Origin of the sequence: Vreelandella glaciei, from assembly GCF_013415125.1 — a bacterium.
GTDB lineage: Bacteria > Pseudomonadota > Gammaproteobacteria > Pseudomonadales > Halomonadaceae > Vreelandella > Vreelandella glaciei.
The window spans coordinates 1-56611 of the sequence record NZ_JACCDE010000011.1 but is presented as its reverse complement, the minus strand read 5'-3'; the positions used below and the strand labels follow the sequence as shown (position 1 = coordinate 56611).

54 protein-coding genes, 1 pseudogene and 1 riboswitch (1 of these 56 cut by a window edge) are annotated in these 56611 nt (G+C 54.7%); of the genes and pseudogenes, 20 read left to right on the top strand and 35 right to left on the bottom strand.

What is annotated here, in order from left to right; translation table 11 throughout:
- Nucleotides 1-583: the 5' portion of a 2,3-butanediol dehydrogenase gene (locus tag HZS80_RS09225; RefSeq protein WP_281372579.1), read on the bottom strand. The gene continues 494 nt to the left of window position 1, outside the view; only the first 583 of its 1077 coding nucleotides appear in the window; the start codon lies at nt 581-583; the stop codon falls past the left edge of the window.
- Between the two features lie 16 nt (nt 584-599).
- On the bottom strand, nt 600-2414 hold the full coding sequence (locus HZS80_RS09220) for an NAD(P)/FAD-dependent oxidoreductase (protein ID WP_179915884.1): 1815 nt from the start codon (nt 2412-2414) through the stop codon (nt 600-602).
- 288 nt (nt 2415-2702) lie between these two features.
- Here HZS80_RS09220 and HZS80_RS09215 point away from each other — a divergent pair, with 288 nt between their 5' ends.
- From HZS80_RS09215 to HZS80_RS09205, 3 genes are all read left to right on the top strand, one after another.
- Nucleotides 2703-4685, top strand: a complete 1983-nt coding sequence (locus HZS80_RS09215) for a sigma-54-dependent Fis family transcriptional regulator (RefSeq protein WP_179915883.1) — start codon at nt 2703-2705, stop codon at nt 4683-4685.
- A gap of 109 nt (nt 4686-4794) precedes the next feature.
- On the top strand, nt 4795-5649 hold the full coding sequence (locus HZS80_RS09210) for an AAA family ATPase (protein WP_179915882.1): 855 nt from the start codon (nt 4795-4797) through the stop codon (nt 5647-5649).
- A gap of 3 nt (nt 5650-5652) precedes the next feature.
- Complete coding sequence (locus HZS80_RS09205; RefSeq protein WP_179915881.1) at nt 5653-6834, top strand: vWA domain-containing protein; 1182 nt, start codon at nt 5653-5655, stop codon at nt 6832-6834.
- Nucleotides 6835-6839: 5 nt separating this feature from the next.
- Here HZS80_RS09205 and HZS80_RS09200 read toward each other — a convergent pair.
- A pseudogene (locus tag HZS80_RS09200) lies at nt 6840-7372 on the bottom strand (cytochrome b).
- A gap of 124 nt (nt 7373-7496) precedes the next feature.
- The gene (locus tag HZS80_RS09195; protein WP_008956401.1) at nt 7497-8060 is read right to left on the bottom strand and encodes a hypothetical protein; all 564 of its coding nucleotides are present in this window, start codon (nt 8058-8060) and stop codon (nt 7497-7499) included.
- Nucleotides 8061-8231: 171 nt separating this feature from the next.
- On the opposite strand from HZS80_RS09195, the gene HZS80_RS09190 reads away from it, so the two are divergent.
- Complete coding sequence (locus HZS80_RS09190) at nt 8232-8630, top strand: RidA family protein (RefSeq protein WP_179915880.1); 399 nt, start codon at nt 8232-8234, stop codon at nt 8628-8630.
- Here the strand turns inward: HZS80_RS09190 and HZS80_RS09185 are convergent.
- The 3 genes from HZS80_RS09185 to HZS80_RS09175 form a co-directional block, all read right to left on the bottom strand.
- On the bottom strand, nt 8590-10056 hold the full coding sequence (locus HZS80_RS09185) for a cobyric acid synthase (protein ID WP_179915879.1): 1467 nt from the start codon (nt 10054-10056) through the stop codon (nt 8590-8592). The two genes, HZS80_RS09190 and HZS80_RS09185, sit on opposite strands and share 41 nt — an antisense overlap.
- Nucleotides 10057-10197: 141 nt before the next feature.
- Nucleotides 10198-10710 (bottom strand): O-acetyl-ADP-ribose deacetylase, encoded by a 513-nt coding sequence (locus HZS80_RS09180; RefSeq protein WP_179915878.1) that lies wholly within the window; start codon nt 10708-10710, stop codon nt 10198-10200.
- A gap of 41 nt (nt 10711-10751) precedes the next feature.
- Entirely contained in the window at nt 10752-11609 is an 858-nt protein-coding gene (locus HZS80_RS09175) for a bifunctional transcriptional activator/DNA repair enzyme AdaA (RefSeq protein ID WP_179915877.1), read from the bottom strand.
- A 210-nt stretch (nt 11610-11819) separates the two neighbouring features.
- Here HZS80_RS09175 and HZS80_RS09170 point away from each other — a divergent pair, with 210 nt between their 5' ends.
- Both HZS80_RS09170 and HZS80_RS09165 read left to right on the top strand, forming a co-directional pair.
- Nucleotides 11820-12740: a glutaminase gene (locus HZS80_RS09170; RefSeq protein WP_179915876.1), complete on the top strand. Its 921-nt coding sequence runs from the start codon at nt 11820-11822 to the stop codon at nt 12738-12740.
- 103 nt (nt 12741-12843) lie between these two features.
- On the top strand, nt 12844-13449 hold the full coding sequence (locus HZS80_RS09165) for a LysE family translocator (RefSeq protein WP_179915875.1): 606 nt from the start codon (nt 12844-12846) through the stop codon (nt 13447-13449).
- Here HZS80_RS09165 and HZS80_RS09160 read toward each other — a convergent pair.
- Nucleotides 13435-14226, bottom strand: coding sequence for an AraC family transcriptional regulator (locus tag HZS80_RS09160; protein ID WP_218927653.1), 792 nt, complete (start codon nt 14224-14226; stop codon nt 13435-13437). The genes HZS80_RS09165 and HZS80_RS09160 overlap by 15 nt on opposite strands.
- Nucleotides 14227-14462: 236 nt before the next feature.
- Between HZS80_RS09160 and HZS80_RS09155 the strand changes: the two genes are divergently transcribed.
- Nucleotides 14463-15281 (top strand): DUF1206 domain-containing protein, encoded by an 819-nt coding sequence (locus tag HZS80_RS09155; RefSeq protein ID WP_035557152.1) that lies wholly within the window; start codon nt 14463-14465, stop codon nt 15279-15281.
- 9 nt (nt 15282-15290) lie between these two features.
- Nucleotides 15291-15890, top strand: coding sequence for a YqaA family protein (locus tag HZS80_RS09150; RefSeq protein ID WP_035557150.1), 600 nt, complete (start codon nt 15291-15293; stop codon nt 15888-15890).
- Between the two features lie 52 nt (nt 15891-15942).
- On the opposite strand, the gene HZS80_RS09145 is transcribed toward HZS80_RS09150, so the two are convergent.
- The 3 genes from HZS80_RS09145 to HZS80_RS23970 form a co-directional block, all read right to left on the bottom strand.
- The gene (locus HZS80_RS09145) at nt 15943-16731 is read right to left on the bottom strand and encodes a slipin family protein (protein WP_179915873.1); all 789 of its coding nucleotides are present in this window, start codon (nt 16729-16731) and stop codon (nt 15943-15945) included.
- A 75-nt stretch (nt 16732-16806) separates the two neighbouring features.
- Nucleotides 16807-18156 (bottom strand): NfeD family protein, encoded by a 1350-nt coding sequence (locus tag HZS80_RS09140; RefSeq protein WP_179915872.1) that lies wholly within the window; start codon nt 18154-18156, stop codon nt 16807-16809.
- A 180-nt stretch (nt 18157-18336) separates the two neighbouring features.
- Nucleotides 18337-18558 (bottom strand): DUF4019 domain-containing protein, encoded by a 222-nt coding sequence (locus HZS80_RS23970; RefSeq protein ID WP_340162614.1) that lies wholly within the window; start codon nt 18556-18558, stop codon nt 18337-18339.
- A 338-nt stretch (nt 18559-18896) separates the two neighbouring features.
- Here HZS80_RS23970 and HZS80_RS09130 point away from each other — a divergent pair, with 338 nt between their 5' ends.
- Nucleotides 18897-19640, top strand: coding sequence for a class I SAM-dependent DNA methyltransferase (locus HZS80_RS09130; RefSeq protein WP_179915871.1), 744 nt, complete (start codon nt 18897-18899; stop codon nt 19638-19640).
- Nucleotides 19641-19681: 41 nt separating this feature from the next.
- Here HZS80_RS09130 and HZS80_RS09125 read toward each other — a convergent pair whose 3' ends face one another.
- From HZS80_RS09125 to HZS80_RS09110, 4 genes are all read right to left on the bottom strand, one after another.
- Entirely contained in the window at nt 19682-20167 is a 486-nt protein-coding gene (locus HZS80_RS09125; protein ID WP_179915870.1) for a YehS family protein, read from the bottom strand.
- 94 nt (nt 20168-20261) lie between these two features.
- Nucleotides 20262-20684 carry a Replicative DNA helicase gene (locus tag HZS80_RS09120; RefSeq protein WP_101144978.1) on the bottom strand — a complete coding sequence of 141 codons (423 nt, stop codon included), beginning with the start codon at nt 20682-20684 and terminating at the stop codon, nt 20262-20264.
- A gap of 168 nt (nt 20685-20852) precedes the next feature.
- Entirely contained in the window at nt 20853-21278 is a 426-nt protein-coding gene (locus HZS80_RS09115; protein WP_179915869.1) for an N-acetyltransferase, read from the bottom strand.
- Nucleotides 21279-21563: 285 nt separating this feature from the next.
- Nucleotides 21564-21989, bottom strand: a complete 426-nt coding sequence (locus HZS80_RS09110) for a VOC family protein (protein ID WP_179915868.1) — start codon at nt 21987-21989, stop codon at nt 21564-21566.
- Nucleotides 21990-22098: 109 nt separating this feature from the next.
- Here HZS80_RS09110 and soxR point away from each other — a divergent pair, with 109 nt between their 5' ends.
- Nucleotides 22099-22572 carry a redox-sensitive transcriptional activator SoxR gene (gene soxR / locus HZS80_RS09105; RefSeq protein WP_179915867.1) on the top strand — a complete coding sequence of 158 codons (474 nt, stop codon included), beginning with the start codon at nt 22099-22101 and terminating at the stop codon, nt 22570-22572.
- Between the two features lie 162 nt (nt 22573-22734).
- On the top strand, nt 22735-23931 hold the full coding sequence (locus HZS80_RS09100) for a DEAD/DEAH box helicase (RefSeq protein WP_179915866.1): 1197 nt from the start codon (nt 22735-22737) through the stop codon (nt 23929-23931).
- A 56-nt stretch (nt 23932-23987) separates the two neighbouring features.
- Here HZS80_RS09100 and rho read toward each other — a convergent pair whose 3' ends face one another.
- The 8 genes from rho to HZS80_RS09060 form a co-directional block, all read right to left on the bottom strand.
- Nucleotides 23988-24944: a transcription termination factor Rho gene (gene rho, locus HZS80_RS09095; RefSeq protein WP_179915865.1), complete on the bottom strand. Its 957-nt coding sequence runs from the start codon at nt 24942-24944 to the stop codon at nt 23988-23990.
- Nucleotides 24945-25327: 383 nt separating this feature from the next.
- Entirely contained in the window at nt 25328-30589 is a 5262-nt protein-coding gene (locus tag HZS80_RS09090; RefSeq protein WP_179915864.1) for an ATP-binding protein, read from the bottom strand.
- 226 nt (nt 30590-30815) lie between these two features.
- Complete coding sequence (locus HZS80_RS09085) at nt 30816-31832, bottom strand: hypothetical protein (protein ID WP_179915863.1); 1017 nt, start codon at nt 31830-31832, stop codon at nt 30816-30818.
- Between the two features lie 668 nt (nt 31833-32500).
- On the bottom strand, nt 32501-32710 hold the full coding sequence (locus tag HZS80_RS23440; protein ID WP_246361836.1) for a BrnA antitoxin family protein: 210 nt from the start codon (nt 32708-32710) through the stop codon (nt 32501-32503).
- Complete coding sequence (locus tag HZS80_RS23435) at nt 32703-32996, bottom strand: BrnT family toxin (protein WP_179915862.1); 294 nt, start codon at nt 32994-32996, stop codon at nt 32703-32705. Before HZS80_RS23435 ends, HZS80_RS23440 begins: the two co-directional genes overlap by 8 nt.
- 138 nt (nt 32997-33134) lie before the next feature.
- Nucleotides 33135-33746 (bottom strand): cob(I)yrinic acid a,c-diamide adenosyltransferase, encoded by a 612-nt coding sequence (gene cobO, locus HZS80_RS09070; RefSeq protein ID WP_179915861.1) that lies wholly within the window; start codon nt 33744-33746, stop codon nt 33135-33137.
- 46 nt (nt 33747-33792) lie between these two features.
- The gene (locus HZS80_RS09065) at nt 33793-34233 is read right to left on the bottom strand and encodes a YtoQ family protein (RefSeq protein WP_179915860.1); all 441 of its coding nucleotides are present in this window, start codon (nt 34231-34233) and stop codon (nt 33793-33795) included.
- Nucleotides 34234-34321: 88 nt separating this feature from the next.
- A complete protein-coding gene (locus HZS80_RS09060) occupies nt 34322-35635 on the bottom strand; it encodes a cobyrinic acid a,c-diamide synthase CobB (RefSeq protein ID WP_179915859.1) in 1314 nt (437 codons plus the stop codon).
- Between the two features lie 140 nt (nt 35636-35775).
- Between HZS80_RS09060 and HZS80_RS09055 the strand changes: the two genes are divergently transcribed.
- Nucleotides 35776-36666, top strand: coding sequence for an NAD-dependent epimerase/dehydratase family protein (locus HZS80_RS09055; RefSeq protein WP_035557113.1), 891 nt, complete (start codon nt 35776-35778; stop codon nt 36664-36666).
- A 3-nt stretch (nt 36667-36669) separates the two neighbouring features.
- Here the strand turns inward: HZS80_RS09055 and HZS80_RS09050 are convergent, their stop codons facing one another.
- The 12 genes from HZS80_RS09050 to cobT form a co-directional block, all read right to left on the bottom strand.
- Nucleotides 36670-37440, bottom strand: coding sequence for an ABC transporter ATP-binding protein (locus HZS80_RS09050; protein WP_179915858.1), 771 nt, complete (start codon nt 37438-37440; stop codon nt 36670-36672).
- On the bottom strand, nt 37440-38411 hold the full coding sequence (locus tag HZS80_RS09045; protein WP_179915857.1) for a FecCD family ABC transporter permease: 972 nt from the start codon (nt 38409-38411) through the stop codon (nt 37440-37442). Before HZS80_RS09045 ends, HZS80_RS09050 begins: the two co-directional genes overlap by 1 nt.
- Nucleotides 38411-39334 carry a cobalamin-binding protein gene (locus HZS80_RS09040; RefSeq protein ID WP_179915856.1) on the bottom strand — a complete coding sequence of 308 codons (924 nt, stop codon included), beginning with the start codon at nt 39332-39334 and terminating at the stop codon, nt 38411-38413. Before HZS80_RS09040 ends, HZS80_RS09045 begins: the two co-directional genes overlap by 1 nt.
- On the bottom strand, nt 39315-41135 hold the full coding sequence (locus HZS80_RS09035; RefSeq protein ID WP_179915855.1) for a TonB-dependent receptor domain-containing protein: 1821 nt from the start codon (nt 41133-41135) through the stop codon (nt 39315-39317). The genes HZS80_RS09040 and HZS80_RS09035 overlap by 20 nt, the downstream gene beginning before the upstream one ends.
- Nucleotides 41136-41280: 145 nt before the next feature.
- Nucleotides 41281-41516: riboswitch (cobalamin riboswitch) on the bottom strand.
- Nucleotides 41517-41583: 67 nt separating this feature from the next.
- A complete protein-coding gene (locus HZS80_RS09030) occupies nt 41584-42009 on the bottom strand; it encodes a bifunctional adenosylcobinamide kinase/adenosylcobinamide-phosphate guanylyltransferase (protein WP_035557100.1) in 426 nt (141 codons plus the stop codon).
- Nucleotides 41961-42614, bottom strand: coding sequence for a histidine phosphatase family protein (locus tag HZS80_RS09025; protein ID WP_179915854.1), 654 nt, complete (start codon nt 42612-42614; stop codon nt 41961-41963). The genes HZS80_RS09030 and HZS80_RS09025 overlap by 49 nt, the downstream gene beginning before the upstream one ends.
- A complete protein-coding gene (cobS, locus tag HZS80_RS09020) occupies nt 42551-43321 on the bottom strand; it encodes an adenosylcobinamide-GDP ribazoletransferase (RefSeq protein WP_179915853.1) in 771 nt (256 codons plus the stop codon). Before cobS ends, HZS80_RS09025 begins: the two co-directional genes overlap by 64 nt.
- Nucleotides 43322-43337: 16 nt before the next feature.
- Nucleotides 43338-43889, bottom strand: a complete 552-nt coding sequence (locus tag HZS80_RS09015) for a bifunctional adenosylcobinamide kinase/adenosylcobinamide-phosphate guanylyltransferase (RefSeq protein ID WP_179915852.1) — start codon at nt 43887-43889, stop codon at nt 43338-43340.
- On the bottom strand, nt 43873-44976 hold the full coding sequence (gene cobD / locus HZS80_RS09010) for a threonine-phosphate decarboxylase CobD (RefSeq protein WP_179915851.1): 1104 nt from the start codon (nt 44974-44976) through the stop codon (nt 43873-43875). Before cobD ends, HZS80_RS09015 begins: the two co-directional genes overlap by 17 nt.
- Nucleotides 44973-45977 (bottom strand): adenosylcobinamide-phosphate synthase CbiB, encoded by a 1005-nt coding sequence (gene cbiB, locus HZS80_RS09005; protein WP_179915850.1) that lies wholly within the window; start codon nt 45975-45977, stop codon nt 44973-44975. The genes cobD and cbiB overlap by 4 nt, the downstream gene beginning before the upstream one ends.
- Nucleotides 45974-46666, bottom strand: a complete 693-nt coding sequence (locus HZS80_RS09000) for an adenosylcobinamide amidohydrolase (protein ID WP_035557088.1) — start codon at nt 46664-46666, stop codon at nt 45974-45976. The genes cbiB and HZS80_RS09000 overlap by 4 nt, the downstream gene beginning before the upstream one ends.
- Nucleotides 46663-47712, bottom strand: a complete 1050-nt coding sequence (cobT, locus tag HZS80_RS08995) for a nicotinate-nucleotide--dimethylbenzimidazole phosphoribosyltransferase (protein ID WP_035557086.1) — start codon at nt 47710-47712, stop codon at nt 46663-46665. Before cobT ends, HZS80_RS09000 begins: the two co-directional genes overlap by 4 nt.
- A gap of 282 nt (nt 47713-47994) precedes the next feature.
- On the opposite strand from cobT, the gene edd reads away from it, so the two are divergent.
- The 8 genes from edd (at nt 47995) to HZS80_RS08955 (ending at nt 56459) form a co-directional block, all read left to right on the top strand.
- Nucleotides 47995-49884, top strand: a complete 1890-nt coding sequence (edd, locus tag HZS80_RS08990; RefSeq protein WP_179915849.1) for a phosphogluconate dehydratase — start codon at nt 47995-47997, stop codon at nt 49882-49884.
- Nucleotides 49884-50849 carry a glucokinase gene (gene glk, locus HZS80_RS08985; protein ID WP_179915848.1) on the top strand — a complete coding sequence of 322 codons (966 nt, stop codon included), beginning with the start codon at nt 49884-49886 and terminating at the stop codon, nt 50847-50849. Before edd ends, glk begins: the two co-directional genes overlap by 1 nt.
- Before the next feature lie 22 nt (nt 50850-50871).
- Nucleotides 50872-51819 carry a carbohydrate kinase family protein gene (locus tag HZS80_RS08980; RefSeq protein WP_179915847.1) on the top strand — a complete coding sequence of 316 codons (948 nt, stop codon included), beginning with the start codon at nt 50872-50874 and terminating at the stop codon, nt 51817-51819.
- A gap of 183 nt (nt 51820-52002) precedes the next feature.
- Nucleotides 52003-52722, top strand: coding sequence for a FadR/GntR family transcriptional regulator (locus HZS80_RS08975; RefSeq protein WP_179915846.1), 720 nt, complete (start codon nt 52003-52005; stop codon nt 52720-52722).
- A 43-nt stretch (nt 52723-52765) separates the two neighbouring features.
- Complete coding sequence (dgoD, locus tag HZS80_RS08970; RefSeq protein ID WP_035557077.1) at nt 52766-53914, top strand: galactonate dehydratase; 1149 nt, start codon at nt 52766-52768, stop codon at nt 53912-53914.
- A gap of 3 nt (nt 53915-53917) precedes the next feature.
- A complete protein-coding gene (locus tag HZS80_RS08965; RefSeq protein ID WP_179915845.1) occupies nt 53918-54916 on the top strand; it encodes a 2-dehydro-3-deoxygalactonokinase in 999 nt (332 codons plus the stop codon).
- Between the two features lie 22 nt (nt 54917-54938).
- Nucleotides 54939-55544 (top strand): 2-dehydro-3-deoxy-6-phosphogalactonate aldolase, encoded by a 606-nt coding sequence (locus HZS80_RS08960; protein WP_035557075.1) that lies wholly within the window; start codon nt 54939-54941, stop codon nt 55542-55544.
- A gap of 18 nt (nt 55545-55562) precedes the next feature.
- Complete coding sequence (locus HZS80_RS08955; RefSeq protein WP_035557074.1) at nt 55563-56459, top strand: SMP-30/gluconolactonase/LRE family protein; 897 nt, start codon at nt 55563-55565, stop codon at nt 56457-56459.
- Nucleotides 56460-56611: the final 152 nt, after the last annotated feature.

The following is a 56611-nucleotide window of genomic DNA, read 5'->3' as shown; positions in this document are numbered from 1 at the left end:
CAATCGGCCCAGCGCCAAATACTACCGCGCTATCCCCCGCTTTCAGGCAGCTTTGGCGCACCGCATGCAACGCTACCGCCGCAGGCTCGACCAGCGCGCCTTGCTCGTAGCTAAGATCATCCGGCAGCTTATGCACCATATGTTCACCCATGACGGTGAACTCCGAAAAGCCACCGCCCCCGCCAGAGAGGCCATGAAAGCCCAATAGCGGTGTTAAGTTATAGCGCTCCATTAAGTAGGCGCCATCCTTATTGGGTGAGAGAATCGGCTCAATGGCCACGCGGTCGCCTACCTTCACCCGCGTGACTTTCTCGCCGACCTCGACCACTTCCCCAGCGAACTCATGGCCCATGATGATCGGCGCCTGCTCGCCACTGATCGGGTGCGGCTTACCTACCGGAATAAAAATCGGCCCGGCAGCATACTCATGTAAATCACTGCCGCAAATACCACAGGCAGCCACTTTCACCTTCACTTCATGGGAGTCGCTGATAGTGGGAACCGGCACTTGCTCAACGCGTAAATCTTTTGCTGCATACCAAACCGCGGCCTGCATCGTTTGCTGACTGATGGACTGACTCATGGGTTACCCTTCCTTGTTAAGACGTGTGGTGAACCGGCTGCAGCCCATAGACAGGCGTTTCCAGCCCCTCCATGCGTGCCTTTAACTGCAGCGCTAAATAGTGTGAGTAGTGCCGCGACTGGTGCAGGTTGCCGCCGTGGAACCACAGCGCCTCCTGCTGGGTAGGTTTCCACATATTGCGCAGCTCGCCCTCCCAAGGGCCGGGGTCTTTGGTGGTGTCAGAGCCCAAGCCCCAGCACTTGCCCACTTTATCCGCCACTTCCTGGGAGATAAGCCGCGCCGCCCAGCCATTCATGGAGCCATAACCGGTGGCGTAGACGATCAAATCTGCTTCTAGCTCGCTGCCATCGGTGAGTGTGATGGAGTGAGGGTTGATACGCTCGATCCCTACGCCGCTGCGCAGTTTTATATCGCCACTGGCGACCAGATCACAGGCGCCCACATCGATGTAGTAACCCGAGCCCCGGCGCAGGTACTTCAAGAACAACCCAGACTCATCATCACCGAAGTCGAGTAGAAAGCCTGCGTCTTCCAGCTTCTGATAGAACTCGGCGTCGCGCTGTTTGATTGCCTCAAACGCCGGACGCTGAAAGTCCGGCAGCACCTTGTAGGGGATCGAGGCAAAAATCAGATCAGCCTTCTCGTGGGTTAAGCCATTGGCCACGGCCTCTTCGGAGTAGAGCGGCCCCAGCACTTCCTCCATCAAAGAGTCCGACTTCACGATATGGGTGGATGAACGCTGCAGCATGGTCACATCGGCATCGTGCTCCCAGAGTGCCGCGGCAATATCATGGGCCGAGTTATTCGAGCCCACAATCACACACTTTTTACCCGCATAAGCATCCGGCCCTGGGTGCTGGCTAGAGTGCTGCTGCTCACCTGCAAAGCTTTCCGCGCCGGGAAATGTCGGCACATTGGGCATACCCGACATCCCGGTGGCCATTACCAGCTGTTTCGGGCGTAGCGTGATCTCTTCGCCGTTGCGCTTAACGTTAACCACCCACTCGCCTGCGGCGTCGTCATAGCGTGCATTCTGACACTCAGTGGAGCTCCAATAATTGAGCTCCATCACCTTTGTGTACATTTCCAGCCAATCGCCCACCTTGTCTTTCGGTGCAAACACCGGCCAGTTCTCCGGGAAGGGAATATAGGGTAGGTGGTCGTACCACACCGGGTCGTGCAGGCAGAGAGATTTATAGCGCTTGCGCCAGGAGTCACCGGCTCGCTCGTTGCGCTCGATAATAATGGTCGGCACGCCCATCTGCTTCAGCCGCGCGCCCAAACCAATACCGCCCTGGCCGCCGCCAATAACAACGCAATACGGCTGCTGCGTGTAGCCAAGCTCTGCCTCTTCGCGCTCCTGTGACTCTAACCAGGTTTCACGCTGCTTATTGGCCCCGTGCTCGGCCCCTTTTGGGCGGTTGTGGTTACGCGGCTCGGGAAAGTCGTGCAGTGACTGCATGGTGGTTAACAGCGTCCAACATTTGCCGTCTTTAAGGCGCAAGTAGCCTTTGCCGCTGGCGACCGCTGTCTCAAAGGTAAACCACGCCTCACTGGTGTCGCCGTTCTGGGCAGCTTCGCCTTCTAGCTGCCAGTTCGAAGGACGCACGTTCTCCAGGGTGGCATTGAGCATGGCCTGAATAGCGTCTTTTCCCTCACAGGTTTTTAAATTCCAGGTAAAGGTTACAAAGTCGCGCCAGTAACACTCCTCATTAAATAGCGACAAAACACGCTGAATATCCTGGCCTTGCAGCGCTTTATCAAAATCACTCAGCCACCCTTGGACAATAGCCGTGGCGGTTTGCTGGGTTTGTGCCGATATTTCGGACATAGCGAGTACTCCATCGTTTGTTATTGTTAAATTGCTGTTGAGACACCCAACTCTAAGCACCCGCCGTGCCAATCATTTCATATAAACCACAAGCATCTGAAAAATATAAACAATTCTAAAAAAGCAGATATCTATTAGGCGTCGCACAAGGCGTACACCTGTCACGTCTAGTTGTAAACGACGTTACAGGTGTAACGCACGACTAACGGCGTAATAGCGCTGCGTTGACACCCACGCCAGAGCGCATAGGCTGGAAGGACAATAACAAGCCCCACGGTGAACCACGCCATGCCTACTCCATCGCCCCGGCCTGCACGGCTGCCATCCGTCCAGCGCCAACATATCGAGCATATTTTCCAGCTCGGCGAAGGCCTGGAAGTTCCGCAGCTACCGGCCCAGCAAACCATTCGACGCTCCTGGCTGCGCTGCCTAAACGAGTACCAGCTCGATCCCACCCAGCCACGCCCAGCCCGGGTGGTGCCTCAACAAATCCTGATCGAGCACCGGGAATCCGTGGATGAACTACTGCACGTGGCAAGAGCCGGGGTTGACCAGCTTTATCAGCAAATTGCGCAACTAGGCTACGTGCTACTGCTCACCGACCACCGCGGGATAACCGTCGAGTTTCGTGGCGACCCCAACCAAGACCAGCAATTGCGCAAAGCGGGCCTTTATCTCGGTGCCGACTGGGACGAACGCTTCGCGGGTACCTGTGCCGTGGGCACCTGCCTGCACGACCGCCAAGCGATTATTTGCCACCGCCAGGAGCACTTCGACGCCTCGCATATTTCGCTTACCTGTACTGCCGCGCCCATCGCCGACCCCCAGGGCAACGTCATGGCCGTGCTGGATATCTCCGCGCTGCAATCGCCTACCCAGCATGAGAGCCAAAATTTTAGCCTTTCGCTGGTGACGCTCTACGCACGAATGATCGAGGACGCCTATTTTCTCCAGCGCTACCGTGACTGCCTAATGGTGCGCCTGGATACCTCGCGAGAGTTTGTGCATGTAAATGGACGCGGACTCATCGCTATTGAAGAGAACGGGCAAGTGATTGCTGCCAACGCAGTGGGTCGTGATCTGATAAGTGAACACCAGCGCCGTTGGCCACCCTGGTCAGCCCATCACACCCCAATGCTGGGGGAGCTATTCGAGTGCGAGATCGCCGATGTGCTCAGCATTAATAGCGCCACCGACGATCAACTGCGTGCTTTTCGCGCCAGGGTCGACAACACGATTTACTTTATTAGCCTGCTGGAGCCGCGCCGTCCTCGACTTGCTCAGCAAGCGCAATCGCTCCCCTCCAGCCTGCCGGAAGCACTGGTACGCCTCGGTGCCGACGACCCAGCCATGCGCAAAGTGCAGAAGCTGGCTGAGCGGCTGCGCAACGAAGCCAGCGTCAATGTACTGATTAGCGGTGAAACCGGCACCGGCAAAGAGGTCGTTGCCCGTGCCCTGCATGACAGCGGCAACCGATCTAAAGGCCCCTTTATCGCGGTAAACTGTGCCGCCATTCCCGAAGCGCTGATCGAAAGCGAGCTGTTTGGTTACGAGCCCGGCGCCTTTACCGGCGGGCGCGCCAAAGGTATGCGCGGGCTGATCCCCCAGGCCCACGGCGGCACACTGTTTTTAGATGAAATCGGCGATATGCCGCTGGCCCTGCAAACCCGCTTGCTGCGCGTGCTGGCAGAACGGGAAGTCATGCCACTGGGTGCCAATACGCCCGAGAAGGTCGATATTCGGGTGATTACCGCCACTCATCGCAATATCGATGCGATGATCCAGCAAGGTGAGTTCCGCGAAGATCTCTATTACCGCCTTAACGGGGCCCAACTGCGCCTGCCCGCGCTACGCGACCGCGCCGATAAGCTCTACGTTATCCGCCGTGTATTTGACGACATCATCCAAGAGCGAGCCTCCAACCAATCACCGCGCCTGCGGGCCGATGCCATCAGCGCCCTGCTCGCCTATGCCTGGCCCGGTAATATCCGCCAGCTAAAGAATGCGCTGGCCTTTGCACTGGCCACCTCAGAAAGCGACGAAATCACCGTACATGACCTACCCGAGCAGTGCCTAAGCCAGCGCATCACGCAGCAGGCAACTTTCCAGCCTGCAGACGCTGGTCGCGACACTGATCACACATTGCTGGAAATGCTCAAGGAGCAGCACTGGAACATTAGCGCGGTAGCCCGCGCTCTCGGGGTTTCGCGGCCTACCGTGTACCGGCAAATGCAGCGCCAAGGCATAGTGCCGCCAAATTGGCAGGGCTAAGCGCAAATGTGTTAATCCGCTAGTTGGCCTTGGGGTTTACCCTCACGTACACTTGTTTGAACTCGTTTATCCATTTATAAACCCGCTTTCGACAAGCCGAGGCTCTCCCATGGCGTTTGACTCCACTTCTTCCTATATCGCAACCAATGCGCTTAAGCAGGCGGTGAATGCTGCCGTGGTGCTCGAACGACCGCTATTGATCAAAGGCGAGCCGGGCACCGGCAAAACCCTGCTGGCCGAAGAACTGGCCGAGTCTCTTGATACCCAGTTGATTACCTGGCATATCAAATCCAGCACCAAGGCGGCCCAGGGTTTATACGAGTACGATGCCGTCAGCCGCCTGCGTGACTCTCAGCTAGGCGTTGAAGGTGTAGAGAATGTCGCTAACTACATCAAGCCCGGCAAGCTGTGGGAAGCCTTTACCGCCAACGAGCGCGTGGTGTTATTGATCGACGAGATCGACAAGGCCGATATCGAATTTCCCAACGACCTGCTCCAAGAGCTGGATCGTATGGAGTTTCACGTTTACGAAACTGGCGAAACCATCCGCGCCGAGCAGCGCCCGATTATCATCATCACCTCGAATAATGAAAAAGAGCTGCCGGATGCGTTCCTGCGCCGCTGTTTTTTCCACTACATCGAGTTCCCCGACCGCGAGACCATGCAGGCGATTGTCGATGTGCACTTCCCGGATATCGCCTCCCGGCTTGTCAGCGAAGCCCTAGAGGTATTTTTCGAGCTGCGTAAAGCGCCAGGCCTTAAGAAAAAGCCGTCAACGTCTGAACTGGTCGATTGGCTCAAGCTACTGATGGCTGACGATATTGCTCAAGAAGCGCTCTACAACCGCGACCCGGCCAAAGCGCTGCCGCCGATGGCCGGCGCCCTGGTCAAAAACGAGCAGGACACCCAGTTGCTCGAGCGCTTGGCGTTTATGATCCGTCGTCAGAAAGGCACAGGCCGCTAAGCCATGTTTATCGGCCTGTTTGAGACGTTAAAGCGCGCGGGCGTTCCGGTATCGCTGCGCGAGCTGCTGGATCTTCACGCCGTGGTGGAACGCGGCGTGGTGTTCGCCGACATGGAGGCCTTCTATCAGGTGGCCCGCACGGTGATGGTCAAAGACGAGCGCCACTTTGACCGCTTTGATCGTGCCTTCGCCGCCTGGTTTAAAGGCCTCGAGGACATGGACGCCGCTATTGAAGCGCTAATCCCCGATGACTGGCTGCGACGGGAGTTTGAGAAGCAGCTGACCGACGAAGAGAAAGCCAAGATTGAATCTCTGGGTGGCCTTGAAGAACTCATCGAAACGTTTAAAAAACGCCTGGAGGAGCAAAAAGAGCGCCACGCGGGGGGCAATAAATGGATCGGCACCGGTGGCACTAGCCCTTTCGGGGCCTACGGCTACAACCCAGAGGGCATTCGTATTGGTCAGGATGGCTCGCGCCACCGCCGCGCCACCAAGGTCTGGGACGAGCGACGCTTTCGGGATTACGATGATTCGCTGGAGCTAGGCACCCGCAATATCAAGATGGCGCTGCGGCGGCTGCGCAAGTTTGCCCGCCAGGGCGCGCAGGACGAGTTCGATGTGGATAGTACCATCCGCGAAACCGCCAAAGATGCCGGGCTACTCAACGTGCAGATGCGCCCAGAGCGCCATAACGCGGTGAAGGTGCTGCTGTTTTTGGATGTGGGCGGCTCGATGGATGACCATATTCGCGTCTGCGAAGAACTGTTCTCTGCCGCCCGCTCAGAGTTCAAGCATCTGGAGCACTACTACTTCCATAACTGCCTTTACGAAGGGGTTTGGCGAAACAATATGCGTCGGGGTAACGAGCGGATCCCGACCATGGATGTATTGCACACCTACGGTGCGGATTACCAGGTAGTGATTGTCGGCGATGCGGCCATGTCGCCCTATGAGGTCACCCACCCAGGCGGCAGCGTAGAGCACTTTAACGACGAAGCGGGCGGCGTGTGGCTTAAGCGTTTATGCGAAACGTTTCCTCGCCTGGCGTGGCTTAACCCGATGCCGCCCCGGGCCTGGGAGTACACCTACTCGACTGCGCTCATTCGTGAGATTATCGAAGACCGTATGTACCCCATGACCATGGAGGGCCTGGAAACCGCCATGCGCGAGCTAGCAAAGAAGTAGTCTAATTATCCGGCCATGCGCGTTAGCACGTCGTGGTGAGTCAGCTTGCGATGCAAAATGGCCATCACGATGTGCCCTACGATCAGCGCCAGCAGTGTCCAGCCCAGCTCACCGTGGAGCAAACCGCCGAGATCCGTCATCCAGGTGATCTCCTCGCCCTCAAAACCTGACATCAGCGTAATGCCAAACACCTCAAGCGAACGGCCCGAACCGTACTGGCGAATAAGTGCAATCGTCGGAATCGCGATCATCAAGCCGTAGAGTGCAAGATGGCCAGCTTTGCCATAACGCTCACCGATGGCGGGCGACGCGACGCATTGGCTAACGCCCATATCGTTCTCAGTACGACTAAGGTCAGTAGCAATACACCCACTGGGTAATGGGTTCCCCAGAAGAACGCTTCAAAGGGTGTGTCCGGAAAAAGCCAGTGCGCCGTGGCACTCGTAAACTGCCAAGCAAACAGTAGCGCCATCCCCCAATGCAACAAGCGGCTAATCGCACCGTAACGTTGACTGTTATCCATTATCGGTGATGCCATGCAGCTTCTCCCTTCTTTTAATAAGCTAGTCGTGATGCTTATTTTATCGGGGCAACACGTAAATAACATGGCAACAACGTGCAACTTGGTTGCACAAACTGGAACGCAGCGTTCCCAAGGGCTGTTAAAGCGACTGCGGAAAATCGTTTAAACCCTTCAAAAAGGCCTGCTTGGCAGCCTCAAACGTCTTAGGGTCATGCTTAAAGCGACGCAGAATAAGCGCTTCATCCAACACCAGGGTAGGCGCCAATTCGCGAATACTCTTGGCAGGATGGCGAGCGCCCAAGCCAATACGCTTTCCATCCACCCCGCCGAACCAGCGCTTAATGCCACTTTTTTTATAGAACGCTTCTTGTTCGGCGTTATCCACTTCGACACGTAGCGGGGCTTTCAAAGTAAGTTCGCTGATCAAACGCTGCTTGGAATCTGCTTGGTCAAGCGCGCAGGCGTGAGTCACCGTCATGCCCTCGCCCTCCTCGTCCAGCACTAGCAGCGCCAGCGCTTGGGGTTTACCCTGGCCGTCAACGGCAGCAAACAGCCGCGCTGCTTCTTGCGGAAAAAACACACTGCAGGTGCCGGTGAACACGACCAGCGGCGTAAGACCCGCCTCTTGTCCGTAAACCTCAGCGCATAATCGCGCCAGACAGGCGTTGCGCTGGGCCTCTGCGTTAACGTGTACGACCTTCATTTGAATCATCCTCACCGACTAAAAACCCGCAAGCCTAGAGCAAACATCACCGTTTTGACAGCGCGACGTGCCTCACCACAACGTCCATTCATTTTTACTGATACTGAACACTACTGTTAACAATCTGTCGAAGAGAATTGTAAGCGTGAACATCACTTAGAAGGAGCTAGTATGCCCACCTTTATGAATGACCCTACCATGCCCACACCAAGCTTTCCCGGTAGCCACATGGTAGTCGATGATCACTATGTGTTTATTTCAGGACTGACCGTTGACGATTTCTCTAACGGCCACGCAGTCAAAGGCGACGTTAAAGAAGAGACCCGCCTTGTGATGCGCGCGCTATCGCGCATGCTTGAAATGGAAGGCGGCAGCTTAGCGGACATAGTGCGGGTGGATATCCACCTCACGGATCTACACGCTATCCAAGACATGGACAGTGTTTACGCGGAGTACTTTGAACCTGGACGCTACCCTGCCCGCACCTGCACCGAATCCCCTAACCTCTACGGTGGAAGCAGTATTGAAATCACTGTGATGGCGAAGCGCCAGCCTCAATCAGCGCAATAACCGCTTCAATATCGACGTGGGCTTCCAGCATATCGGCCAAGCGATCAAGCTCACGCTCTCGGTGAGCTTGATAGTCGCTCTGTTCACCGTTAACCAAACCTAACTGTTTCAGCAGTGCCTGGCAGCCATCGGGATGGTCAAACAAGCCATGCAGGTAGGTGCCCAGTATCTGGCCGTCATCGCTAATGGCACCTTCCGGGCGGCCATCCACAGTAAATAAGGGGGAATTCAAGGCAGCCCCTTCGCTCACACCATTATGGATTTCATAGCCGGTGACTGTCGCGCCTTCAGTAAACGTTACGCCGCTCACGTTTCGCAGCTGTTTGCCCGCCACCATACGCGTTTTGAGCGGCAGCAACCCCAATCCTGTCACCTTTCCCGGCTGGCCCTCCAGCCCATCAGGGTCATCCACCCACTCGCCCAGCATTTGAAAGCCACCGCAAATACCTAACACCTTACCGCCGTAGCGCAGGTGGCGCTGAATGGCTTTATCCCAGCCCTGGCCCCGTAACCAGGTAAGATCGCTGGCAGTGCTTTTACTACCAGGCAGAATAATCACATCAGCAGCAGGAATCGGCTGCTCGGGCCCCACAAAGGTTAGCGCCACCTGAGGGTGCAAGCGCAGCGGGTCGAAGTCGGTGTGGTTACTGATACGTGGCAGCGCTGGCACGACGATATTAAGCACTTTGCTCTGCTTCTCGGCCTGGATCACCCCAATGCTATCTTCAGAGTCGAGTACCAGCCCTTGCAGATAGGGCAGCGTGCCCAGTACCGGTTTACCAGTCCGCGCTTCCAACCACTCAAGTCCCGGTTCCAGCAGCGCAATATCACCTCGAAAGCGGTTGATAATAAAGCCTTTGGTACGCGCCTGTTCGCTCTCGCTCAATAGCGCCAACGTACCTACCAATTGGGCGAATACCCCACCTCGATCAATATCCCCCACCAGCAGCACTGGGCAATCAGCCGCTTCGGCAAAGCCCATATTAGCGATATCGCCCTCGCGCAGGTTGATCTCAGCGGGGCTGCCAGCGCCTTCAGCAATAATCACGTCAAAACGACTTTCTAACGCTTGCCACGCGGCCATTACGCTCTCTTGAGCGGTACGTTTGAAAGCGTGGTAATCCAGCGCGTCCATATGGCCATGTACCTTGCCACGTAAAATCACCTGGGCGCCGCGATCGGTTTCCGGCTTTAGCAGTACCGGATTCATATCGCTGTGGGGTGCTAAATAGCAGGCTTGTGCTTGTAAGGCCGTAGAGCGTCCAATCTCGCCGCCGTCCTCAGTCACGGCGCTATTCAGCGCCATATTCTGGGGTTTAAAGGGCGCCACTGATATCCCACGCCTTGCCAGCGCGCGGCAAAGGGCTGCCACAACGGTGCTTTTACCCGCATCCGAGGTGGTGCCTTGAATCATCAGTGTGGCCATAAAGAGTCTCGCCCAGGTGAACAAGGTCGAGACTGTAGCGGGAGGTGATAAACGGCGCAATGTGTCTATCCGTTTCCAGACATATCGATCATCGTACGACCACTATCTAGCTCTACCCATGCCCTTTTCCGTTTTACGACACTAATCGGTTAATTGATTAAGACACGCGTTATAAACCGCCAACTCATCAGCCGAAAAACAGCAGAATGTCACCGACTCAACGCTTGGGTACTTCTTCAACACCGTTTTAACCGTTGAGACGGCTATCGCCGCGGCCTGCTGGATGGGAAAACGGTACACGCCGGTGCTGATACTTGGGAAAGCCACTGTGTCAGCATTCACGGTAGCCGCCAACGCTAAAGACTGCCGATAGCAGGAGGCAAGCAGTGCCTCCTCGCCTTGTTCTCCGCCCTTCCACACCGGGCCAACCGTATGGATGACATAGCGGGCCGGTAACTCAAAACCATCCGTCAGCTTGGCTTCTCCTGTCGCGCAGCCGCCTAGCTCCTTGCAGGCTGTCAGCAGTTCAGGCCCCGCAGCGCGATGGATAGCGCCGTCAACACCGCCACCCCCAAGTAGTGAGGTATTCGCGGCGTTCACAACTGCATCGACCTTCAGGCGTGTTATATCCGCTTGAATGGCGTTGATGTTCATAAAAATTTCCTTCTTTACTTCATCTTTACTTCGCGACTGCGTTAGAGAGAAAGTTCTACTTCAGGGGTTGAAGCACTCAATTGCGACAGCTCCCAGGCTTGCACCATCCGCTTTTTCTCAACACCCCACCGGTAGCCACCAAGCGCACCGCTTTGCTGAATCACCCGGTGGCAGGGAATCCACAGCGCGATCGGGTTAGCGCCTACGGCATTACCTACTGCACGGGAGGATTTTGGCGTGCCTAATGCCCTAGCGATATGCGAGTAACTGGCCAGCTGGCCTTCGGGAATAGTGAGTAGTGCCCGCCACACGGCAATTTGAAAATTGGTGCCCGTCACGTGCAATGACAAAGCAGCCGGCGCCTCTTCTGACTTGGCAAAAATCGCCTCCACCGCATAGCGCGTGGCAACTCGGTTAGGGTGGAAGGTGCTGCGCGGCCACTCCATGGCTAGCTTTGTCAGCAGTTCTTCTTCACTGGTGGTATCGATAAAGCCCATGCGACAAATACCACGGGGCGTCATTGCCACAAACATGCTGCCAAGAGGCGTTTCATGAACCCCATAAGTAATCTCAACGCCCTCACCCTGGCGCTTATACTCCCCAGGCGTAACGGCCTCTAGCTGAACAAAGTGATCATAAAGCCGTGAGCCGCCGCTGAGCCCCAGGGTATGAGCAATATCCAGCAACGAAGTAGAGGAGTGCATCAACTGTTTACCCCGCTCCAGCGTTAGCGCCTGTAAAAATCGTTTAGGGCTAATCCCCACATAACGACAAAACAGCCGCTGGAAATGGAAGGCACTAATATGAACGTGAGCGGCCACTGTTTCCAAATCAGGCTGCTCAGTGGCATTGGCAACCATGTAGGTCATGGCCTTTTCGATACGCGCATAATCGTTCATGTTTATCTCTCTAGCCGTTTCAGGCTAATTATGGGCTTATCATGGCAGCCTAAGCGCTCAAGGCCCCGTTGCCGACCCGTATCTTGCTCAATGCATAGTGGGCAAATACCTATTGTTTTAGCGTTATTATTTCGGTGATGCAAAAAAGACAATCTACTTGTTTTCCGCTAGGGTGAGGCCCCGCCTCTATTGACAGTGCACACTAAGCCCATGCAAGACTTAATTGATGACATTGCCGCAGCCATGGCGAAAGCAGAGGAACGTGGCAAGGTCGCAGACTATATTCCCGAACTTGGCCATGTTGACCCACAACAATTTGCCATTTCGCTCGCCACCGTCGATGGCCAAGTATATTCGGCGGGCTGCGCGACCACCCCCTTCTCAATCCAAAGCATTTCCAAAGTTTTTACGCTGACGATCGCGCTAGGCCAGATGGGCGACTCACTTTGGACAAAAGTGGGCCGTGAACCCTCGGGCGACCCCTTCAACTCTATCGTGCAGCTTGAACACGAAAGCGGCAAACCGCGTAACCCGTTTATCAATGCCGGTGCCATTGCGGTGGTTGATGCGATCATGATGGGCCATGAACCCAAAGAGACGCTGGGTGAAATTCTCAGCTTCGTGCGCTATATCGCCGATGACGACAGCATTTGCTTTGACCATGCGGTAGCCGCCTCAGAAATGGCACACCGTGACCGTAATGCTTCATTAGCGCATTTCATGAAAGCCTTTGGTCACCTTCGCCACGACGTCGATAAGGTGCTAGGCACCTACTTTCATCAGTGTGCTATTGCGATGAGCTGTGAGCAGCTCGCTCATGCTGGCCTGTTCCTGGCTTCGGATGGCGTCAATAAACCCAGCAACATTCGGGTCGTCGCCCCTCAGCGGGCACGGCGTATCAATTCACTGATGATGATGTGTGGGCACTACGACGCCTCAGGGGAGTTCGCCTTTCGGGTGGGCCTGCCCGGCAAAAGTGGTGTGGGCGGCGGCATACTGGCCATCGCCCCAGGCCACGGCGCCATTGCCGTTTGGTCACCAGGATTAGACGCCTACGGCAACAGCTTGCTAGGCACCCAGGCGCTTGAAATGTTTGTGCAGCGCACTGGCTGGTCGGTGTTTGGGCATTAAAAGCAAAGAGTTAAAGGCAATGGTTTAATCATTCACCTCAATTTTGTTCAATACCGCCAACAGGAACCATTACAAACTCCTTGCACTACCAAGGAGAATGACAATGAGCGCTACACTACTGCTGCCTACACTTCTGCCCATGACTGCATTTGCTCTTGCTGCGTCTATTTCGCCGGGGCCGGTCAACATCGTTTGTTTGAGTAGCGGTACGCATTACCCTATCGCTAAAGGGCTTGTTTTTGTAACCGGCGCCACGCTGGGTTTTGTCGCACTGTTTTTAGCCATCGGCGCTGGCCTTTACTCCCTGCTGAGTGTGGTGCCACTGCTGGAAACGTTTTTACGCTGGGCAGGCATTCTGTTTTTACTCTATCTCAGCTATCAACTTTTACAGCACGATGGGCGCTTGCAGGAGCGAGCCGGCGTCAAAGCCCCAGGGTTTATGACAGGCGCCATGATGCAGTGGCTCAACCCCAAGGCGTGGCTGGCGTCTGCCGCTGGCATTGGTGCCTACACCAGTGCTGATGCCCCCTATCAGCTATGGCTGTTTGCCGGTCTCTATTTGCCTATTTGTTGGATATCGCTAGCCAGTTGGGTATACGCAGGCGCTTTTCTGAAACCCTATGTTCATCGTCCTATCATCTTACTAACGGTTAACCGCGCACTCGCTATCTGCCTGGCGGCTAGCGCTATTGTCTTACTGGTTGAGTAGCGGGTAGCGGTACTGGTTGGGTGTCGCTCCTACCAGCCGCTTAAACGTTCTTTGAAAGTGTGGCTGATCATTAAAGCCAGTGTTCATAGCTGCTTGAACAATAGGCTGCCCGTGCTTTAGCGCTATCTGTCCCTTCTGGATCCGCTGGTTAATCAGGTAGGCATGAGGCGTTAGTCCGAAGTGCTGTTTGAAGGCGCGAATCAGGTGCCCAGCGCTATAGCCCGACTGCTGACATAGCCGCTCAAGCGATATATCGGAAGCATAATTGGCACGTAAATAAGCCGCGACATTCTCTAGCGTGCTGGGCGCTTGAGGCAATGCGGCGGGGGATTCTTGAGCAAGCACTTGCAGCGTGGCAGACAAGCACTCGACTAACGCCGTTTGCTTATCGCCAATGTCGCGTTGTTCGTCCAGCAAACAAGCGGCCATATCGCAGTACCCGGCATAAAGCGCTGGCTGGGTAATGACGGCGGTAGCGATATCTTGCCAGTACGGCGTATTCAACAGGCCCAGTTGGTAACGCAATTCACTCAGCCACTCGGTATCGACGTAGAGCATCATGTACGCCCAGGGCTGGTTCTCGACGGGGTTGCAGGCATGCACCCAATGGGGATTCATCATAACGATATCTCCCGCACTAATCTGATGTGTCGCATCGCGATAGCAAAAGGTGCTTTGACCAGAGGTAACCGCCCCCAGCGACCAATGCGTATGGCTATGAGGTGCATAGCAAACTTGTCGCGCGTCGCTGATCTTGCGCAGTTCCACATATGGCATCCGTATATCGCGCCAAAAGACAGGTGTCGATGTATTAGATGTGGTAGCTGACGACTTGTTAATTGACAAAGGTGCACTCATGGTTTGCTCGTATTAATAAAAATAGCGACTCGTCTTTTTTGCAGAAACTACACTGGACAATAGCACAGCACACGCACAGTATGGGCCGCCAAAAAGCTCGAGATGAACTAGTTTGCATAGGAATTCGCAACGCCATATCAAGTCAGGAGGACACCATGGCTAATAGTATGAAAAACCCCGATCACCGTGATGCGATTACGCTTTTCGCCCGCATGGGCTACGCCTCCCGCGGCATCGTTTATGTGTTAGTGGGTGGCCTTGCCGCGCTGGCAGCCTTTGGCCAAGGTGGCCAAACAGAAGGCAGCCGCGGTGCATTAGAAAGAGTCCTCACCGCCCCCTTTGGAAAAATACTATTAGGTGTCATCGCAGTGGGTTTGGTTGGCTACGCCATGTGGCGCACCATTCAAGCGGTCAAAGACGCCGACCATCACGGCAACGGTGCTAAAGGCTTAGCTATTCGTGCAGGCTTATTAGCGAGTGCGATTACCCATACGCTATTGGCCTTTTTTGCCGCCACGCTCATCTTCCAATTTACGGGCTCTTCCGGGGGGTCAGGCGGTGGCTCACAGGGCGTGGCAGGCTGGTTGATGCAGCAGCCTTTTGGCCGTTGGCTGGTAGGGGCCGTTGGCTTGGTCATGATTGGTGTCGGCATCTCCCATGCCTTCAAGGGTTATAAGGCCAAATTTGACAAGCACTTTGCGATGCCACCCCAAACCCAAAAGTGGGCTTATCCCATCTGCCGTTTTGGCTTAGTCATTCGCGGGATTGTATTTGTCATCGTAGGTAGTTTCTTTCTGATTGCCGCTTATCAGTTTAACCCTGACCAAGCAGGCGGTACGGCTGAAGTATTTAGTGCGCTGCGCAGCCAAGCATACGGTCAATGGTTGCTGGCCATTGTCGCTATCGGGCTCTTCGCGTTTGGCCTATACAGCCTATTAGCGGCTATTTATCGCCGCATTAATCCAGAGATGTAGCGCCCCCTAATGGCCAATACAACGCGAACCAAGCAGTGGTTTGAGCGTATTAACGGCTCAAAGAACATGCTGTGGTTACTCGGCACCCTCTCCTTTTTGGAAACGATTATCCTGCCCATTCCGCTTGAGCTGGTGCTGATCCCGCTGATGGCAGCCAACAAACAACGTATCTGGCTTTTAGCGACGGTCACTACCGCAGGTTGCTTAATTGCATCGCTGGTCGGCTATGGCGTTGGCATGCTGCTTTTTCAGTCGATAGGTACTTGGTTTATTGAATTCATGGGCATGGAACAGAGCTATCAGTCGTTCCAAACCTTCTTCGATCAGTATGGTTTTGCCGCGATTTTAGCCATTGGTATTCTGCCCATTCCCTTTCAGGTCGCGATGATTACCGCAGGCCTTTCCGGCTACCCAGTCCTACTCTTCGCGCTAGCGGCGTTAATTGCCCGCGGCCTGCGTTACTTCGGCCTCGCCTGGCTCGTTCACCGCTTTGGCAGCCGAGTGCTGCTGTTATGGAAGCAACAAGCCCTAGTAACCAGCCTAGTGGCGGGTGTAGTGGTGCTGGCGGTGGCGCTGGGAATGCAGGCTTTGGCGGGGCTGATTGCTTAACCGGCGGTTGAAATATCCAGCCCCACCTTAGCAATGCGCGTTTGGCATTGGCTTACGCATCATCCTGCGTCTTACCAGGCGTTGCTGCCGTATGCTTGGCCTTCATATCTTTGAAGGCCTCCATGATGTCCATGGGTAGCGGGAACACAATCGTCGAGGCGTTTTTGTTGCTCATGTCGCTCATGGTTTGCAGGTAGCGAAGCTGTAGCGCGGCAGAATTCTCCTGCATGACGTTAGCGGCCTCCACCAGCTTTTTAGACGCCTGAAGCTCCCCTTCGGCGTGTATCACCTTGGCGCGACGCTCGCGCTCCGCTTCGGCTTGGCGGGCAATGGCGCGAATCATGCTCTCATCCAAATCCACATGCTTGATTTCAACATTGGCCACTTTGATACCCCAGGCTTCGGTTTGGGTATCAATGATTTCCTGGATATCGTCGTTGAGTTTATCCCGCTCGGAAAGCATCTCATCCAGGTCATGCTTGCCCAGCACGGAGCGCAGCGTGGTCTGCGCCAACTGGCTGGTCGCCTGGGTGAAATTCTCGACTTGAATGATCGCCTTTTCAGGGTCGACAACGCGGAAGTAAAGCACCGCGTTGACCTTGACGGTGACGTTATCCCGGGAAATGACATCCTGCTCCGGTACGTCCATGGTGATTACACGTAAATCCACCACTTCCATCTTCTGAATGGCAGGAATCACAATGACCAACCCTGGCCCCTTCACTTTCTGGTAACGGCCCAGAAAGAACACCACGCCACGCTTATATTCCGGCAGTATACGAATGGAGGCAGCGATCAACATCACCACCAGCACCACAGGGACTAAATACGAAATAATCATTGGGCACCTCGTTTTGCAGATAGCTCGTTTTGCAGATGGTTCGTTATGGGGAAAAGCACGTCATCGTCGCAGGCATCACCGGGGCGTCACATGTACCGTCAAGCCCTCAAGGCGCACCACTTCAAGCTCATCACCCTGTTTAACGGACGCATCGCTCACCGCGTTCCAGCGCTCGCCATGCAGACGCACATGGCCGTTAGTCTCAAAATCCTCCAGCGCCACTGCCGTTGCACCAATCAGTTGCTCCGCACCGCTGTGCACCGGACGCCGCCGCAGCGTTGCAAAGCGCGTTAACGTCCATAGCATCAAGCCGCCAAAAATCAGGGCTACACCGCCAATCAGCGGTAACGAAATGGCCAAGTGTTCGGCATCCATCAGCATCACCGACCCCAACACAAAGGCGATAATGCCGCCCGCCCCCATCACCCCGAAACTAGGCATGAACGCCTCGCCTACCATCAGCGCCATTCCCACCACCATCAGTGCCAGGCCCGCATAGTTAATGGGCAGAACCTGAAAAGCGAACAGCGCCAGCAGCAGGGAGATCACCCCAATGGTGCCGGGAAAGAGGCTGCCGGGGCTGGAAAGCTCGAAAATCAGCCCGTAAAAGCCGATGATCATCAGGAAATAGGCAACGTTGGGATTGGTGATCAGCGAGAGCAGTTGAGTACGCCAGTCCGGGTCGTAACGTTCAATGGCAAGTTCCGTCGTCGCCAATGACTCCTCGCCGCGCTCCATCACCACTGTCATACCGTCAAGCTGAGCCAGCAGGTCTTTAATATCGCGCGCCACCACATCAATGACATTTTGCTCCAGGGCATCACTCTCGGTGAGATTGACCGCATCGCGCACTGCCTCTTCCGCCCAGTCGGCATTGCGGCCGTGGCGCTCCGCCAGGCTGCGGATAAAACTCACCGCGTCTTCAATTACCTTGCGCTCCATGGCGCTGCCATCTTGCTCGCCTTCAGACCCCTCGCCCGCCTCATCACCACCAGTCAGCCCGCCGCCGCCCATTTGCACCGGTGTCGCAGAGCCCAAATGGGTAGAAGGCGCCATGGCCGCTACGTGGCTGCCGTAAAGCAGATAGGTGCCTGCGCTGGCTGCCCGCGCGCCACTGGGAGAAACGTACATCACTACCGGTAGGTCTGAATTAAGCATTTCCCGAATCATATCGCGCGTGGTATCAACCAATCCGCCAGGGGTATCCAGCTCAACAATCACCACTTCGCTGCCCTGCTCTCGGGCTTTACGAAGACCACGCTCAAAATAATCCTTGGTCGCAGGGCCGATAGCGCCTTCAATATTGAGGATTAAAGCGCTGGGCGAAGTTTGTGCCCTGGCCTGCCACGTGAGCGACAGCGCCGCCATCAGTAATCCCGCCACCAATAGCCACAGCCAGTGCGATTTGTGAGGAAGGGAGTGCATATCCGCTCCAGCAGCTATCAATACGCTCAAGGGTATCTATTCAACGTAGCACCCGCAGTGAGCTTCGTCATGAACAACGTGATAGCGGGCGGTTAAGCGTAATAACGCCTAACCGCAGGAGGCTATGCTAAGCAACAGCGATGGCTGGAAGGACGTTCGAGGAGGTTGGCTGGGAGTTGGTTAGTTGACGTAATAGCCGCTTACCTTCCAATCGCCCCCTTCTAGGTGAGGCGTGATAGTTTCGGTAATCTGAGGCTTTTTTTCAAAACGGGTCTGGAACGTAAACACCGCATAATCACCAAAAGGCGCGCCGGGCATAGACGTTTCACGGATAACACGTATTCGCCGCCTGGACTCAACCGCCCCAAAATCACGCCGGGCAGAGTTGAGGATGCCTCCCACGCTTGTTCATACTCACCGCTGTCGATGGCTTCAAGCCACGCCAGTGCTGCCGCTTCAGCCGCATCGGTGTGCGAATGCGCGTTCGTGGTGAGCAAGAGAAGCAAGGTAGCAATGATAAAGGTCACTGTTTTGGACATAGCAAACTCTTGTGGCAGCCAGGGTTAATTGTGCGTCTTAAGTCATTATCGGAAGCTGGGGAAATTTCTTTAGCGTTAATCCCGCCTAGCGGCGACTAATGATAGAAAGGGATTCACCTGTCGTGGTCCGCGCTTCTCAAACCCCACCTGCTCGTTTACTATGCGCCACCCAACCTATCCAGCCCTCACCTTTAGGCGACCATGTCCGTCAACGCCCTCTATACCGACCTTTCCGGCTACTACGATTTGATGTGCGTAGACATCGACTACCAAGCACAAAGTAACGCCATTCGACGGCTGCATCAGCTTTTCGGTAACGACGGCACCGCCCATCTGGATTTAGCCTGCGGCACCGGCCCCCACGTGCGCCATTTTATTGATTCTGGTTACACCAGTGGCGGGCTGGATATCAATCAGCCGATGCTGGATATCGCCGCTTCACGCTGCCCAGAAGCCCAGTTCACCTTGCAAGACATGAGCACGTTCGACGTTAGCGAACCTGTCGATTTAATCACCTGCTTTTTATACTCGATCCATTACAGCGACGGGGTTGAGAAGCTAGATGCGTGTATTTCTAGCGCGCACCGCGCGCTCAAGTCTGGCGGAATTTTCTGTTTTAACGCGGTCGATAAAGACAAAATCGATAACGGTTTATCGGTTAAGCACAGCGCCAAACAAGCAGACGATATATTCACGTTCCGCTCAGGGTGGCACTACAGTGGGCACGGTGAAAGGCAGGCGTTAAGGCTCAGCATTGAAAAGACCAGCGCCGGGGCCACCCAAGTATGGAACGACGAACACTCCATGGTGGCGGTGAGCTTTGTAGAGCTAACCGCCCTGCTAACGCCTTACTTTGAGGTGCATGTGTTTGAGCATAACTACGAGACCATCACCCCGTGGGATACTGTTTCGGGCAATGCGATTTTTGTCTGTGTGAAGCGTTAACGCTTGAAAGCGCATCGGCGTTAACCTTCTGCCCTAACGATTCAGGCTTCTGAATCTGAATCATTAGAACTGGGCCGTAGTTGGCGCTGAACGCCGAGTAAAAAGTTACGCAGCACCTGATCTTTGCACTCACGATAATTCTTGTGGCTTGGCTTACGGAAAAAAGCGCTTAACTCATGATTGCTTATACGGAAGCCTGCCAGCTCAAAAATAGCCAGAATATCGTCAGCCTTCAGGTTTAAGGCAATGCGCAGTTTCTGGAACACCATGTTGTTGTTCAACTGCGTCTCTGGCGCGGGCTGCGGGCCTTCGCGCTTGCCACGCTTGAAGCTGATAAAGCCGTTCAGAAACGCCGCCAGCTCTCTGTTTTTCATCGTTACAAAGGCGTCGTCTTCATCCTTTTTCAACCAGGCAGTGACCTGCTCTTGAGCCACGCTGACTTCTGCCAAGGTGAAAATATCCACGATGGTGCTGTCTTTTAAATCAAAGGTGTAACGTATGCGGCGAAAAATATCATTATTGGTCAAAATAGTGTCCCTAGTCTTAGGCAAACCCAGCACAATCAGGCGTTATGTGCATCTACGTCTATCATCAATATCACTAACATCAGCAGCTTAACAACTAACCTGATGTCAGCTTTCCAAGCAGCTCATCAATTTCGTCTTTAAGCTCGCCATCTTCAATCTTGTTGGCAGTGACTTGGGCCTTTTTAAGATTGTTGATCGCCGCATCAGTTTGACCAAGCTCAACCTGCAGCTTCGCCATGGAGAACGCGATGGATGACATATGGTCTTTCGAGTTAACTGCAACGGCCTTTTCAAAGGCTTTTTCGTAGACTGCCAGCGCCTCATCCAGCTCTTCCGTGAAGTCAGCCAACGTTTCCCACTGCTCAGGGTGATCCTTATCGGTGTTTTCGTTCTCGGTGCAGATCGCTTCCAACTGCGCATAAAGCGCGTCAAACGCCTCTCTATCCTCTTTATCAGCAGCCTTCATGAGTTTTTCAGCGAGTTCGTAAACCGCTTTGTATATTTTGGTGTTAATCATGAACGACTACCTTTTCTCTATTAAAAACAGTAACAAGTAAAAACCTGCTAAAAATCAACGTTTATGGAACCGCCCACTCGCGTGGCCGGTGACATTATACCCTTTGAGGATAGCGCTACGGGCGTTCATTTTTCGGTTTTTGTAGCAAGACCAGACCGGTGACCGCTATTAACAGTAATGCTCCATGATGAATTCAGGTTGACCCGTTTGCTCATCAATCTGCTCACCGATTGAAATGAACCCATGCTGTTTATAGAAGCTGATACTGGGCGTATTCTGACTATAAACACTGAGCTGCAAACACGACCTTCTGCTCTTGGCATCATCCATCAACGCTGATCCTATCCCTTGGCCCTGAAGGCTGGGTAACACAAAAACGGCTGCCAACGTACTTCCATAGAGGCAGTAAAACCCTGCTATCTGCTCATCCGCTTCATAGACAAAGGTCTCCGATGCAGGAATGTATACATCACGCATTTCGCTAACTTTGGACTGCCAATATTCTGACCCAGCAAAGGAGTGAGCTTTAATCGAGGCTGAAAGCCAGATATCCAAAATGTGCTCAATATCCGCCTCTCGGTATTCACGAATCATCTAGATGTTCCTAATCAGGGTCATCGGCGCCAAAGGCGTTACAGAAAAGCTGCCGAGCCCTGGGATAGGTTTGCACCGGTACCAGGGCTAGGCAGCTTCATAAAATAAGGCGGAAATGCTTTGCCTTCCTTAAGGTAAATCTGATTCTTCAAGAAAATGAAGTATTTTCCTTCCATTTCTACCGAAAGCAAAAAGGGATTTTACCAGATTATTCAACAATATTTTTAGGCGCGGAAAATCTCAATTGTTCACCGGTCAGCACCCCGTAGAGCGCTGACCTGCTTATTACTGGGCATCGCGGTTTAAATTTCGCTCAGCCGGGATGTCGCTCAGATACTCGACAAACTCCACTTCAAACCCAGCGGGGTCGACAAAATAGACATTTTTGCGAAACGGCTCCGTCGCGCCGGGTTTGGCGATGGCATAACCTGCGTTATTTAACCTAGCCACAACGGCATCCAGGTTATCAGTCACATAGGCAAAATGGGCCAGTCCTACGCTGTGGCCTTTCAGATCGCGGTTCTCCCCTTCGCCATGATTGCTTAACGCCAAGTAATGTTCGTCGTCCCCGAAGTGTATCCATTTACGTGGTTTGCCATACCACTCGCCATGGCCTTCATCGCGCACCCTCCAGTGTGGAAATACGGTGCGGTAAAAATCCAGCATGGCATTCATATCATCAACGACCAGATTCACGTGTTCCAAGTACATAAGAGTCTCCTTGCGTTAAGTGAAATGGCAGGATAAAACCTCAACTTCACTTGAGGTAAAGCAGTTTTTGCGAAAAAATAGCAAAAAAGATTAAGGCATGGGATAGGTAATGGCAGAAACAATCTGGAGTGTCGGTAAGGTCGCTAAGCGTTGCGGTATTAAGGTCAGTACCCTGCACTTTTACGAGCAACAAGGTTTGATCCAAAGCTGGCGCAATGCGGGCAACCAGCGCCGCTATAAACCGGAAGTACTAAGACGGATTTCGGTGATTAAAGCCGCACAGAAAGTTGGCGTTAGCTTGGAAGAGATCAAACAAGCTTTTGAATCACTGCCCAATAACCGCACGCCGACGGTGGAAGACTGGCAACAGCTTTCAAAAAATTGGCAGCAAATGCTTGATGGCCGTATAGCTTACCTGCAAAAGCTGCGTGATAACCTGGCAGGCTGTATCGGCTGCGGATGTCTGAGCATGACCAGTTGCCCACTTTATAACCCGGATGACAAGCTGGCTGAGCTCGGTAGCGGGCCAGTGCTTTTGGATCAGGCTGAGCAGCGGGCTGGGTTGGATCGATTGACCAGTTAACATTCACAAACCGCCTGATGATGGTTGATGTTAGAATTGTGACGCCAAGGATTGGCTTCTAGCGCCTCAATCCGCCTCCGCTTCAGAGGTCGGCTGCTTTTACCTTATACTGCCTCATCTTTTATTTTCGACACACCTTACGACAATCTGTCAGGGCGCCTTATGCCATTTGCAAAACTGGGGTTATCTACTCCACTTGTTCAAGCGATTACCGAACTAGGTTACCAAACGCCAACGCCCATTCAGGAACAAGCGATTCCTGCCATTCTTTCGGGTAACGACTTAATCGCCACCGCACAAACAGGCACAGGCAAAACCGCCGCCTTTGTTCTGCCTCTATTAGAACGATTCAGCAACGCGGGGACGTTACGGGGAAAACGCATACGTGCGCTGATTCTCGTGCCCACCCGTGAGTTAGCGGTTCAGGTCGAAGCCAACGTGGCTCAATACGCTAAACACACGCACTTAACCTCCATGGCGATGTATGGCGGTGTGGATACGGAAGCTCAAAAAGCGCGCCTAATCGAAGGCGTCGATATTCTGGTCGCCACGCCGGGCAGATTGCTCGATTTGGCCCATCAGCGTGCGCTGCACTTTGATGAACTTAAAGTCATGGTATTGGACGAAGCGGACAGAATGGTCGACATGGGTTTTGCCGACGATATCCATAAAATCATAGAACGCTTACCTGAAAACCGTCAGAACCTGCTGTTTTCGGCCACCATCACAGACGACGTACGGGCGCTGGCCTACGATTTCTCCGATAGCAAGATGACCGATCTGGCGGCTGAAATATCCATTTCTCCCAACGTTCGCGCCGCCGCTAATGTCAAACAATGGCTAATTACAGTCGACAAAGACACTAAGTCCGCCTTGTTGAGCCACTTAATTAACGAACAACAGTGGGATCAGGCGCTTATTTTTACCGAGAAAAAACACAATGCGGCCAAGCTTGTTGCTCAGCTGGAAAAACGCGGCATCACAGCGGACTCCATTCATGGCGATAGAAGCCAAGCCATGCGCGAAAAGATTTTGGCCCAGTTCAAATCTGGCGAGCTAAAGTACTTGGTCGCCACGGGAGTTGCCGCGCGAGGTTTGGATATTGATGAATTGAGCCGGGTGGTGAATTACGATTTACCTTTTAAGCCAGAAGAGTACATCCACCGCATTGGCCGAACCGGCCGCGCGGGCACCTCAGGTGAAGCCATCTCGTTGGTAGACATGAGTGACTTTAAAAACCTTTGTGCCATTGAAAGACGTTTAAAAAGTATTATTGAGCGCAAAGAGATTGCTGGCTTTCCGGTTCGCAAAGCAGTACCTGAATCAAACTTGAACTACAGTAAACAAAATAATCGTTAAAAATTACCCAAGAAGCTCACCTTTTAAAAAGATGAGCTTCTTTTATTACCGATATTTTACAAATCTGGTAAAAACGCATCTAATAGCTCGGCATTAGTGGGATATTTATCCAATAACGCAAGCAACTTCTGCGCGCCTTCTACTGGCTTAAGCGTTGTCAAACCTCTACGCAACGTTCTTACTTTTTCAATATCTTTTGCATCAATCAAAAGCTCTTCTCGACGAGTACTGCTTTTGGCAATATCAATCGCAGGGAAAATTCGTTGATTGGCCACATCCCGGGATAACACCAGTTCCATATTGCCCGTGCCCTTGAACTCCTCGAAAATCACCTGATCCATACGGCTTCCCGTATCCACCAGCACGGTGGCCAGAATGGTGAGCGATCCGCCGTTTTCGATCTTTCTCGCGGCGCCAAACAGTTTTCGGGGTATTTCCATCGCTCGGGAATCCAGCCCACCCGACATCGTACGGCCATTGCCTCGCTGCTCGGCATTATGGACGCGCGAGAGTCTAGTCAAAGAATCGATCACAATCATCACATTATGACCTTCGCCTGCTTGCTTACGAGCCTTCTCAAGAAGCTTATCGGCCATATGCACATGGTGTGTGTAGCTCTCGTCTGAAGACGATGCATGTACTTCTGCCGACACACTGCGCTTAAAATCGGTCACTTCTTCCGGGCGCTCATCAATCAGTAAGGCATAAAGCTTTATGTCAGGATGCGCGTCTGCCACGGCCTGACAAATATGTTTTAACATCGTCGTTTTGCCAGAGCCCGGCGGCGCCACAATCAACCCTCGTTGACCCATCCCAATGGGCGTAATCAAATCCATCGCCCGCACATTACGCTCTTGAGAGCCAGGCTCTAAATAAATGCGTGGGGAAGGATGGATGGCGACGCCATTTAAAAAACGTTTTTCTGGATCATTAGGGAATTGATCTTCAATTTCGTCGGTGTGTTTGGCATCTACCTGTTTTTTCGACTTCAAACCTAGTATTTTTCTCGCCATATTATCGATGTATCGCCTTGAATAACCTGGATTAATAGAATACTGAATTTATAAGAACAACTGCATCATAGGCCAACTGGCTGGTCGCACCGCTGCGCTACTTGGCATGGAAAACGGATAAGCCTAACTGGTACTCAAAGGTACCGGGGTGGAGCTGATCTTAATAGTTGAGCACAACCATCGCGTTCTAATCGTGGTTATAGAACTTGAAGCGCGGCATGCTGGCGCTTCTCTTCTTTCTTCTCGATCCGACCAAAACTTAGGCGTCAGCGTAGTTTTTCTACAGGTTCAACGCTAGCCATCACCGGCGGGGGTTTAGCGCAGTGGAAGCCCTGTCCGTGTGCATGTCCTTGTTCAGCTAGCCACCCTTTTTCCCCCAGATCCTATTTAGCCCTCAGCATCTTGTCCTGTAATTCCAAAGCCTGCGCAACTTGTCGATCCGACATCGACTTGAGAAGAGTTGAGAATTGCTGTCGGACCTCCGTATCAGACAGGATCAGGCGAGAGTTGTATTGCCAGTCGTACTCAAGCAAAGTTAGCAAGGCGTATTCCAGATGATAGAAGTCGCGCCAGTGCCAATCTTCAAATTGATGTGATATCTCCGCAAGTTTCCGCACTCCTTCACGCAGGTAGTCGACCGCCGACGGGTATGTCAGGAAACGCGCGAAGGCACTGGTGGCCTCGGGATGTGGAAAGAATTCTTTCGTCCATTGTTCGAATTCGGGCTTCATCTTAGCAACATACGATCGATACTTTTCTTTCTCAAAGTACCCGTGGCCGAAGCTACTGAACCCCATCAAATGGCGAAATAATTCGTCATCTGATCGATGGTTCCGCACATCGGTTTGTCTCCAGTTTTGTTTCGTCCACGCGAAGGCGATCATTTCCTTCCATTCTCTAAAGAAAGCGGATTCGCACCCTTCAACTTGCAATCCGTGAATGAACCAAGCTGAGATAAACGAATCCACCCAATGCACTCGCTCCAGTCCGAATGACAGGATTGGTTCCCATAGCTGTCGAGCAGAACACATTTGCGCGATCTTTGGAATCACTCCGGCAACGAGGTCGAATATCCAAGTGCTCAACTGTCCTGGGAAAGCGAAGAATGTGTTGTCGTCGTCATCATCGAATAGAGCTTCGTCGATCCCGCCGAGAGGACGCAAGATGCCTAGTAGGAGAGTTTCAAGAGTTGTGATCCATCCCGCCAGCTCGTTGGGATCAATCGCGTCTTCCGTTCTTTCGAGCCAGCAAAAGCCGGCTCGCAATTGCATAGGCTCAAACCCGTAACCGCGTTTGATCCGACTTGCAATCGAAGCTTCAACCTCTTCGGAGCTGGGCTCGTCGTATGAGATCGCGTGTTGCTGGCGAACCATCTCAAAGATTGTTTCAGTGGCATCTTCAGCGATCTCGCAAAGGTTTGGGATTTCTGCTGGCAACGATGACTTTGTAAATTGGTCGACCAATTTGTTGAAATGTTTGTCGATGTCATAATCAATATCTGGGCAGTCCCAAAAGCTATTTCCGCCGTGCGTTACCGTGTCGACGTTGCGTATTCCTGAGGAAACAAGAATCAGACGTTGCAAGCGTCGGAAATCATCACCAAGAGACTCTCGTTCATCAAACGCGAAAGTCATCAGATCCTGAATGACGCTATAGTTAAATGCCAAAGCAAAATATGCGCAGAGACTTCTGATTCCCTCGTGAGTAGGATCCTCAGCAAGCATTTGTGGAATCAGCATTGCAGCAAAATTATCCCAGTGATAATTGCTGACGGACTCAGCAACGTGGAACTGAGGATGCGGGGGGCGGTTATTCAGAACGTTGATGAGTTTTTCGACACACCATTTCTCGCGTTCCGGGTCAGCATCAATCCAATCTTGATGCAAGATCGCCAGGACCGCGATTCCACCAACAATTGCGTCTTCGGGTCTGTCCCCGCGACTGCGAGCCTGTTCAGCGTCTTCGGCGATACCTTGCAGACGTGTCCAAAAGGCTTGCAGCTCGGAAGGTTCCATTCTCTTTCTCTCGTCAATCTTTTTTCGACATGTCAACGGAAAAGTGAGAACCGCCATGTGTTTCTCGTTCACTTCGCGAACTTCAGCGAGTCTTTGCGTCCGTTCCTCCGGCTCAACAAAGTCAATCGCGATTCCGTTTTCGCATTTCCGCATCTGCCAATTGCTTTCGTCAAATCGTAAAGCGATGCTCTCAAGAAAATCGGCCTCATCCGACTCTCCTTGGTTCTGAAGCTCTTCAGCCCATTGGGCCTGTGCCTCAATCAGAATTGAGCGTGCATCTCCATCGCTAAGGAGTTGTTGAAACAGTACGTCGCCGAGAGTTGTCTTTCGATGCTCAAGAGTGTGCCATTCTCGAACCAAATTCCAAATCGACTCTCCCCATCGCGTCCACTGCATCATTGTCATACCGAGTAACGATTCGAGTTGCTGTAATCTATAGTTCTCCTCCCAAACCTGAAGCTGCCACACCGGAACCAATGCACGTAGTTCATTATTGAAGAGTTTTGGCGACTTACGACCGACTGCCGCCAATACACCCAACAGCGCTGTACTCCGCGACGTGCTCAATATCTGCTGGACAGCGGGCGCGATTGATTCTTCGTGTTCCAGACATAAATAAAGCCATCTCTCCAGCGCCATCAGCGCCGGCACAACTACGTTTGGAGAACGAGCTGAATCGCGATACCAATAGTACGCCTCACTAGAACCGAAAAACTCGACGTCTTTGCCATCAACTGAAACATGAATTGATGGAGGTGGCTCGTCTCGGTTGTCGATCCAACGATCCGTTACAAAATTTAGTAGGGCAACGATCGTTTCTATCCCTTTCTCTCTGCTGGTACGTAGAAATGACAAGAATGGGCCGAGGAAATACATTGGCGGCGACCAATCAGGTTCGGCGTCAACGTGAAGGAATTCATCGAGTACGCTATCAAAAGAATCGCGATACTGTGGCAAAGGCTCTCGAATCAGAAGAGCGAGCAACACTTCCTTGCCGATCTCGGGACGTGCTGTGAACAAGTACTGAAGCGGATTGCTACCAGCTAAGAAGCCGTCATGGACGCTGTGGTTTACGCGGCGAAGTGGCCCATCGGGCCATGGATCTGCCAGCGGGCCGCGCGGTCCCAATAGGGCCGCAACACCATCCTCGTCCTCGGTTTTCAGCTCGTCTGATCCATCTTCCTCATCGACTGCGAAAAGTGTATTCTCACGTCGCTCAACGAGAGCAAGTGCAAGTTCAGAAACCTCAATCGGGTAAACGGATGCAGCGGTCAACAAACGTGAAAACACGCTCTCGCACAAATCGCTTTCCGTCCGCCAATCCTGCGATCGGATTTCGGCAATGATGTGTTGGGCCGCGTCGAGCAATATTTGCCCAGCTTCAGCACGAAGAGGCCAGTTTTCTCCCGAATACCTCAGCCAAAGGTCTGCCATTTGGGTCACTTGATCCGGCGCAATTGGAATCGCTTCGGTACTTTTCTCAGACAAGACTCGCAACATGGGGAGCCAGAGAGGCCAGAAAGGAATTCGCCGCTGTGCGGCAAGTCCCAGCTCGCTCGCATACAAAGGGTCGGGTAGCGTTGCTACATACAGGAACCGAGTCAGAAGACGGTTAAATAGTTTTCCTTTACTTGCCACTAGCGTTGGCCACACTTGTCCGATCAAAGTTTCAGCATTTCCCGCAAACGTAACTGATTCCAAGACCAAATCGCTTTCGACTTTGTATTGATCGTCCGGCGACAACTTAAAAATGAGCTGTTCCCAATGTTCGACTTGTGATTCGTTTTCGAGTAATCGTAAACCGAACAGGCGAATCGCACGGTGCCAACGGGGATTCAGTGAATACTCTGCTGCGAGGCGCGCAATTTCCTCTTGCCGACTCAACAGAAAACGGGTTCGCGCCCAATCCCCCAAAAGATCGTGTTCAAACCCGAGTCTTTCATCGCGGCTCCAGATGACCTGATCGGCTATCAAATTCTGCGAAAGCTGACATTCGCTGTTGTCGAAATCGCCGACCGGAACGGCTGCCAAGAAGTCATTCGCTTCTGCGCACGCCAACTTTTGCATGAAGCGCGAACGTGCCGTGCCGTCCGGGCCATTTTGGATGTGCTGCGTCCAGTACCATTCGAGGATGTCAGTCTCGCCGACCCAAGTCATGGTTTCTGTACCCACACCAGCGTTCGACAAAACCAAATCGAGCATTTTTAAATTTGAGAACAGGCTTGCCAAATGTGGACGCAATAACATTGGCGAAATTGTGGGGAATGCTTCAACGATCTGATCGCGATGGCGTTTGAATTGAAACTCGACCATTTCGACCGCGACGTTGAGTCCTTCGCTGTATTCTCGCTTAAGTTCGAAAAGTGTGCGTTCCCACGAATCGATGACACAAGTGAACACGAAAGACCATGCAGTTGAATTTGTGTTCGATCTCGACCGCCGCAGCAACACGGCTAAATTAGATAGCCCCCCTTGGGTAAGCCGCTCGACACCGTCGACAACTATAAAGCCCGCTTGTCCAATCGACTGTTCAACTAGTTCCGGAAAAGAATAGGTAAGACCTAGATCGGCAAACTGTAAAGATATTGAAGTAGCATTGAGATCTGCGGGTGTGAGCCAAACAACATGGCCATGAGAAGCTGCTTTAAAAGCGAGTTGTTTTGCCAGTACCGTTTTCCCAGAACCGCTAGCACCGACTAATGCAGTAATCGGCTTCTTACACTTCGGAAACTCCGCTTGGTCTCGTATAAGTTCAACGCTACCGGCCAGTCGATCTCTCACACGTTCAGTACGTATTGTGAAATCGGCCGAAATCTTGGCCCAATCAGAAACATAGTTAGGAAACTCTTTCAGAGCGAATTGACGACGCAGTCGATTCGCCAAATCTGCTCGTGTCAAATCTCCGCCTGACGTAGCCAATTCCCTCGCAAGTTGCTTCAGTTGAGTCCACAAAGAAATGGCCTGCAGCTGCCCGCCACTCCGGAGCAATTCCATGCATCGAAGGATGCACTTGTTTTCATCCTCAGAAGGCTCGCTTCCAAAATCGAATTGGAAGTGTCGTAGCCGCTTTAGTAGTTCAGTGGTGTCTGCTGGAGTTTTGGCAGTATCAATTGCCAGCGGACAGTGAAGACTGGCGAAAATGGATCGCTCGATGTCATTTGAATAGTTGGCGGTTTCAAGTCTTGCTGCAAAATGAGAAGAGTCCGCTTCGATTGCCTTTGTCAGCAATCCATCCCATGCCGTCTTCACCTCCAGCTCAATGGTTGACGTCACGAGCGAAAGATAATCCGAACTCAAGTCAAATTGCTGCGTTTCTACATGAAGCAGTTGCTCCCATACGGCCTCTCTAAAGTCTGCCGGAAAGCCAGATACCGTGATCTGCGTATTGCTTTTTACGGAAGCCGCAAGTGCACACATACTACCATCTGACCGCCGAAGCATGAGCACTAGGTCGTCGAGAAACCAGCCATCCACGCGTTTCTGAAATCGAACTGCCTCAACTTGCCCGTCTTCAGCGCTCAGGGGGTAATCACCAGCAAGCATCTTCAGCAGAAACGACGCCGATACCTTATCCTCAAATGTGTATCCACCACCTGCAGTCTGCTTTGGTGTAGCTACGTTTCTTGCCACATTTTTCCCTCGTCTGCTATCGGAACGGCTTTAGGGCAACTTGAGCTAGTGTTCGTTTGGTTGGTCGCTTTCCTCATTGGTTGTTTCCGAACGCCTAAGTTCAGGTGCATTTGAGGCGCCGTCCGCTTCTGCGGCAGCAAAAGTGGGCGGTGGATCGAATGTCACCTGCAGCGATTTGTTATGTGTCTCTGGCAGGGAGCTAGCCAGCCTATGCTCTAACAGAAAACTATGACATCGGCACAAGTTGACCTCCCATCAGCATTCCAAAGCTGTACCTGACATGTGGGTGCCTGCGTTGGTCTGGCGCGAGCTCCATGACGTGAACGGGGAAGCCGGCAGCTTGGCCTACGTTTCGGGCACCCAAGAAGACCACCATAAGCTCGACGACATTTACCAATGATTTGATGCTGCTATCGAAGAATTCCGCAACCTGAGATTTGGGCATCGAATCCTTAGGATAAATGACCTCGATAGTGGGAGGAACCAACATATTATTTCGGTCAATGCTGAAATCGACGACAACGAGACGCTGTTCCGGACGAGGATGCTCAACGCAGTTGCGAGCGTTTCTGATCAATTTTAGGAATCCTATCGAATCCGCCAGAAATTGAGAAAAGTTGTCCAAGCCTTCAGGTCCCGATTCGATCTTTTTCTTCAGGCTATCCCAACCACCTGAGCCCACATCTGGATAGAATAGCTGAACGGTTTTGAATAGCTCTCTCAGTGCATGGTCGGTACGCTGGAGATATTCATTGCAGCTGGCCTCAACATTGCCGACTGAAGGCAGGACAAACGACCTGTCGTGATGGATCTGTGGATCTACTGAACCTAACGCTTCAGACTCCAATTCATTGTGCCTTCGAATTATCTGCTGTGCTCCGGCAATGTCTTGCGCGATACGCAGAACCAGATCAAAAGCTCGCCGCCCGGCATCTGCATCAAAACAAGAACTCATGAACAGCTGGCGAGCTGTGAGAACCACCGCACCCACCCACGAATCTGCAGCACCAAAAGGAAGAACTCTCTGAATTGTATTCGGCACAGAGGGATTGCTGCGCTCCGGATCAATCTGATCAGCAAGAGCAATTTCGTAGATCCCGTGATCCTTTACTACCAAGAGCCGGTCGCCCGTAGAAATCATCTCCCGAATTGGCGTTTCGTCGTCTGACGTGTTGATTTTCAATGAACCAGCACTATCGCGTAGACGGTCGATAGGACGTTGCTTATCAGACGTACGTTTCATAGGGTCGGACACCCCCCCTCATAAAGACACACAACAGTGATTAGACTGCGCGTCCTAGTACTGAACAAACGCGTTGCTCTATTCAACATTCTTATCACGCGCGCCGAAACACCTCTTACCATCTGATACTTAATAAAATTAAAAATAATTTATCAGTAAATCCTAAATTCACGTACGCACTCGCTTTGCTGAGCTAATCATACTGTATTCATAAAACTGGCTTAGGTCACGTGGCTTTGCAGAGCATCGTGCTGGAGCAGGCTTTGGGCAGCTAACGCTGCCTTCGCGCCGGGCCGCCGCTGCGAATGCCTTTTGGCTTGCTCCTAGCCAAGCGTTACGCCACGCTACGAGTATGCAATCCTTTGATTTTATGGGGTTCACACTCGCAATAGTGACCTAGCACTCTATTGGGCTGGATTGTTTATGTGGGGGGGGGGCGGCATCGCGCGCTGAAGCGCCCGCCCACAACACCAAGTCAACACCACTAATGCTGTGGTTGGGTTTGTGGGAGGCGCTTTGGGTTTATGCTTTGAGGACGTAGCGTAGGGTTTCGACTACTTGTTCTGTGGTGCTGAACTAGGCATGGGCTCCGGCATCGACTGCTTTGAGCGAACAAATAAGATCTTCGCAATGCAGGGTGATGTAAGGCTTGGCCACCGCCGCGCCGTTTATTTCCACTCAAGCTTAAGGTCTTTATGTGACTGGGCGCAGTCGCGCAGATAAAGATTGATCAAGCTCTGATAGGGAAGGTCTTTTTCTTCCGCCAGATGCTTGAAATACGCGATGGTATCTTCATCCAGCCGAATCGTGACCTGCTTTTTAAGCTTCTTGGCGTATGGGTTTTTGACTGACTCTGCAAAATCGTAATGTTCACGCATGTCTGTACCCTTCGTAAGTTTTTCGCTCTCGTTTATTCGCCTTGCGCGCTGAGATAATTCGGATTGTTTCTCCGTCTCTAACGCAGTGGCACACCACCAGTAAACGGGAATGAATGCTCGTTCCAAGGAGTATGAACCGATCCTCCTCTTCAGAATGATCGGGATCCGATATAAGTCGGCCAAACTCGTCCGTGAAGGCAGTCTTTGCCTCTTTAAAAGAAACGCCATGCTTCTTGCAGTTAGCGGCGTCCTTATTGGGATCCCACTCAAAGGTAAGATAGCTCATGCATTATATTGTAGTTACATTGTATGTATTAGCAAGACACGGGGAGTTGCTGGTTCACAAGACCTAACTGCCGTGGGCTGAAATTCCGCCCATCAAAAAATCCCCTCTGCCTTCCCCCTCACCCTTTACACCTCTCGCCTAAAGCTCAATCCCCTTCTGAGCTTTAATGCCCTGATCTTTAAAAGCATGCTTGACCACTTTCATTTCAGTGACGGTGTCGGCAAGGTCGATGAGCTGTTGTGGGGCGTAGCGGCCGGTGACGACGGCGTGCTGCATTGCTGGGCGGGCTTGCAGGTCGTCGAGTACTTGATCGAGGTCTAGGTACTCGTAGCGCAGGGCGATGTTGAGTTCGTCGAGCAGGACCAGGTGGTAGCTTTCATCCTGAAGCATGCGTTTGGCTTCTGCCCAGGCGGCGTTGGCGGCGGCGACATCGCGCTCGCGGTCTTGGGTGTCCCAGGTGTAGCCCTGCCCCATTACGTGGTAATCCACGTTGGGTAGGTTGCGGAAGAACGCTTCTTCGCCGGTACTAAACGCGCCTTTAATAAACTGCACCACGCCCACTTTCATACCGTGGCCTAGGGCGCGGGCGAGCATGCCAAAACCGGAGCTGCTTTTGCCCTTACCGGGGCCGGTGAGCACTAGCAGCACGCCCTGCTCTTTATCGGCGCGGGCGATGCGCTCGTTCATGATTTTCTGCTTGGCCGCCATGCGCTGGGCATGGCGTTCGGGGGTTTTGGCATTCTCGCGCATGGGGTGTCCTCGTTAATGAAGCTCTTTATCAAGCTCTCTACTACATTCAGGCTTTTAGTACGTAGCGCAATGTCTCAACCACTTGATCGGTCGTGGTGCACCAGGCTTGGGCTTGCGCGTCGACTTCTTTCAGCGGGTGAACGATGTCTTCGCTGTGCAGCGTGATGTAAGGCTTGGCCAAGGCGGCGCAGTAGCCTGCATCGAATGCGGCGTTCCACTGCTTGTACTGCTCGCCAAAACGAACGACAACGAGGTCGGCCTGCTCAATCATGGTGCGGGTGCGAATGGCGTTGACCTTGGATGACTGGTGATCACGCCAGAAGCCATCATCCGGTTTACCCAGGTGGTCCCCGGCGGCATCAGAGGCTGCGTGGTCCGTTACCGGCGCGGTGAACACGATATCCAGGCCTGCTGCATCAGCGCCGCGCTGAATCTCTTCGCGCCAGTTAGTGTGAATCTCGCCGGAAAGGTAGACGTAAAAGCTCATGGTGTTCTCCTGCTGAGTTGCATTCAGTTATGAAAGGCTCACAGCATAGCGCAGATCAATTTTATGGAAAAATCTTCCACATATTTCGTTAACCGTTATTGATGCTGATTGGCTGCCCAGTAAAAATATCCGCGACCAGCTTGGGCGCAGAGGGGAAGTAGCCGTGGAAGTAGCTTGCCACCAGCCCGCCTTCGCGATAAATCGGTTCGGCTTCGCTACCGGCCAGTTTGCGGGTGCGTGCTAGCGGCGTCATTGCGGTTTCAAGTAACGAGTGGTGATAGGTATGGCCGCGTAGCTCGCCTGCCCCGGCGTGTAGGCTTTGCAATCCTAGCGCGGTGAGTTTACCGGCCATTTTCGCGGTGCCGTTAAGAAGCCCTAGCATGGCGTGGCATTCACCTTCGCCATCCACCAACTGCTCAACGCAGGCCATCAGGCCGCCGCACTCTGCAAGTATCGGTTTGCCCGCGCGGTGATGGGCGCGAATCGCTTCTAACATGCTGTGATTAGCGCTCAATTGAGCCGCGTTAAGCTCCGGGTAGCCGCCCGGCAACCAGAGCGCGTCGCACTCGGGTAACTGGTGATCAGTAAGCGGTGAAAAGAAGCTGACCTCTGCGCCCATTGCGCGCAGCACGTCTACATTGGCGCGGTAGATAAACGCAAAGGCGTCGTCTCGGGCAATCGCAATGCGCACGCCAGTAAGGTAATCCGGTACCGGCGTTGGAGATTCCGCGCTAAGCGTGACCAGCTTGGGCAACCGGCCTAAGCCCGCCTCTTTCAACACCTCGGCGGCGGCATCCAACTGCGCATCCAGGCCGCTCAATTCGCTGGCCTGCACTAAGCCCAAATGACGATCGGGAATTTTCATTGCCTCATTGCGGGGAATGGCCCCCAGCAGCGCAATGCCTTCCGGCATGCTATCGGCAAGTAGCTTACCGTGGCCGGGGCTGCCGACGCGGTTGGCGATTACTTCGTGAATGGCAAGATCGGGATGGTAGTTGGCCAGGCCTTGAGCCACGGCGCCAAAGGTTTGCGCCATGCCCCAGGCATCAATCACCGGCAGCGCGGGAATGCCTGCCAAGATTGCCAAATCAGCGCTGGAAGGCGAGCCATCAAATAACCCCATGGAGCCTTCGACCAGAATCACATCTGCTTCCTGGGCGGCTTCGGCTAAGCGCCAGCGGCACTCCTCTTCGCCGGTCATCCAGGGGTGAAGCTGATACACCGGCTGACCGGAGGCCACTTCCTGAATCATGGGGTCAAGGTAATCGGGGCCGTGCTTGAACACACGCACGCTAAGCCCGGCATTGCGATGAAGCCGTGCCAGCGCCGCGGTGACCATCGATTTCCCCTGGCCGGAGCCGGGTGCGCTGATTAACGCCGCGTGTGCTTTGCCCTGAAACATAACGATCCTTTTAACTGTTAGTGGTTAGCCATTTTCATGCGATCAGGGCTGAGTGTCGGCGGGTCGAACCTTTCTTTGCTAAGGTGAAGGTCTTCGTTTGATTCTATGTTCCGCTTCGTTTCACCAACCGGGGTTACCGCATGCGTCTTCTGTTTACTGGCGGCAGTGGCAAAGCTGGCCGCCATGCCACTGCTTATCTTCGCGATCAAGGTCATCGAGTCACCAATCTGGATTGGGTGACGTCTGACGTGCCCGGCATCACTACTCTGAAAACCGACCTGACCGATGCTGGCCAGGTATTCAATGCATGCCAGGCCTACGCCGGGTTCGATGAGCTTGAGCCAGGCACCGGCGTGCCGCGTTACGATGCCATTGTTCATTTCGCCTCCATACCAGCCATTCTGCACCGGCCGGATAATGAGACCTACCGCATCAATACGCTAAGCACTTACAACGTGTTGGATGCCGCCACCAAACTGAGCATTCCCAAGGTGATCTTCGCTTCCAGCGAGACCACCTACGGCGTCTGTTTCGCCGATGGCGAGAAGAAACCGGACTACCTCCCCGTTGATGAAGAGCATCCCACCGTGCCTCAAGATAGCTACGCCATGAGCAAGGTGGTCAACGAAGTGACCGCGCGCTCCTTCCAGGCGCGTTCAGGCATCGACATCTACGGCCTGCGCATCAACAACGTTATCGAGCCCCACGAGTACCGTCAGAATTTTCCAGCCTACCTGGATGACCCCGCCCAGCGCCGCCGCAACATTTTCGCTTACATCGACGCCCGCGACCTGGGCCAGATGGTCGATTGCTGCCTGAAAACGGATGGCCTGGGCTATCAAGTGTTCAACGTTGCTAATGACGATCTGTCGGTTGGCCTAACCAACGCCCAAGTGATTGAGCGCTTCTACACCGGCGTGCCCATCAAGCGCGAAATGGGCGAATTCGAGACCTTCTACAGCATCGAAAAAGCCCGCCGCCTGGTCGGCTTCGCACCCCGCCACGCCTGGCGAGATGAGCTGGAGCAGTAAGCACTACTCTTTTATCGGCACAAACACCGGCGCGCCATCCACCTCTACCACCGCTAGCTTTTGGCGGTAGAGGCTTTCTAACGCACTGGGCACCAGCATGCTATCCCGCGGGCCCCAGCACGCCTCGCCGTTGGGATACAGCAGCAGCACATGGTCGCACCAGCGGGCAGCAAGGTTTAGGTCATGCAAACACATGATGACCGCCTGCCCCTGGGCGGCCTGATCTGCCATTAGCGCCATCACGGCACTCTGATGATGTAGATCCAAATGGTTAGTCGGTTCATCCGCCAGCCACACATTGGGTGCCTGGGTGAGAACGGTGGCAATCGCCACCCGCTGGCGCTCGCCGCCGGAAAGCGTGCTCACCAAGCGGTCACCCAGGTGTGCTACATCCATACGTTCCAAGGCGGCTTCCGCGCGGGCGTAGTCATCGGCGCCCTCCATCTGCCAAGGCGAAAGATAGGGGTGACGACCAATCAGCGCGGTTTCCAGCACGGTCGCGGGAAAGCCATCCTGGCGGTCTTGAAACACCAACCCCAATCGCTGAGCGACGTGGCGGTGGCGCAGTTGACCAAGCGCTAAATCGTTAAGCTCTACGCTGCCTGAACGCGGCGCCTGAAGCCCAGCCAGGGTGTGTAATAGCGTCGTTTTACCCGCGCCGTTAGGCCCTAACACGCCCCACACTTGCCCTGGCTCGATGGTTATATTTAGCGACGTACCGCCTTCGCGGCCGGGCACATCGATGATGAGATCGCGGGTAGCCAGTACGCTCATCAGCGGCTCCGGTAGAGCAGAAACAGGAAGGTGGGTACGCCCAATAACGCAGTGATCACCCCAACGGGGAGCTGTTCCGGGGCGATCATGGTACGCGCCAAGGTATCGGCTAACACCAACAGCGTGCCGCCCGCCAGTGCGCAGGCGGGCAGTATCAGCCGTTGATCGTTACCTAACAGCAGACGCAGCATATGCGGCACCACTAAACCCACAAACCCAATGCTGCCAGCCGTGGTGACTGCAGCGGCGGTCAGTAAGCTAGCGGTAACATAGATGCACCACTCAAGCGGCCGAACCGCCACGCCCAGCGCGGCGGCTTGCTGCGGGCCTCGGGCCAACACATTCAGGCTACGTCCAAGCGGAATCAACACCACGCAGGTGGCTAGTAACAGCAGTAGCGGCGGCCAGGGGGTGCGCGCATAGGAGAGATCGCCCATCAGCCAGTAGAGCATGCCCGGCAGGCGCTCTGCGGGGCTTAACGCCAGCATTAGCGTAATCACTGCGCCCCACCCCGCGGCAACGACGACGCCGGTGAGCAGCAGCCGCGAAGGCGTCCAGCCGCCGCTGCCGTGGGCCAAGCCGAAGACTAAAAACGTCGAAAATAGTGCACCGCTAAACGCCGAGCTTGAAATCGCCAGCCCGCCGAGCCCACCGAGCATGGCCGCCAGTGCACCTATGGAGGCACCGCCTGAAAGGCCCAGCACGTAAGGGTCCGCAAGAGGGTTACGCAGAAGCACCTGCATTAGCGCACCGGCTACCGCCAACAAACCGCCCACGGCAAACGCCGAGAGCGCCCTGGGCAAGCGCAGCTCCATCACCATAGTGCGCGCCAAAGCATCGCCTTCGCCCTGCAACAAGTCCCAAATTTGCGCAGGAGAAATCTTAGCGCTGCCGACGCCAAGCGCTAAGAGTAGCGCTGCCAACGCCGCTAGTAATAGCAGGCTAAGCGGGAGACCCAGGCGCGCTAGCATTAGCTGCGCTCACGTTTTTGGCGGGCGATGTCGAGCTTTTCACAGAGGAGTTGTGTGCCTTCCATCAGGCGCGGCGTGGGCCGCTGAATGAGCGAGGGCGGCACAAAGAAGAGATTATCTTCCGCAACCGCCTTCAAGTTGGCGTACTGCTCCCAGTGGGTCAGCCAGTGGCGGTTCTCTTCGCCCATACCCCCGGCCACAATCGCTTCAGGATTGGCTGCCAGTACCGCTTCATCGTCGATTCGCGGCACAAGGCGCGTTTGCTCGCCAAACACATTTTGACCGCCGCAAATATCGACCACTTGGCCAATCAGGTGCTGGTCGTTAACGCTCATTAATGGCTCATCCCACACTTGGTAGAACGTGGCGACCGGCTCGCGGTCTCGATAGCGCTCTTCCAAGGCCTTCATGGTAGTATGGAAATTATCGGCCACCGCCTGCCCGGCCACTTCCGTTCCCGCCAGCCGCGCCAAGCGTTCGATGGCGCTGGCCACGCCATCCATATCGCGAGGCTCAATATAGAACACCGGCATGCCCAAGGCTTCGAGGGTTTCAAGCTGTTCAGCGGGGTTGCCAGTTACCCAGCCAATCACTAAATCCGGCGCCAAGCCCACCAGCTTTTCTAAATCAATTCGGGTGTGGCTACCCACCGAGGCTACTTGTTTAGCTTCCGGCGGATAGTCGCTATACGAGACAACGGCGACTACCTGATCCCCCGCGCCAGCCGCATAGGTCAGCTCGGTCGCGCCGGGAGAAAGCGTCGCAATACGCTGAGCGGCATTGTAAAGACAGACCTCACGGTCACGATCATCCACTGCGCAACGCGAGTGGTCGTGTGCCGGGGCAACCGTAGGCATCAATAGCAGCGCGAGGCCCAGCGCCCCGCGCGTTAAGCCATTTTTTCTATTGGCCAAAGTGAACACTCAAGAACCCTGCTCGGCCGGCGTTAATGTAATCACTCGTCGTTTCATACTCTTTATCAAAGGCATTTTCTACCGTAACACGCGCCGTCCAGAGAGGCGCAAACTGCCAGCCTGCCCGCAGGTTAATCAGCCCATAGCCATTCAAGCGCTGGGTATTGGCGGCATCGTCGTAGCGGTGATTCTGCGCCACTAAGGAACCACCCAGCGACCAATCACCAAGCTCGCGGTCGGCATCCAAACGTACACTTTGGGTAGCGCGGCGGGCTAACCGGTTGCCGGTATCCTTGTCCTCTGGGTCCAGGTAGGTAAACGCAGCTTGCAGAGTCCAGTCGCTGACTTCGACACCACTGGAAAGCTCAGCACCGCGAATACGCGCATGATTGACGTTTTGCGGCGCCCATAATCCGCTGGACGTCGGTGCCCAGGCAATCAGATCATCGTAGTCGTTTTGGAAGGCGGCCAAGTCCCAGAACCACTGGCTGTATTGACCGCGAACGCCCACTTCAACGGTTTCAGACGTTTCAGGATTGAGATCAGGATTGCCCGAATTCGGCCAATAAAGGTCGTTAAAACTTGGCGCTTTAAAGGCGGTGCCTACGCTAGCACGCAGCGTATGATAATTATCCAGGTCGTAACCCAACGCCAAACTGCCGGTGACTTCATCGCCATAAGCTTCGTTGTCGTCGTAACGCAGGCTTGCTTGAATGGCGAACGGCGAAAAGTCGAGTAGCCCTTGCGTAAACACAGCGGTGTTATCGCGACGGGTGACATCAAAATCGTTGGTGCTTGAAACGCGATCTTCGCTGATTTCAGCGCCAGCGATCAATTCGTGAGCGCCAAACTGAAAATTGTTCTGCCAGCGGGCGGTTTGGGTGCGGGTATCAATCACTGAACTGCCGAAATTATCGATGGTGTCCAGCTCATCACGGGCTTCACTAAGCGTTAGACGACTTTGCCAGGTATCGGTTATCGGCAGTTCGCCGTAAATACCCGCTACCTGCTGGACGAAGTCATTCTCTCCGCCATCATATTCGTTGTTACCACGAGCGCGCAGCGCCAGCACACCAACCTCAGCACCGCTTTCAAAGGTATGCGCAACGCGGGCCAGCGCAGACGTGTTGTCGTAGCCTTTGTCTTCCCCCCCCCGTCGAATGGGCTGGCCGTCGGTATTGAAATGACTACCGGCAAAGCTGTAGCGCGTTCCTCCCTCGCGGCCAGAAACGCCTGCGCTTAACCGCTGGGTATTAAATGAGCCACCGCCGACTGAAATTCTGGGTTGCGGACCCTCTTCATCACCATCAGGCGTAAAGAGCTGAATAACACCGCCGACCGCATCTGCACCGTAAAGGCTACCGCGTGGCCCGCGCACGATTTCCGCACGGTCAAACATACGTGGATCTAAATACTGAAACGCGGCACCGCCCGCCGTGGCAGAGCGCAGGCGAATGCCATCAATCATTAGCACGGAGGCATCGCTGGGCGCACCACGCAGATAAACGCTGCTGCTTTTGCCAAAGCTGCCGTTGCTAGTGACATCTACGCCTGGCTGGCCGCGCAGAAGATCCGTCAGACTGGTAGGGTCTTGGCGGCGAAAAGTGGCTTCATCCAATACGCTAACGGAAGAGAGACTCTCATTAGCGGTACGAGGGGCTAACGCAGCAGTCACAACGACGGGATCTAGCGCGGCTAATTCGGTCGTCGCTTTGGCATATTGGGCCTGGGCAGAAAAGGAGATGGCTAGCGGTAACGCAGCCATACAAAACGCCGCCCGTTTGGCGGTGGTGTGGAAACGGTGGTTCATGTGAGATCCCTTGCTCGCCGTGCTCACCCGCACAACGCAGTTTTTTTGACCGAGCACAGGGCAAAACAAGGGAGTAACGATAGCGTTGCGCCACCGTTCACTGCCCTAAGAACGCCCTCCGCGTCTCGGCATGGTGTGGTTCAGTTAGAACCATTACTCTCGGGCCGGTCTCCGGGCTGACGAGCGAAAGGCGTCTCTAGCAAGAGCAGAGCCACTCTTTTCCGAACGACCACCTTCCCGTGCAAAAGCACAGTGGCGTATTAGCCGTTCTTATCTCGATCACCGTTGCGGGGGCAGCGTTGGAATCACGCAAAGCGTTCACCAACTTCCCGTTTCACTAGCGGCTGTTTAACCGCTAGCACCTGAGAGTGGGCGTAAACTAGCAACTTGACCAAGGGAGGTCAATTGAATTGGAGCGGGGTATCCCGCACAGGAAAGCGACCAGTGGCTACTTAACCGCCATCACCAACCCATGGCGCACATACCACACCTGCTCAGCTTGGGCGGTGGCGTCTTGGGTGAACCAGCCATTGAGATCACGCAGGCGCCGCTGCCCTGGTTCCATGGGCACTATCCCACGGCCTACTTCGCTGGCGATCATGATTAACGCCGCGTTTAGCTCGTCGGCGCGCTGGCATAGTGCTGCCATATCGCGCTGCCACTGCTGGCGCAGGGCATCGTTATCATCACGTTCAAGGGCTACGCCAAGCCACTCAAGTACGCCGGTGATAATCAGCGGCGTATTGGCTACTAGCGCTTGCTGGCTATCGCTGAAAGGCTGCGCAGCATCAAGCCGCCACCACTGCGCTGCGGGAAAGCGAGCAATTACGGCGTCGCGTTTGCCAGCGCAGGCACCGCCGATGAAGAGCTGCATTGCCATTCCCCTTTGCCATGTTCGTCTTTTTGAAAAATAAGCTGCCAGCGTCTTCCTTGCGCTTGAAGCACGGTACCGTCCCAGAAGTGGATCGTCTCAAAACGGCGACGCAGCTCACGGATCACGCCTCCGTGGGTGACGGCCAGTATCTTTTTGTGACCATCGGCACGCGCATTGGTCGCCAAATCATAAAGCCAGGCATCCAGGCGCTCGCGCAGTTGAGCCGCCGATTCGCCACCGGGAATTTGTAGCTCGCCCACGCTATCAATCCAGGCACGGTAGTGAGGTAAGTCTTTTAGTTCGTTGTAAACCTTGCCTTCGTACTCGCCAAAATCAAGCTCGCGCAGGAGTGGTTCGAGGGTGAGCGGCACGCCGCCCTTGGTAACTTCTGCCCACGCCAGGGTTTGCTGGCAGCGGTTAAGGTCGCTTGAGTAGATGGCATCAAACCGCTCATCCACCAACGCGTCGCGCAGTGCTAGAAGCCCAACTTCAGCGTCAGGAAACAGCAGCGGAATATCGCGCTGGCCTTGATAGCGACGCTCTAAATTCCAAGCGGTAATACCGTGTCGAACTGCCACCAGCTCCACAGTAAGATCAGTAGCCAAAGCTCTCCTCCTTCAATGGTGGCGCCCACCATATCGCCGTTAATTCCGTTAAACAGTCGCAACATTATCCAGCGGATTAGTAACACAAAAACAGTGACCGTTAGCACCATCAACACTATCGCGGGCGCTAGCAGTGCTATCAGCAAGACCGGCACCAACGCAAGCGCCACATCCTGGCCGCTAAGCGACTGCTGCCAGCTCCAGGCCAAGCCCTTTTGCTGGGCGCAGGGTGTTAGCACCAGTAACGCCACACCTGCCCAGCGCCCTAGCGCGGGGACTGCTAATAGCCACCACCAGGGTGCATGATAAGCCAGCAGCGCCCACAGCAGCACGCCCTTCCAGGCAAGCAGAAACACCAGCGCCAACATACCAAAGCTGCCGATTTGCGGGTCTTTCATGATTTCCCAGCGGCGCGCCAGGGGCTGATTGCTGCCTAGCGCATCGGCGATATCCATTACGCCATCTAAATGCAGCCCGCCCGAAATAGCCACCCAAATGCTTAGCAATGTCAGCGCGGTGATCGGCGCGGGAACGTTGTGCATCCCCAACGCTACCACTGCTAGCACGGTGCCAATCAACAGCCCCACTAACGGATAGGCGCGTACTGCCCAGCGTCGGGTATCAGGTATCCAGGGTACGGTTATTGGAATAGGGACGCGGGTAAGGAACTGCAGCGCAAGCAGAAGACCGAACAGGGCATTTCTCAAATCGACAGCTCCTCCATTAACAAAATGCCTTTGCGGACTTCCAATCAATGACGCACCCCGCCACCACTTCTATTACCGAGTCCGCCTCTGCTGCCAGCCGACAGTGAAGGTGTTGAAGAAACGCCAGATAACGCCAGGTTTCAGCATCCGAGGGAGGCAGCGCTTCGTTGATATCATTGGAGACAATCACGAGATAAAGGCTTCGCGCTCGGGCATCCACAAGTGCGCTTGCCAGCAGTGCCAAGCCCTCCTCGTCTCTTAGCTCACTGGCATACTGCACTTGGCTGGCCCAAAGCGTTAAGCAATCCAGCAGCACGGCGCTACCATTGGGCACTTTGGCGATTGCTTGATCAATGGCAAGTGGCTCTTCCAGTGTTTTCCACTGAGCGCCCTGCCATTCCTCTTGTCTGGATTGGCGATGACGGGCCACGCGCGCGGCCATTTCGGCGTCGTATACGTCTGCGGTGGCTAAGTAGTAACAGGGCGAACGGCCCGCAGCATTTACAACCTGCTGCTCGGCGACATCGCTTTTACCTGAACGCGCACCACCGCTAACGAAAACAATCATTCAGCACCTTTATCAAGCGTCGATTGGCGGGCTCGTCGCGTAGCGCCACTCGCAGCCATTCACCATTAAGCCTGGCAAAGTTATGCGTATGGCGCACCAGTACGCCTCGGCGCAACAGGCGCTCAAGCAGTATGTCACTAGTGATGCCGCTTGCACGCTGTTCGGCCCCAGGGCGGAGCAGGAAAAAGCACGCTTGGCTGGGCAACACTTCCAGCCCCAATTGAGCAAGCGCTTGTGCCATGCGTGGGTGCTCACTGGCCCACCACCGCTGAGTGCGTCGGGTAAACGCATCGTCCGCCAGTAGTGGCGCTACCAGTTCCGCCGCTAAGTGATTGACACTCCACGGCGGTTGGTGGGCCTGTGCCGCTTGAACCGTGGCCGCATCCGCCAGCAGGTAGCCCAACCGGAGACCCGGCAGGGTATAAAATTTGGTCATGGAGTGCAGCAACACTAGATTTGGATAGCGTGCCAATAACGTTGTCAGTGATGCCTCGTCTTGGATGTTACCCACCATATCGATAAAGGCTTCATCGACCACCACCCGACAATTAAGAGCAGCGGTGTGCTCCAGCAAGACCACCATGGTCGAGAAGTCTATTAGCGTCGCGGTAGGATTATTGGGGCGGCATAGAAACAGCACATCGGTGTCGCTTAATGCTGCCAGCAGTGCATCAATATCCAGACTGAAATCCTGTGGGGACAGCGGAATCTCGTTGATTGAAAGCCGATGGGCGCGAGAGGCGCGGGCATATTCGCCAAAGCTCGGGGTAATAATCGCCGCCCGTTGGCCGGCATGCAGTGCAGCGGCTAGAAAAATTGCTTCAGCGCCGCCATTCGTCAGTAACACCTGTTCGGGCTGAAGCTGGTGATGGGTGGCGATGGCCTGACGCGCAGCTGAATAATCGGGCGCTGGATAGTGTCCAAGGCCCGATAGCTGTCGCGTTAGCCAATCGCGCACCCATGCGGGCGGCCCCAGCGGGTTGAGGTTGGCGCTAAAATCTTCCAGGCGATGATCGGCAGGCAGCTCAAAATGGGCAAGCAGTGCCTCGGCTTGGCCGCCATGGCTGGGCCATACGGGTGTGCTCATAAACGCCCCTGAAGAGTCAATATTAGCCCAGCGATCACGCCCACTGACAGCAAAAGAAATAGCACCCAAGCGCCGTGCATCAATCGAATTGTGGCACTGATATGCATAACCTCAAGTACTTCAAGCGGCTCGCCCAGAGTGGCACGATGGGAAGCCACGCTCTGATAGAAATTGGTGCCGCCCAGTTGCACACCTAGCAACCGGGCGACCATGGCCTCCGGCCAACCGGCGTTAGGGCTCGGGTGACGCGGCGCATCCTGGCAGGTACCGCGCAGTGCGCCTCGCCAGCGCAGTTTCAATACGCCTGACGCACTGAGTAACAAGCCTGCGAGCCATAAACACAGCGCCGTTAAGCGTGCCGGAATCCAGTTGGCTACATCGTCCAGCTTCGCGGAAGCAAAACCAAAGTCAGTGAAGCGCTCGTTTTTGTAGCCTACCATCGAATCCAGGGTATTCACCGCCTTATACGCCAGCGCTAGTGGCGCCCCGCCGATAAGCGCAAAAAACAGCGGCGCGGTAATGCCGTCAACGGTATTCTCCGCCACGGTTTCCACCGTGCCCCGTGCAATCTCCGCTTCATCTAAGTTTTGCGTATCCCGGCCGACAATCATCCCTAGCGCCTGGCGTGCGGAAGGCAAATCACCTTTGGTCAGCGGCGCAACCACGGAACGGGCTGCATCGCCCAGTCCTTTAATAGCAAGCGTGGTGGAGAGCAGCCAAAGCTCAACGATCAGTGCCAAACCGGGATGCAACTGCGTTAGCACCAAGAGCAGCAGCCAGCTAACTCCCCATACGCCGCCAACGACAATAATGGTTAGCAGGAAGCCACTGACTCTGCGCTGTTGGGCCGTACCGCGATTCCAAAGCCGCTCAAAACTGCTGATAAACCGCCCGATGAGCACCACTGGATGCGGTATTGAGCGCGGATCGCCAACCACTAAATCAATCGCTATCGCAAGCATCACCATGACGATACTTGATAGCGCGAAAGGTATGTTCATAGGGGCATCTCGTTAGCACTGGCTAGCGAGTTCAGCGTTGCCTGATACACCGCCCTTCCAATTGCTCGACCCAGAACCGTTCCTGAACCTGCATAGGGAGACAATTCTCCGCGCTGGGTAGCTGCCATACAGACACAATCCGTCGACGTGCCGGTAGCCGCTGTACCGCTATGTGTATCGATAACGCCAGCCATATAGAGCGCCTGAACCTTGGCCTCCGTAATCGACAAGCACGCATTCACCAGCGCACCGTCGGTCAGGTGGGCATCGACAAATACAAAAACGTTGATAGTGCCTGCTACTAAGCGGGGATCCTGTGAGTGAAGTGCGGTGATATCCACCGCATTGCCCGCTCCCGCTGTCACCAGCGCCATAACGCCATGGTCTAGCTGCGCTAATGGCATGCTGACAATGGAGGCGTTGCTTAAACGCACTGCGGTCATCATCGCGACCGATGAAGCGGGCATACCCATGCCACCCAGCCAGGCGCTAAGATCTGCCTTGGGAGCGCGCCCATCGTAACGGTAATCAACATGAAAATTGGCGAAGTGCTGCTTGCTGCCAAAACCATCGCCTATCAGGGCGCTGCTCAGCGTGCGCAAGGGTAACTGAGAGGTTATCGCCAAGCACTGCTCGCTTTGCGAGAGCGTTAATGGCTGACTAAAGGGAAGTCTCTCCAGCATGCTCATAGGGTGGCTTTATCACTTACACCGGCATCTGTGAAAGTAGCCATTTCTGCCATCATCGCTGCCGCTGCTTGCAGCAATGGATACGCCAGCGCCGCGCCGCTGCCTTCGCCAAGCCGCATGCCCATATCGAGCAGGGGCTTGGCCTCCAGCGCTTTTAACGCTACATCGTGGCCTGGCTCCTGGGAGCGATGGCCAAACATCAGGTAGCCACGCAATGCGGGGCAGAGTCGGCAGGCGGTGAGCGCGGCGACAGTGGCAATAAAGCCATCCACAATGGCGGGTAAGCGTTGGGCAGCTGCTGCCAAATAAGCGCCGGTCATAGCGGCAATTTCCAGGCCGCCTAGCTTTGCCAGCACCTCTAGAGGGGCTTGGGGATCAGCGTTACGCGCAGCGATAGCGCGTTCAATCACTGCCACTTTGTGCGCCTGCTGCTGGGGGGCAATTCCAGTCCCCGCGCCGACCACGCTTGCCACCGTCTCCCCCGTTAGTACCGCTAATATCGCGCTGCTAGCAGTCGTATTGGCAATGCCCATTTCACCCACAATAATGCATTTGGCACCCGCCCTTTTTGCTCGTTCCACGGCCGCCACACCCACATTAATAGCCTCAATGGCTTCAGCCGGATGCATCGCGTCTTCGTCCACCATATTGGCGGTGCCGTGGCGCACCTTGGCAGAGGTCACACCAGGCAGTGTTAACGTCGAAGCCACGCCAACATCGACTATCTCAACAAATGCATTGATCTGCCGCGCAAAGACATTAATCGCCGCCCCGCCATTGGCAAAATTGGCAACCATCTGCGCGGTCACTTCTTGCGGAAACGCGGAGACACCCTCAGCAGCCACCCCATGATCCGCAGCAAATACGATGACCGCAGGCGGCGTCACGTTGGGCTTGAGCTCGCCGGCGATGGCGCTGAGTTGGATGGCTAACTCTTCTAAACCACCCAAACTACCTGGCGGCTTGGTCAGCGTATCCAAGTAGCGACACGTCTCTTCACCGGCATTGAGATCAACTGACTGAATGTGGTCAACAATGGCGTGCATGCAAGCTCCGAGTCGGTAGGGGTAATCAAACGTTCAAAGGCAAAGCACAAAATGGTAGCAAAAGCCGGAGTGCTATACTTGCTATTTCATTGACCGATCTTCCACCCTTTCAGGGTCTTCTAGATATATCTATGCTTCTTGGTGTGCTGGTACCTGCACACCAAATTCGGGTAATAAAACTACAATTGCTGTTTTTATTGCCGTAAAGTCTCTTATATCGACGCCAAAAAATGTAAAATAACTACAAGCTTCACTCACCGTCTCTATCACGCAGAGGTCCCTATGCCGAGCTCAACACCTGCCACTTTAAACCCTACCGTTGCTGAGGTTACCCAGCGCATTCGTGAGCGCTCTGCTGAGCGGCGCGCCCTCTATGAGCGGCGCATGGCTGACCAGCACAAACGTGGTGTGCACCGTGCCGAACTAAGCTGTGGCAACCTGGCCCACGGTTTCGCGGCCTGTAACCCGCGTGATAAGAACGAACTCAAGCTGATGAACAGCGCCAACTTAGGGATTATATCGTCTTACAACGATATGCTCTCGGCGCACCAGCCGTTTGAGACGTTTCCTGAAACGATTAAAGCAGCCGCCAGTGCCATGGGCTCAACCGCTCAGTTTGCCGGTGGCGTGCCCGCCATGTGCGACGGTGTGACTCAAGGCCAGCCGGGGATGGAACTTTCCCTGTTTTCTCGCGATGTGATTGCCATGTCCGCTGCCGTTGGCCTCTCGCACAATATGTTTGATGCTGCCCTTTATCTGGGTGTATGCGACAAGATAATTCCAGGCCTTTTCATCGCTGCCGCACGCTTTGGGCATCTGCCCGCCATGTTTGTCCCCGCGGGCCCAATGCCCAGCGGCCTGCCTAACAAAGAGAAGGCGCGCGTCCGCCAACTCTACGCAGAAGGTAAAGTGGGCCGCGCCGAGCTGCTTGAAGCCGAGTCGGAGTCCTACCACAGCCCCGGCACCTGCACCTTCTACGGCACCGCCAACTCCAACCAGCTAATGATGGAGGTGATGGGCCTACACCTGCCCGGCACTTCTTTTGTAAACCCTGGCACCGAGATGCGCGAAGCACTGACCCGCTACGCCACAGAGCAGGCTATTCGTAACACCGAACCCGGCGGCGACTATCGCCCGTTCTTTAAACAGATTGATGAGCGCGCGATTGTTAACGCCGTGGTGGGTTTGCTGGCTTCCGGTGGTTCAACCAACCATACGATGCACCTGATCGCCATGGCCGCCGCTGCGGGCATTACCCTGAACTGGGATGACTTCACCGACCTTTCGGCAGTTACGCCCAGCCTGATGCAGGTTTACCCTAACGGCCAGGCGGATATTAACCACTTCCAGGCGGCGGGCGGCATGAGCTACCTGTTCCGCGAGCTGCTGGGCGCTGGCTTGTTACACGGCGATATCCCCACTGTTTTCGGCACCGACCTCACCGCTTACACCCAGGAACCGTTCCTGGAAGATGGCAAAGTCGTCTGGCATGAAGGCCCCGAAAAAAGCCTTGATGAAGACGTTCTGCGCCCTGTCGCTACGCCCTTCGCGGCAACGGGTGGTTTAACGGTGATGAAAGGCAACCTGGGACGCGGTGTGATTAAAATCTCCGCAGTCGCCGAAGAGCATCGCATTGTTGAAGCGCCGGTAAAAATCTTCGAAGATCAAAATGAAATGAAAGCGGCTTTTGAGTCTGGCGATTTAGACCGCGATGTCATCGTGGTTGTACGCTTCCAGGGGCCCAAAGCTAACGGCATGCCCGAGCTACACAAACTAACGCCGTTCCTGGGCGTGCTGCAGGACCGTGGCTATAAAGTGGCGCTGGTCACCGATGGCCGCATGTCGGGCGCATCGGGCAAGGTACCGGCTTCTATCCACATGAGTCCGGAAGCCCTGGATGGTGGCCCGCTGGCCAAACTGCGCGATGGCGATATTGTGCGCCTGGATGCCAATGCGGGCACGCTGGAAGCCAAAGTTGACCCCGCCAGCTGGGCTGATCGGCAACTGGCCATCGGTAACCTGGATCACTACCACGTGGGCTTGGGTCGCGAGCTGTTTGGCGGCTTCCGTCACCTTGCCATGCGCGGTGAAGAAGGCGCTGGTGTATTCGGTGGCTTTGAAGCCGATGATCTCGCCCGCCAGCAGGGGCAAATCTCACAAGAGGATGCCTGATGCGACCGGCGCTGATCGGCGATATCGGGGGAACCAACGCACGTTTGGCGTTGGTCTCTCCCGGTGAAATAACCCCACACGATATTTTGAACTTACCCTGCGCCGACTACCCTGGTGTTGTAGAAGCGGTTCAAGACTACTTGAACCGTGTGGGCGCCACCGGTGAAAACGCGCCTCAAGAGGCGTGCTTAGCCTTCGCCTGCCCCGTTCACTCTGAGCGGGTCAAGATGACCAATAACCACTGGGAATTTTTAAAAAGCGAGGTTCAGCAAGCGCTTAACCTCGCTGTTTTTAAAGTCATTAACGACTTCACCGCCCAGGCGCTGGGTGTGCCTCATGTCGCTGCCAGTGAATTGGTCGAAGTCCAGCCGGGCAAGTCTCAGGCGCACGCCACACGCCTTGTCATCGGGCCTGGCACGGGGCTAGGCGTTGCCGGGGTATTCCCCGGCCAGCGCGCCTGGATTCCACTGCCTACCGAAGGCGGCCATGTCACCTTCGCGCCGACGGATGATACCGAGCGAGCGATTGTGGATGTGTTTAAACAGCGTCGTACGCGAATCAGTGTAGAGCGAGTCTTATGCGGCCAGGGTTTGTTAGAACTTTATCAAGCCTACTGCACGTTTGAAGGTGTTGAGCCATGCTTAGCTAGCCCGGCGGATGTCACCAAAGCCGCCAATGAAGGCGATAGCCTCGCCACTGCTGCCCTACTTCGCTTTCTCAAAATTCTGGGTGATGTGTGCGGTGATACCACCTTGACCATGGGCGCAAGGGGCGGTGTTTATCTGTGTGGCGGTATTCTTCCGCGCTTGCTTGACTGGTTGCCCAAGAGCGACTTGCGCACGGCCTTTATCAATAAAGGCCGCATGGGTACCTATAATGCTGATATTCCAATATGGGTGGTTACCGCCCCTTGGACCGGCTTATTAGGTGCCGCCGAGGCGCTGCATAACGAAGAAGTTTTCTAATAATATTAATAAGGAGTCACTGATGACACCAGTCATCGCGTTTGGGGAAGCGCTGGTCGATATGCTCTCCAGCCGTTTAGGGGCAGCCACGGGCACCCAGGAAACCTTTACCCCCTATGCTGGCGGTGCACCCGCAAACGTGGCGGTCGCCTGCGCCCGCTTGGGCGTTCCTAGCCAATTTTTAGGCATGGTGGGCGACGATACGTTTGGGCACTTCATTGTGCGCGAACTCAACAGCCATGGCGTAGACACCAGCGGCGTTGAATTCACTAAACAGTCGCGCACGGCGCTGGCGTTTGTTTCCCGTGATGACGTGGGCGAACGGACTTTTGATTTCTATCGCCCGCCCGCTGCTGACCTGCTTTATCGCCTTGAGCATTTACCCCATAGCGTCTTCGAGAACCCCGCCATTCTGCACTTATGCAGTAACAGCCTAACCGACCCAGAGATCGCCGACGTTACCCTGGCGATGGCCACCATGGCCAAGCGCGCAGGTTGCCTGATCAGCGTCGATGCCAACCTGCGCCACAACCTGTGGCCCGGCGGCGAAGCCGATGCCAGCCTAGTTACGCAACTGCTAGACGGTGCTGAGCTGCTCAAGCTGTCACAGGAAGAGCTCGACTACTTGCGCGCCGATCATCCTGCAGAATCGTGGCTATCAGAGCGGCTGGCGGCAGGTGTGAAAGTCATCTTGATTACCGACGGTCCTAATGAGGTCATTCTCAAAGGCGTCGGCGTCGACCAGCGCATCGCGCCACCCAACGTTGAAGCGGTCGATACCACCGCTGGCGGCGATGCCTTTATTGGCGGGCTGTTAGCGGAGCTTTCGGCCCATGGCATCAATGAAAACTGGCACAATGATAGCGACTTCCTGCATCGGGCAGTGGATACTGCCTGCCGCTGCGGTGCGCACGCCGTCACTCGACCGGGCGCCTACGCCGCACTGCCGACCCGAGCCGATATTGATTAGTCAGTAAAAACACATAAGCATTAATTAAATGGCGCGCCTGCTTCAGACGCGCCATTTTTTTATGTCCGCACGTAGGGTTACTAGACAGCCTTTTAGCTCGTACTTATGTCTAAAGGAGCTTGCTTGTAGAAATGTCAGACATTTAATAGACTGAGGGCAATACGGCCATTGACGAGATCCGCCATGACGTTGGACGCCTTGCCTCCCCATCAGGGTGGTGCTGAACAGTTAGCGCGTTTACTCGCTCAGGCACTGCTGGCAGGTCACTGGCAACCGGGTGACATCTTTCCACGTGAGCTGGATATCGGCCAACACTTTGCGGTCAGCCGTAATCAGGTACGTAACGCGCTAACCAGCCTGACCGCAGCCGGGCTACTAGAGCGCACCGCGGGCCGTGGCACGCTAGTAAGAGAGCTGGGTGAGTGGCACTTGCTTGACCCACTGATGAGCGAATGGATGACCGGCCTGGTCAACCTTGACCCACAGCTGGTCAGGGCCATTTACGCCTTTCGTTATTCAGCCGAACCGGTGGTGGCAGGGCTCGCTGCCCAGGCAGCCAATACCGAGGATCTTGAACGTCTGGAGAGTGCCTTTGCGGGCATGGAGCGCACGGCAGGCAGTGTTGAAGCGCGTGCTGAGCATGCCGAATACGATGTTGCCTTTCACGATGCTACCTACCGGGCCAGCCATAATTTGGTCTGGCGGCAAATGGGCCATTTACTGCGCCCTTCTATCATGGCGCTGATACACCGCTCGCAGGATCGAACCGACACCTTAGATGACAGCCTAGCCCGCCACCGCCAGGTACTTGATGCCATCCGTCATCGCGACATCAGTAGCGCGGAAACTGCCGCCAGAGAAGTGCTGCGCCGCACGGCCATCGACCTTGGCATCGTCAGCTGACAATTACGCAATGAAGACTTCCTATTCAGAAGGATGACCGAACATGAAAATTACCAAACTCAAGACCTGGCAAGTTCCTCCGCGCTGGCTGTTCCTTAAAATTGAGACTGACGAAGGCTGCTACGGCTGGGGTGAACCGGTGATTGAAGGCCGCGCGGCAACCGTTGAAGCCGCTGTGCATGAGCTTTCTGACTACTTGATCGGCCAAGACCCGCACCGCATTGAGCATCTTTGGAACATCATGTATCGCGCCGGTTTTTATCGTGGTGGTCCTATTCTGATGAGCGCGATTGCCGGTATTGACCAGGCGCTATGGGATCTTAAAGGCCGCGATCTGGGTGTACCCGTTCACCAGCTGCTAGGCGGTGCCGTGCGCGACAAAATGCGCATGTACGCCTGGACCGGTGGCGACCGCCCGAGCGATGTGGGCGCTGGTGCTAAGGCCCTGGTCGAAAAAGGCTTTACCGCTTTCAAGATGAACGGGACGCCCGAACTGCAAATTGTCGATTCCCATCGCAAGATTGATGAAGCAGTAGCACGAGTCGCGGAAGCGCGAAACGCCGTGGGCCCGGATATCGGCATTGGGATCGACTTTCATGGCCGCGTACATCGGCCAATGGCCAAAGCACTGCTGCGCGAGCTGGAGCCTTTTCACCCGATGTTCGTGGAAGAGCCGGTCGCCCCGGAGCACTTGCCTTGCCTGAAGGATATTGCCGGTGGTCTGGGCTACCCGCTGGCCACCGGGGAACGGCTGCACACCCGCTTCCAGTTCCGCGACCTGCTGGCCGACGGCATGATCGACATTATTCAGCCCGACATTTCCCACTGCGGCGGGATCAGCGAGGGGCTAAAGATTAACGCCCTGGCCTCGGCCTACGATGTCGCCCTGGCGCCCCATTGCCCGCTCGGTCCGTTAACGCTGGCCGCATCGCTACAGCTGGATGCGGTCAGCCACAACGCCTTTATTCAAGAGCAGAGCATGGGTATTCACTACAACCAGGGCAACGATGTCCTCGACTACTTGGTCGATAAATCTGCCCTCGCCATTGAAGACGGTTTCTGCGCCATTCCCCAAGGCCCAGGGCTTGGCGTTGAGATCAACGAAGAGTTTGTTGAGGAGCGCGCTAAGGTCGGTCACCGCTGGCGTAACCCGGTTTGGACGCATGAAGACGGTTCAATTGCGGAGTGGTAAGCCATGGAATCAAGCGCGATGCGTGAAACGACTGAAATAGCATATCAGTTGGCCTGGATTGCTGTGGACTGGGGCTCTAGCAACCTACGCGCCTGGGGGCTGGATCAACACGACCAAGTGGTTGCCCAAGCCAACAGCGACAAGGGCATGCTGTCGCTAAAGGCCGACGAGTACGAAACCGAGCTGTTAAGGCTGGTGGGTGATTGGTTGCCCGCTTCCGGCCAGACGGATGTGATGGTTTGTGGGATGGCGGGCGCTCGTCAGGGTTGGCTGGAAGCCGCCTATTTGCCGGTACCCACGCGGCTTGACCAGCTTAGCCAAGGCGCTGTGACGCCAACGCTTAGGGGTGACCAGCTAGGTGTTTACCTGCTGCCTGGCTTAAGCCAAACACGAGGTACCGCAACTCACTTTGATGTGATGCGCGGTGAAGAGACCCAGTTAGCAGGGCTCGTCGCCAACACCCCCGATTTTTCTGGCCTTGCCTGTTTGCCCGGCACCCACGCTAAGTGGGCTACCCTTGAAGCGGGTTCCGTTACTCAGTTCACGACCTATCTAACCGGTGAGCTGTATCAGCTATTGGCCAACCAGTCGGTGCTAAAGCATTCCGTTTCAACACCTTCTGCGGCCAGGAACAACCTTAACGATCCGACTTGCCGTGAGGCCTTTACTTCAGCAGTCAGAGAAATAAACGAAGCACCCGAACTGTTTAGTAGCCGCCTGTTCGGCCTGCGCGCACAAGATTTACTTGATGGTCGGTTACCTGCAGGGGACACGCGTGGTGCGGTATTGGCGGCCAGGCTCTCTGGACTCGCCATCGGTCTTGAGCTCACTGGCGCCTGCCGAAAGTGCCCCACCGATAAGCCCATCATGCTGATTGGCAATCAAGCGCTTAGCCAGCGCTATACGCTGGCGCTCAATACGATCGGCTATCAAACGCAGCATATGGATGGCGACACTGCCGTGTTAGCTGGCCTTCGACTCGCCCATCACGCGTTAAAATAATTTAAGCATGGAGAAATTGCCTATGTCGCTGCCCCTGATTGGTATTTTACGCGGTATAACGCCTGATGAGGCCGTGGATATCGCGGAAGCAGTGCTCGCCGCAGGTATCACCCAGATCGAGGTGCCACTTAATTCACCCAACCCGCTGGAGAGCATTCGCCGTTTGGTAGACGCATTTGGCGAGCGCGCAGTGATTGGTGCAGGCACGGTGCTCACCCCTGCCCAGGTGCGCGATGTTCATGCTGCTGGGGGGCGCTTAATCGTCTCCCCTAACTGTCGGCCAGCGGTGATCGAAGAAACGTATAAGCTCGGCATGGCTAGCTGGCCGGGTATTGTGACACCTTCAGAAGCCTTCGATGCGCTGGATGCAGGCGCCACCGGGCTTAAACTTTTCCCCGCGGTGCAGGTAGGCTTAGAAGGTATGAAAGCGGTTCGTTCGGTGCTACCCGAAGGCACACTTTTATATGCCGTCGGCGGCGCGGGTGTCGATAACTTTGCCGAGTGGCGCGCCGCTGGCGTCGACGGCGCAGGCTTAGGCAGCGCGCTATACAAACCCGGCCAAAGCGCTGCTCAGGTACGTCAACAAGCGCAAGCCCTTGTTGATGCCTGGTTATTAGCGGGAGAATAATAAGGAGAGCCAACAACAATGAATACAGACATTAGCGTTTCAACGTGGCAGGCCGAGTTAGCGGTCGATTGCCGCTGCACCTTGGGTGAAGGCCCCCAGTGGGACGCCAAACATCGGCGCCTTTATTGGTGCGATATTCTTGAAAAGCAGCTGCACTGGCTATCCCCCGCCACCGGGGAAAGCGGATACTATCAGCTTGATCATAGGGTATCGCTAGCCACGCCACTTGAAGAAGACGGGCTGCTGCTAGTCGGTGAGGATCGCTTAAGCCGCTTCGACCCAACCAGCGGCAGTGTAGAAAAGTTTTGCGATTTCGAAGCTGACAATCCAATGACTCGCAGCAATGATGCTCGCGTGGATCGTTACGGCAGCCTATGGCTTTCCAGTATGGGGAAATTCGCCGAGCAAGGCGCTGGCAGCCTCTACCGCTTACACCGCGGCAAGCTTACCCAACTGCGCTCAGGCCTGACGATTCCTAATGCTATCTGCTTCTCTGCGGATGGCCAGTTTGCCTGGTTTACCGACACCGTAACCGGCGTGGTAATGCGCTGGGCACTGGATGACGACGGCTGGCCCACTGGTGAACCCCAGCCCTGGGCTGACTTCTCCTCTACCCTGGGTAATCCCGATGGCGCTGTAGTCGATAGCGAAGGCTGTCTTTGGCTAGCACTGTGGGGTGCGGGACAAGTTGTGCGTCTGAATAAGGACGGAAAAGTGATAGGCCGTGTTGAGCTGCCGGTCAGCCAACCCACTTGCTCAGCATTTTCAGGTTCTGGCATAAAAACGCTGTATATCACTACGGCGCAAGAGGGATTTAGCGCTGAGCAGCTAGCTCAAGAGCCAACGGCAGGTTCGCTTTATGTGGTCGAACTCGATATCGCTGGGCTAGCTGAGCCGCCACTGCGCCTAAAATAGGTTCGATGTCGTTGCCACCACCGCATACCCCCTGTCATTGCGTATAGGGACTCCTCCCCGGTTGCAAGCTCCGATGATGAACAACATAAGCCGATGCGTGCGTATAGTCGGTCTCTTAATGGGGACGCTATCCCCTGACCCTGATGAACGTC

What these genes read in the sequence shown, in the direction of transcription:
- HZS80_RS09220 (WP_179915884.1), bottom strand. Translation starts at nt 2,414, where the DNA reads ATGTCCGAAATATCGGCACAAACCCAGCAAACCGCCACGGCTATTGTC.
- HZS80_RS09215 (WP_179915883.1), top strand. Translation starts at nt 2,703, where the DNA reads ATGCCTACTCCATCGCCCCGGCCTGCACGGCTGCCATCCGTCCAGCGC.
- HZS80_RS09210 (WP_179915882.1), top strand. Translation starts at nt 4,795, where the DNA reads ATGGCGTTTGACTCCACTTCTTCCTATATCGCAACCAATGCGCTTAAG.
- HZS80_RS09205 (WP_179915881.1), top strand. Translation starts at nt 5,653, where the DNA reads ATGTTTATCGGCCTGTTTGAGACGTTAAAGCGCGCGGGCGTTCCGGTA.
- HZS80_RS09195 (WP_008956401.1), bottom strand. Translation starts at nt 8,060, where the DNA reads ATGAAGGTCGTACACGTTAACGCAGAGGCCCAGCGCAACGCCTGTCTG.
- HZS80_RS09190 (WP_179915880.1), top strand. Translation starts at nt 8,232, where the DNA reads ATGCCCACCTTTATGAATGACCCTACCATGCCCACACCAAGCTTTCCC.
- HZS80_RS09185 (WP_179915879.1), bottom strand. Translation starts at nt 10,056, where the DNA reads ATGGCCACACTGATGATTCAAGGCACCACCTCGGATGCGGGTAAAAGC.
- HZS80_RS09180 (WP_179915878.1), bottom strand. Translation starts at nt 10,710, where the DNA reads ATGAACATCAACGCCATTCAAGCGGATATAACACGCCTGAAGGTCGAT.
- HZS80_RS09175 (WP_179915877.1), bottom strand. Translation starts at nt 11,609, where the DNA reads ATGAACGATTATGCGCGTATCGAAAAGGCCATGACCTACATGGTTGCC.
- HZS80_RS09170 (WP_179915876.1), top strand. Translation starts at nt 11,820, where the DNA reads ATGCAAGACTTAATTGATGACATTGCCGCAGCCATGGCGAAAGCAGAG.
- HZS80_RS09165 (WP_179915875.1), top strand. Translation starts at nt 12,844, where the DNA reads ATGAGCGCTACACTACTGCTGCCTACACTTCTGCCCATGACTGCATTT.
- HZS80_RS09160 (WP_218927653.1), bottom strand. Translation starts at nt 14,226, where the DNA reads ATGCCATATGTGGAACTGCGCAAGATCAGCGACGCGCGACAAGTTTGC.
- HZS80_RS09155 (WP_035557152.1), top strand. Translation starts at nt 14,463, where the DNA reads ATGGCTAATAGTATGAAAAACCCCGATCACCGTGATGCGATTACGCTT.
- HZS80_RS09150 (WP_035557150.1), top strand. Translation starts at nt 15,291, where the DNA reads ATGGCCAATACAACGCGAACCAAGCAGTGGTTTGAGCGTATTAACGGC.
- HZS80_RS09145 (WP_179915873.1), bottom strand. Translation starts at nt 16,731, where the DNA reads ATGATTATTTCGTATTTAGTCCCTGTGGTGCTGGTGGTGATGTTGATC.
- HZS80_RS09140 (WP_179915872.1), bottom strand. Translation starts at nt 18,156, where the DNA reads ATGCACTCCCTTCCTCACAAATCGCACTGGCTGTGGCTATTGGTGGCG.
- HZS80_RS09130 (WP_179915871.1), top strand. Translation starts at nt 18,897, where the DNA reads ATGTCCGTCAACGCCCTCTATACCGACCTTTCCGGCTACTACGATTTG.
- HZS80_RS09120 (WP_101144978.1), bottom strand. Translation starts at nt 20,684, where the DNA reads ATGATTAACACCAAAATATACAAAGCGGTTTACGAACTCGCTGAAAAA.
- HZS80_RS09115 (WP_179915869.1), bottom strand. Translation starts at nt 21,278, where the DNA reads ATGATTCGTGAATACCGAGAGGCGGATATTGAGCACATTTTGGATATC.
- HZS80_RS09110 (WP_179915868.1), bottom strand. Translation starts at nt 21,989, where the DNA reads ATGTACTTGGAACACGTGAATCTGGTCGTTGATGATATGAATGCCATG.
- soxR (WP_179915867.1), top strand. Translation starts at nt 22,099, where the DNA reads ATGGCAGAAACAATCTGGAGTGTCGGTAAGGTCGCTAAGCGTTGCGGT.
- HZS80_RS09100 (WP_179915866.1), top strand. Translation starts at nt 22,735, where the DNA reads ATGCCATTTGCAAAACTGGGGTTATCTACTCCACTTGTTCAAGCGATT.
- rho (WP_179915865.1), bottom strand. Translation starts at nt 24,944, where the DNA reads ATGGCGAGAAAAATACTAGGTTTGAAGTCGAAAAAACAGGTAGATGCC.
- HZS80_RS09085 (WP_179915863.1), bottom strand. Translation starts at nt 31,832, where the DNA reads ATGAAACGTACGTCTGATAAGCAACGTCCTATCGACCGTCTACGCGAT.
- HZS80_RS23440 (WP_246361836.1), bottom strand. Translation starts at nt 32,710, where the DNA reads ATGCGTGAACATTACGATTTTGCAGAGTCAGTCAAAAACCCATACGCC.
- HZS80_RS23435 (WP_179915862.1), bottom strand. Translation starts at nt 32,996, where the DNA reads ATGAGCTATCTTACCTTTGAGTGGGATCCCAATAAGGACGCCGCTAAC.
- cobO (WP_179915861.1), bottom strand. Translation starts at nt 33,746, where the DNA reads ATGCGCGAGAATGCCAAAACCCCCGAACGCCATGCCCAGCGCATGGCG.
- HZS80_RS09065 (WP_179915860.1), bottom strand. Translation starts at nt 34,233, where the DNA reads ATGAGCTTTTACGTCTACCTTTCCGGCGAGATTCACACTAACTGGCGC.
- HZS80_RS09060 (WP_179915859.1), bottom strand. Translation starts at nt 35,635, where the DNA reads ATGTTTCAGGGCAAAGCACACGCGGCGTTAATCAGCGCACCCGGCTCC.
- HZS80_RS09055 (WP_035557113.1), top strand. Translation starts at nt 35,776, where the DNA reads ATGCGTCTTCTGTTTACTGGCGGCAGTGGCAAAGCTGGCCGCCATGCC.
- HZS80_RS09050 (WP_179915858.1), bottom strand. Translation starts at nt 37,440, where the DNA reads ATGAGCGTACTGGCTACCCGCGATCTCATCATCGATGTGCCCGGCCGC.
- HZS80_RS09045 (WP_179915857.1), bottom strand. Translation starts at nt 38,411, where the DNA reads ATGCTAGCGCGCCTGGGTCTCCCGCTTAGCCTGCTATTACTAGCGGCG.
- HZS80_RS09035 (WP_179915855.1), bottom strand. Translation starts at nt 41,135, where the DNA reads ATGAACCACCGTTTCCACACCACCGCCAAACGGGCGGCGTTTTGTATG.
- HZS80_RS09030 (WP_035557100.1), bottom strand. Translation starts at nt 42,009, where the DNA reads ATGCAGCTCTTCATCGGCGGTGCCTGCGCTGGCAAACGCGACGCCGTA.
- HZS80_RS09015 (WP_179915852.1), bottom strand. Translation starts at nt 43,889, where the DNA reads ATGATTGTTTTCGTTAGCGGTGGTGCGCGTTCAGGTAAAAGCGATGTC.
- cobD (WP_179915851.1), bottom strand. Translation starts at nt 44,976, where the DNA reads ATGAGCACACCCGTATGGCCCAGCCATGGCGGCCAAGCCGAGGCACTG.
- cbiB (WP_179915850.1), bottom strand. Translation starts at nt 45,977, where the DNA reads ATGAACATACCTTTCGCGCTATCAAGTATCGTCATGGTGATGCTTGCG.
- HZS80_RS09000 (WP_035557088.1), bottom strand. Translation starts at nt 46,666, where the DNA reads ATGAGCATGCTGGAGAGACTTCCCTTTAGTCAGCCATTAACGCTCTCG.
- cobT (WP_035557086.1), bottom strand. Translation starts at nt 47,712, where the DNA reads ATGCACGCCATTGTTGACCACATTCAGTCAGTTGATCTCAATGCCGGT.
- edd (WP_179915849.1), top strand. Translation starts at nt 47,995, where the DNA reads ATGCCGAGCTCAACACCTGCCACTTTAAACCCTACCGTTGCTGAGGTT.
- glk (WP_179915848.1), top strand. Translation starts at nt 49,884, where the DNA reads ATGCGACCGGCGCTGATCGGCGATATCGGGGGAACCAACGCACGTTTG.
- HZS80_RS08980 (WP_179915847.1), top strand. Translation starts at nt 50,872, where the DNA reads ATGACACCAGTCATCGCGTTTGGGGAAGCGCTGGTCGATATGCTCTCC.
- HZS80_RS08975 (WP_179915846.1), top strand. Translation starts at nt 52,003, where the DNA reads ATGACGTTGGACGCCTTGCCTCCCCATCAGGGTGGTGCTGAACAGTTA.
- dgoD (WP_035557077.1), top strand. Translation starts at nt 52,766, where the DNA reads ATGAAAATTACCAAACTCAAGACCTGGCAAGTTCCTCCGCGCTGGCTG.
- HZS80_RS08965 (WP_179915845.1), top strand. Translation starts at nt 53,918, where the DNA reads ATGGAATCAAGCGCGATGCGTGAAACGACTGAAATAGCATATCAGTTG.
- HZS80_RS08960 (WP_035557075.1), top strand. Translation starts at nt 54,939, where the DNA reads ATGTCGCTGCCCCTGATTGGTATTTTACGCGGTATAACGCCTGATGAG.
- HZS80_RS08955 (WP_035557074.1), top strand. Translation starts at nt 55,563, where the DNA reads ATGAATACAGACATTAGCGTTTCAACGTGGCAGGCCGAGTTAGCGGTC.